Below are 56,129 nucleotides of genomic sequence, written 5' to 3'. Positions count from 1 at the left end.
CCCCGGCGGCCTGCACCGAGGCGTTCTCGCCCTGGTAGGCGGCACACCAGGCGTGCATGAGCCAGAGCAGCTCCTCGACGACGTCGGGGTGCCACAGCCAGCACTCCGGCAGCGCGGTCGCGCCGTCGGGGTAGCGCAGGAACACCGCGGCGAGCCACGCGCACAGCTCGTCGAGCAGCACGGCGACCTCATCCGCCCCGGTCGAGGCGAGCAGCCACGACGGGGCGGCCGGAACCCGCCGCCGCGCGGCGACGGTCGCCAGGGTGTTCGCGAGCTGCGCGACGACGCGGTCCAGCTCGTCGAGGCGGTCCCCGACCTGATCGAGGTCACCGAGACGACGCCGGAGCGTGTCAACCTCACGGACGAGGTCGGCGAGCACCTCCACCTCGGCGGGGCCAGGGGCGGGTGGGGTGTTCATCGCTCCCACCCCGCCCCGTCGACGTCGTCGACCGGGCCGTCGGCGGCCACAGTGTCCTGGTCGTCGAACTGCTGGGCGACGGCCTCGGCCTGGGTTGCGCGGACCAGGTCCGACACCTTCCGCATCTCCGGCTCGGTGAGCGGACGGACTCCGCCCTCGGCGGACTCGTCGGGGGTGAACCACAGCCCGCCGGCGAACGACCCGGGCCCCTCGTCGAGAACCCGCTCGCGGTCACCGCGCTCGTCCGCGACCGCGTCCCGGGCTGCGGTGGTCTCCATCTCCTCGCGCAGGGCCTGCATCGCCGGGTCGTCGTCGCTGACAAACCGGGCTCGCCGGCCGCCGTGGCCGAGCGAGAGCGGCCGGGCTGGGATGTGGTCGCGCTGGTCGTCGTGCGGGGCGGTCATCGGGTCCCCCTCCTCGTCCTCGTGCTGGTCGTCGTCCGGCTGCTCGTGCTCGCGGGCGGGGTGTCCACAGCGGGCCGCAGCTCCCGCCGCCTCGGTCGCGGCCTCGGCGGCCAGGACGCGGGCGTCGTGCGCGGCGGTGGCCTCGCGGTGCGACCGCTCCCGCCCTTCCCGAGCGACGGTCACCAGCCGGGGCTGCGGGTCACAGGCAGTGCGGTTGGTCAGCTCGTCGAGGCCGACCTGGTGGGCGCGGTAGCCCCACATCTCGGCATCCGAGTGCAGCCCTTCCAGCCGGGCCCGCTCGGTGACCGCCGAGGTCCCACGTGCCTCGCGCAGCGCGGCGATCGCAGCCGCGTCCGCGCGGGTGCGAGCGGCGGCGACCGTCTCGCCGTGGGCGAAGTCGACCCAGCCGAAGCGGGCGCGAGCGTCGTCGAGATCGAACTCGTCCAGCCGCCACCCCGAGGACGGACGACCATGCACACCGGTCGCGTCCCGCAGATAGGAGGCGACGACCTGCTCGGCATCGGCCCGCCCACCGGGCAGCTCGGCCGCGAGGCGCTCGACGGCCTCGGCCGGGGTCCACAGCTCGTAGGCGCTCATCGCTCCCACCGCCCGTCACCGGTCGGGCCGTCGGCGGGCCCGGCCGGGCCCGCCGTCCCGCCAGAGCCGTCGCCGGGCGACAGCTCGCGCAGCGCCGTCACCTCGGCGGCCTGGTCGACGTCGCCGCCGTGCCGGATGGCGCGCAGCTCGGCGAACATCCGGTTCGACGACCGCACCCGCTCCGCCGTCTCCCCGAACCGGGCAGGCCAGCGCGCGGCGAGCACGACCAGGGCGCGTTCGAGCTGGACGTCGGCCCACACCCGGACTACCTCGTTGCGGCGGTGACGGCGGGACTCCGCGGCGACCCGGCGCATCAGCCGCGCACGACGCCGAACGTCCGGGCGCTTCCACGCCATCCGCGCCCGGCCGACCACCGGGGCGATCCCCCGCCGGATCACCACCACCCGCCCCGCAGGCAGGTTCGCGATCTGCGCAGGCGCCAGCACCGGCACCTTCCGCACCGACCGGGACGCCACCCGGCCGTGCTCGTCGGTGGTAGAGACGCGCTCGTCGCGCTCTCCGGCGAGAGTGGACCAGAACTCCAGATCGGCCTTGTCCCTGGTTCCGCCGAAGATCATCACGGCGGCGGTGTTGTTCAGGATCGTCGCGGCCTTGTGCTCCCCCCAGCGGGCGAGGAGCTGGGCGCGGGACTGGAACGCGCACAGGATCGTCACGCCCCGACCGCCCATGTCCGCAGTCCAGGACTCCAGCGGGACCGGGGAGATCAGGGCGGCCTCGTCCAAGAAGAGCCCGAGGGGCGGGTCCAGGCGCCCCTTCGGCTGCCCGGCGGCGAGGCGTCGGGCTTCGCGGGCGATGTGTCCGGTCAGGGCGCAGACCAGGGGTGCGGTCTGGGCCTCCTCGGCGCCGAGGAGGAACACCGTCGCCCGCTCGGCCAGGAGCCGGGCGACGTCGAACCCCTCCCCCGGCTCCGCGGCCGCGGCGGCGGCCGGGTGGGTGAGCCACCCGAGGGCGGGCATCACCGAGGAGGTGATCGAGGAGCGGGTGCGTTCGTTGGTGGTGATGAACTGCATCGCGTCCTGCTCGAACGCCGTCACCCCCGACCGCCGCAACAGGGCCGGTACCTCGCGGCCGGCGGCGTCGGGGTCGGCGACCCACCCGAGGACGTCAGCCATCCGCCGGTCGCCGAGTGCGGCGGCGTGCAGCAGGGCGGCGAGGACGCGGCGAGCCTGACCGTCCCAGAACTCCCGATCCCCGCCCGACCCGCTGGCGACGGCGGCGAGCATGTCCGTCGCCCGCTCCGTCGCGGTCACCGGATCCGTGCAGCCGGTCAGCGGGTCGAACGTGATCGTCGAGGTCCGGTCGCCGAGCCCGGCCGGGTTGAACACGAACACCTCACCCCGGGACTGGCGGCGCAACGGTGCACACAGGTCCAGCAGGTCCGTGCGAGTCGAGGTCACCAGAGCGGCGCCGGGGGCGTCGAGGACGCGCCCGGCGAGCCAGCCGGTCTTGCCGGTGCGGGGGCCGCCGACGACGATCACCACGTCCTCGACCAACGCCCACACCCGCAACGCACCGGTGCGGCACAGCTCGACCGCCGCCTCGGTGGTCGAGAGCCGGGCCCGCTGCCAGCGCGGCAGCCCGGCCAGCGAGGGGCGGACGGTGCCGGTGCGGCGCCGGACCGCGAGGGTCCCGGCGTGCCGGACGATGTCCAGGCTGGACGCGACCCCAACCTTGCGTCGGGAGCGCGACGCCCACCGCGAGACGGTGGCCGAGGAGCGGGTCCAGCGGTGCCACACCATCACCACAGCCAGCCCGGCCACCGCAACGAGGGCGGGCCACGAGAGGGCGGTGACGATCGTCGCCGCGGGGAGCAGCGCGACCGCGCCGAGGCCGGCGGCCAGTCCGCGGGCCCCGCGAGACCACGCCAGCAGGGCGCCCCCGGCGAGCACGGCCAGGACCAGAGTGGTGGAGCTGAACAGGATGCCCATCAGTCGTCCCATCCCGTCCGCTGCTCCCACGCGGCGATATCCGCGCAGTGGCGGGCGCAGCCCTCGCCGTGCCCGTGCTCGACGTCGGTCGGGTGCGACCCGTACGGCCCGGTGTCGGTGACCCGCGCCCCGCAGGACGTGCAGCGCCACAACATCGGCTCCCACCGGGTCTCGGACCGGCCGGCGCGCTCGGCGGTGTGCTCGAACGCCAGGACCTCGGGCTCGTCGAGGCCCTCGAACCCGAGCACCGACCCGATCGTCGCCCACGACCAACCGGCGCCGCGGGCGGCCAGGGCGTACTCGCGCTCCTGCCCGGCGGCGACGCGGCGGACCAGCACCGCCGCACGCAGCCCCTCGACCGGGTCCGCGAGCACCAGCCGGGTCGTGGTCGTGTCGCCGATCGGCTCGCGGACCTCGCGGGTGCCGAACCACTCGACCGCCAGCGACCGGATCAGTTCCCGGACCCGCCACACCCGCCGCTCCTGCGCGGTCGGCTCCCCGAACACCCCCATCACCGGCCACCCCCGACCGGGAGGGCCCGGTCGGTGCGCGGCGACGGGCCGGGCACGACGGCCGGGAGAACGGTGCGACCGGCCTGTCGGGGCGTGGTTCGGCGGGCGCGGTGGCGCTCGTCCTCGGTCAGCCCACCAGCGATCCCGTGCGGCTGCTGGGCCACCGCCCAGATCCGGCACGCCTCCAGGACCGGGCACACCCGGCACACCGCGAGCGCCCGCCGCTCCGCCGCGACGAGGGTGGCGCCGGTGACGGCGGTCGGGAAGAACAAGTCGGGATCGACGTCGCGGCAGGCCGCGCGGGACCGCCAGTCCAGCTCCTCGCCCACCCCGGACATCGGGTCTACGGTGAACATCTCTCCTACCTCCTGTTGGTTGGCGAGAGCGGCCCGGCGGTGCGCTTCCGCCAAGAACCCGTCGCCGGGCCGTCCCATCTCGTGGTTCTGCTTGCTCACGGCTGCCCCCGCTCCGGAGCCCGGACCGGGGCCTCGAACAACCCGGGCAACCCGTCCTCGACCCGCCGTCGCTCTTCCCGATCCGCCGCGCTGTCGCGGCCGGTGCGGGCCCCGGGGATCACGTCGGCCAGGTGCGCCAGCCGGACCGGCAGCGGCCGGTTGTCCAGCAGGCACACCGCGACCTGACGCGACGGGCACTCCTGGCGACGCAGCACCGGCCACCCGCACCCCGGGCACCGCCCCGCACCCGGCACGTAGTGCTCGACCACCACCTGCAGGCGGTCCGTCCGACCGGTCGGACGCAGCAACCGCGGGTCCAGGTCCTCGAGCTGCGCGACCCGCTCCGGGACCGTCCACTCCGGCGACGGGCGGGCGCTCACGCCAACCACCCGCGGCCCTCGTCGACCAGCAGTTCGGCCCCGGCGTCGGTGAGGCCGTAGCGCAGCGACGCCGCCTCGACCGGCTCCGGCACCCGACCGAACCCATCCGGGCACAGCACCGACCCGTCGAGGTGCGAGAACTCCGGGCAGCGGCCGGCACGGGCGGGCCACCCCGACGGCGGGGCGTCCACGACGGGGCCGGCGCAGCCCGGGCACACCAGCTCGGTCACGTCGACCAGGTCGACGGGGTCGTCGCCCAGGTCCACGACAGGCGGGCCGGGCAGGAAGATCGCGGTCATGCTGGCCTCCAAGAAGAGTGGGGAGGGTCGGCCGGTCCGGCCTCCCGGTGGCGGCGTCCCGTCCGCCACCGCGCCGTCAGGCGCGCACGGCCTCCGAGGCTCGGACTCAAGGGCCGGCCGAAGGTCGGTCGCGCAGCGACGCGTAGCGCCAGCGGAGCGCCCTTGAATCTGAGTGAGGCCGGGCCAAACTCGGGCCGGACGGCCCTCCGCCCCGCCGCAGGCGGGTCCACCCGATGTCTCGGCCCGCCCGGCCGTGAGGGCGAGGTCTCCCCCACCGGGACCGGCGGCCGCGGTCACGACCCCGCCCCAGCGGTCCCGGCGCCGTTCAGCGCGGGCGTCGCCGCCCGGTCGAAGGCCGAGATGAACGTGCTGATCGCCTCCGGCAGCCCGGCACCGACGGGCGTGGCGATGAACAGCACCAGCGCGATCAGCGAGAACGCCACCGCGCCCATCGCGACCCGCGCCTTCGCGCAGATGAACGCCCCCAGCACCGCACCGAGGATGAGCACACCGACGCTGCCCATCAGGACGCGCTCCCCCGAGTCGCGGGGACCCACGCGGCGACATCGACGACGGCCTGCCGGCTGACGGCGGCGCTCACCATCTCGTCGAGAACCCGTGCCGGGATGATCAGTCGGCCGCGGACTCGGAGCGCGGGGAATTCACCATCGCGAATTGCGCGGTACAGCGTGACGGGCGAGGTTCCGATCAACTTCGCGGCGTCGGGAACGCTGTAGAAGGTCGGGCCGACTGCCGCGGCGGCGTCGATACCCTCCCTGGTAGACGGACTGTTCATTGGGCTTCTCCTCTCGAACTACTGCTCCCTGTCGGGCAGTGGAGATAGCCTGAGTCCTGTTCTGACGTAGAACCCGGAAGGAAATTCCGGGGTATGTCCGGATCAGTCGGGGAGGGTGGTTGCCATGCGCGGAATGACGACGGCGATGACCATCGGCGAGCGGATCGCCTTCTACCGGCGGCGGCGTGGGCTCTCGCAGCTCGTGCTCGCCGGTCTCATCGGTCGGACCGAGGACTGGCTCAGCAAGGTCGAGAACGGGCGGATCGACCTCGATCGGCTGTCGGTCATCCGGCGGATCGCCGAAGCTCTCGACGTCGCGATCGGCGACCTGGTCGGTGAGCCGACCCTCCTGGAGTGGACGGCGGACAGCGGGGTTCAGACCGTCCCCGCTCTCCGCTCCGCCCTGATGGATTACCGGCAGATCACTCCGCTACTCGCGGGCCCGGCAGGTCCGGGCGAGGCAGCCGACCTCGACTCGCTGGAGGCGGACGTCTCGGCGATCTTCGACGCGTACCAGGCGAGCCGCTACGGCTACGTCACCGGCCGGACTCCCCTGGTCCTCAGCGACGCGCTGACCGCTGTACGCAACGCGGAGCAGGCAGACCGCCGCAGGGCGCTCGCTCTGCTGGCGCTCACCTATCAGGTCGCGGTGTCGGTCCTGACGAAGCTGGGAGAGACCGACCTGGCGTGGATCGCGTCCGAACGCGGTCTGGCCGCAGCACAGGAGTCGGAGAGCCCCGTCGTACTCGGCTCGCTCTTCCGGTCCGTCGCGTACGCCCTCCACTCGACCGGGAGGTTCGCGGCGGGCGTCGACCTCGTACGGACCGCCGTGGGGGTCCTCGAAACGCATCTGAGCAGCCGCACCGACGAGTCCTTCCTCTCGGTCTACGGCACGCTGTTCCTGACCGGGGCCGTCGCTGCGGCGAGGGCCGACGATCGAGCCTCGGTGAACGCCTTCCTCCGCGAAGCTGAGGACAGCGCGCACCGGGTCGGGCACGACACGAACGCGATGTGGACGGCGTTCGGGCCCACGAACGTCGCGCTCCACCGCATGACGACAGCGCTGGAGCTCGGCGACGTCCAGGTGGCGGTCGACCTCGCACCCTCGATCGACGTCTCGGGTCTTCCTCCGGAGCGTCAAGTGCGACACGCCATCGAGACGGCTCGCGCCTACGCGGCCCGGAATCGCCGCGAGGACGCGCTGGCGGTGCTGCTCCAGGCCGAACGGATCGCGCCCGAGCAGATCCGCCACCACGCCCTCAGCCGCCAGCTCGTCCTTGGCTGGGTGAAGAGCAACCGGGCGCACCGGGACCCGGCACTTGACGACCTGGCCGGCCGTCTACGCCTCGTCTGACCGGCTCAGTCCGCAGGAGCCCGGCGGATGGTGAGCTATGCAGTCATGTCCTGGTAGCGCTGGAACAAGGCCGACAGCCGGTCCCCGTCGGTGGCGAACCGCCTTCCGGCGGCAACACCGTTCTCGACCGCACGGTCGAGGTCGCGGTGGGCACGCACAAGGCTGGGTGGCATGGCGATGGGGTCGTACAGCTCGGCCAGGGTCGCCCCCGGGTGGTCTGCTCGGGCGTCGAGCACACCGCGGGCAGCTTTGGTGATCTTGCTTCGGCTGGGTCCGTCGGGATCGGGAGTGGGGAAGGTGCACCAGGCGAGGTCCGGCGCCATCGAGTAGTCGCTCTTGATCTTTCCCGCGACGGTGCCGACCCAGAGGGTGTAGCAGCGGGAAGACAGCACTCCGAACAGCCACAGATCAGCGCCGGGCCAGCAGATCAGTTTGTTCCCGGCGATGGTGTCGGGACCGTAGAGCATCGCGGGGATGTAGCGGCGGTTGCCGCTACTGGCCTCGGGCATAGCCACGTAGTCACCGACCGGCTGACGGACTTGGGTGAACAGCGATGGGGTGTCGGCCCGGTCGCGCACGCTCGCTGTGGGGGACTTGAGCCGGGCGTCTCGGACCCCCTGCAGGCGGGTTTTCAGGACCGTCGATCCACGCAGGTCGGCCGGAGTCGCCTCGGTCAGCCAGAGACACCAGCGGTCCTTGCCGTGCAGCATCTCGCGGCTCTGCCGGTAGGGCCGGAGGTACTTCGCGGCGATGGGGTCAGCGAGGATCTCGGCATGGTCCTCGGGGCCGACGATCAGATTCCCGCCATCGGTGGGCTGGCTTCCCTTCGACGCCTCCGGGAGAGCTGCGATCAGCGGCCGGTCGCGCTTGGGGGGCACGATCTCCGGCGCGTCGGCGAGATAGATGTTGATCGTCTTCGCCTTGTGCTCGATCGGTTCACCCTTGATGTCGGGGTAGTCGAACAGTCGGCACTCGCCTCGTTGTCCGGCGGAGAAGCCGATGATGACGACGTGGACGTGCGCTGCGCCGCGCGCCTCGCTGGTCCAGTCGAACGTCCGGTGCGCGAAGTCGATGTGGATCCCGTGTGCGCGCATCAACGGGCCGAGGGTGCGCGCCTGCTCTCCTTGGGTGATCGAGTTCGTGGACACGAAGGCGACCTGCGGGCTGGGCGATGCATCGAGGTAGGTGACCGCCTTCGCATACCAGGCGGCGACGTAGTCGAGACGCCCCGTTCGCGTGCCGGGGTACCGCAGCGCGGCGAACGCTGATGTCCGGTCCTGCTGCTGGGACGCGCTCATCCAAGCCATCCCCACGAACGGCGGGTTCCCCAGCACGTAGCTGCAGTCAGCGGCCGGGATTACGTCCTCCCAGTCCGTCGAGACGGCGTTGCCGTGGTGGATGACGGCCGTGTCTCCGATGGGAAATCGGGCGTAGTAGATCCCGAGCGCCGAAGACAGGTCACGGTTGGCGAGGTGATCGGTGAGGTGCATCGCGGTCTCCGCGATCCGGCAGGGGAACTCTTCAACCTCGATGCCGTAGAACTGCCCGACGCCGACCTTGCTTTCCAGGGTGACGTCCACCGCGAGCTGTCCGGCGCCTGCCGCGCTGCGGCCTCTGCGGGCGCCACCGCCGCGGTTCGCCGCGATCCGTGCCTCGGTCTCGCGCAGCTTGATCAGACACTGGGTTTCCAGCCGCCGGATCTCCCGGTAGGCGATCACGAGGAAGTTTCCGCACCCGCACGCAGGGTCGAAGAACGTCAGCTCTGCAAGCCGGTCGCGGAACGCGCGCAGCTTGGGGACCGAGTCGGCTCGGTCGAGTTCCTGTTCGAGTCCGTCGAGGAACAACGGCCTGATGGTGCGCAGGATGTTGACCTCGGAGGTGTAATGCGCGCCGAGGACCCGGCGCTCAGCAGGCGCCATGACGTGCTGGAACATCGATCCGAAGATGGCCGGCGAGATGACCGACCAGTTGAAGCGTGAGCAGCGCAGCAACGCGTCGCGCATCGCGGCGTCGCAGTCGCTGATCCGCAGGGTCTCCTCGAACAGACCGCCGTTGATGTAGGTGAAGTCGCGCAGTTCGTCGGGAAGGTGCGGACTGCGCTGGGCCGGTGCCGTGTCGAGGACCTGGAAGAGCTGGGCCAGCTGGGGCCCGAGGTCGCTGCCGTCGGGACGGGTGCGCAGGCGCAGGAAGTCCTCGAACAGGCCCATCGGCCAGACCCCGGCGTCGTCGGCGAACAGACAGAACAGGACACGGGTCAGCAGCACCCGGCGGTGGTGGTCGGGGTACCCCATCTCTCGCAGGGCGTCGTGGAACCCCGCGAGCAGCTCGGTCGCCGCCAGGTTGACGTCTTCGTCGCTGTCGTAGCGGCGGCGATCCCGGCCGTCGAGCAGTCCGAAGACCTCCAGCTTGTTCGGCAACTCCGAGAGCGGGAACCGCTCGTCGGTGCCGGTATCGAGGTCGTGGACGACGAACTCAGAGAAGTCGCACGCCACCAGAACCGGGGGGACGTCCTCGGCCGCCATCCCGGGCAGGTAGTCCTTCGCCTGCTCCATCGCCTGGTCCAGGTCCTTGCCAGCGGCCTTGTGTTCGACGAGGAGACGGCCCGGCCAGAACACGTCGATGAAGCCGTGACGCCCCGTCGAGTAACGCTGAGCGACCGGCTCGAACCGCGCCACCTGCCGTCGCTCGACGCCGAACACGGCGAGGAACTCGTTCCAGAACGTGTCCTTCTCCGCGCGCTCACGCCGTTCCCCCGCCCAGGCCTCCGCGAAGCGGCGGGCATGGGCCCGATTCTCTTCGTAGCGAGGAGGGACCGCGGGGGTGCTCACCGGTCCATCCTGGCAGGTGTCTCGTTCACAGCGGTGTACCGACAGCACGAAGCGCGTCCGACGAGGCCGCGGGGCAGGCACCCTCAGAGGAGGATCCCGGACGGCCAGCACCCGCCCGATCCGACGGGGACTCCGACGACCACGCGTCGATTGGCGAGGAAGCCGCCGCGCACGGTCCCCGCGGCGCGGTCCGCACCTTCCGGAACAAGCCGCCGCTGCTGAGCCGGCGCCGAGCACGGCCAGCGACCGCGGTCGTAAGCTCGCAACGTGTCCGACCCGAGCGAAACGTTCGCCACTCCCCGCGTCGCGGCAGGAGCGCTGTTCCTCGACGAGACCGGCCGCATCCTTCTCGTCCACCCCACCTACAAGGACACCTGGGACATCCCCGGCGGGTACGTCGAGCGCGGCGAGTCCCCCGCCGCTGCATGCCGCCGCGAGATCGCCGAGGAACTCGGTCTGGATCGGGAGCCTGTGGCGCTGCTCTCGGTCGACTGGGCGCCGAGCGACAGGGAGGGCGACAAGCTCCTCTTCGTCTTCGACTGCGGCCAACTCGGCGACGACGCTGAGCGCATCAGGCTCGCCGACGACGAGCTGGACCGTTGGGAGTGGGTCGCGGTCGCAGATCTGGAGTCGTTCGTCATCCCTCGACTCGCCCGCCGGCTTCGCACCACAGCTCAAGACGGCCCGCGATACCTGGAGCACGGTGAGGCCGTGGTGCAGGTCGGCCGGTAGATCTTGCGTGGAGCCATCTATGGCGCGAACTGCAGAAGCTCAAGCACCGTGGAGCCTCCTTCGGAGCCGCAGACGATAGAGAAGCACCTGGTAGATCACGAGAGAACCGACCGCGGCAAGACTTCTAATCTCTAGGTCGCAGGTTCGAGTCCTGCCGGGGGCACATACGACCAGGTCAGCTGGTCAGGCGGGTGATCGGTCCATGATCGACCTACCGAGTACCTACCGTTTACCGGGCGAGCCGAAGCCGTCCAGAGCGGCGGACACAGCGGCTCCGGCCACCCGCCGGGACATGTAGACGTCCTGCGTCATGGACACATTCTCGTGGCCCAGGTAGTCCGCGATGTCCCGGGCCGAGAGCCCGACCGCGTCGAGCCGGGTCGCGACCAGCCGGCGGAACGCGTGCGGGTGCAGGCCCTCCCACTCGGTACCGGCGAGGACCTGGCGCAACTGCTTGCGCGTGTTGTCCGGGTCCCGAAGGGTGCCCGCCGTCGAGGGGAACACCCACGGCCCGTGCGACTCCTCGTGTCGTCGGCGCAGGGTCTCCATCAGCCAGGCCGGCGGCTGGATCGTCCGCATGCTCGCGCGGGACTTGGTGTGCGGCTGCACCACGAGCCCCTCCCCCGGCACACGGATCACCGTGCCCTCGATCGCGAGGGTGTTGGCGACGTCGTCGACACGCGGCCAGTCCAGCGCCAGCAGCTCCCCGATGCGGCAGCCGAGCCCGGACAGCACGGTCACCATGTCGACGAGGTCGTGCTTCCGCGCGTCGTCGGAGCTGCCCAGGAACGCGGCCAGCCGGGTCATGCCGTCCTCGGTGAGAGCGACCTTCTCCGCCGTCGACTTCCGGCGAGCCGGTGTCAGCTCGCGGACCGGGTTCGAGTCGATCGCGTCGTGGCGGACGGCCAGACTCGCGATGCCGGACAGCACCACCTTGGCGTGGTGGGCCGATCCGCTCCCCTGCCGGGCTCGCACCTCACGGATGACCCGGTCGACGCTCGACACCCGCAGGTCGCTCAACCGCAGCTCACCCACCGCCGGTTCGAGGGATCGCCGCCAGGCATCGCGGTAACTGATCTTCGTCCGCAACGCCCGATCCGAGTCGTCGAGGTCGCGAAGCCACATCTCCGCGACGACCCGGACGCGCGTGTCCCCGGTGATCTCGCCGTCCAGAGCGAAGCGGCTCCGGTCCCGCAGTGCCTCCTTGAGCTTCTTCACCGACGCGGGCCCGGTCGCGGCGTACCGCTGCACGCGGCGGGTGATGCCGTCGTAGTCGCGGTAGTTGGCCCAGGACCGGAACCGGCCGGGCCCGAGCCTGGTCGTCAGGATCTTCCCGTAGGTGCCGATCGGCAGTGGTGGACGAGCCATCACGCAGCCCCGTCCTCCAGTTCGGCGAACCACCGCCGCACCGCCTCCGCCTCGTACCGCAGGTACCGGCCGACCTTCTTGGCCTTCGGGCCGTAGCCCTTGCACCGCCAGTCGTAGAGGGTCGCCACCGGGACGCCCAGGTAGTCGGCGACGTCCTGCACCGACCACAGCCGCTGCTTGATCTCCATGCTCCTCACCTCCGTTGTCATCCGGTCGTCGACAGCTCCTCGCGCGCTGCACGCCTCCTGGCCCGCGCCTGAGCCGCAGCGGTGTTCGCCAGCAGAGCGTCGGCGGTGGTGTGCCAGCCGATCCCGGCGAAGTGCAGCGCCGAGATGACCACCTCGGTGGTGTCCTCCCCGTCGTCCAGACGCTCGACCTCATCGGCCGCCGGGCGGGGGTTGGCGTGGTCGCGCTGCCAGTCCCGACGTGCCTGCCGCAACGCGGTCAACGTCGTCGAGTACCGGCGGGAGCGGGTGGAGAAGTGCCCGGCGAATCCGAGCATGTGCGCCCACCGCCACAGCCGCCCCCAGGACGTCGACCAGTCCTCGGAGTCCCAGCCGCCCGGACGCTGCCCGAGCCGCCAGCAGGCGTCGATTTGACGCCCGGAGTGCGTGGCGTGGTCGGTGTAGGAGCGCACCATGTCCGGCCGCAGCCGCGTCGACAGGTGCCCGGCAGTCTCGGTCGCCTTCGTCGCGTACTTCGCCAGGTACGCCGCGACGGCGGTCGTCGTGATCTCGGCGGCGTCGTCGAGATCGCGGGCGGCGAGCCGGACCGGGCGCGGGTCGACCTGCTCACCCCACGCGATCAGCCAGCCCTCAGGTCGGTAGGGGTGCGGGGCGGTGGTGAACGCGGTCTCGGTGACCGCGGAACGGAGCAGCAGGGCGACCTGGGCGGCGGAGATCCCGGGCGGCGGCGACAGGGTCAGGTGCGACAGGGCCGCGTCGGGATCGCGGCCGTCGAGGCGGACCAAGGCGTGCAGGTGCACGGCGCCGCGGGCCTGGAACTCCGCGACCTTGGTGTACGAAAGCCGCAGCTTGGCGCCGGTGAGCTTCTCGAGCTGCCGCAGGTTGCGGGTCGCGGCGATCATCGTGCGGCGCCACAGCTCCCCGACGTGCAGGTTCCACACCGCCTGGTGCGGATGGTCGTAGCAGTCCAGACACAGCGGCCGGCCCACTCGCGGGTCGTCGGCGGCGTGGCGCTCCCAGCAGGCGTGCCCGGTCCCGTGCTCACAGCTCGTCTCGTCGCGACGGGGGCGGCACGGAAGAGGCCGGCCTTTCCGGTCGATGCGGTGGGCGTGGACCGAGCCGAACGAGGGCGCGGTGACGGTCAGGAACACGCACGGGTGCCCCGCGACGGAGGCGGGGGTGCCCTTGCCGCCGACGAGTCCGGCGGTGACGAGCTGGAAGGTGTCGGCCCGGTAGGTCTCGGCACACGACGGGCACACGGACGCGCGGCGGTTGCCGCAAGCGGTGTAGATCAGCCCGTCGGGCATCTCGGCGGTGTGCCGCTCGCCAGTGATGCGGCCGGTGGCTTCCTCGACCCGGAACACGGTCCCAGACAGTCGGATCGGGTGGGCGCATCCGGCGGCGGGGGTGACGTGGCGCAGCCAGCCCGTGAAGTCCTCGCGTCGTCCGGCAGCAGCAACGAGGTCGGCGGCGGGGGTCTGTCCGGCCAGGCGCGTGAGCCGTCGGGCCGCAAGGCTGTCGACGGTCGCCGAGTGCTGGCCGGTGCTCATCACGCCACCCGAGCCGCAGCGGTGCGGGCGTACTCGCGGGCGGTGCAGGCCCAGTCGGCGGCAGCGCGCTGGGCAGCAGCCTCAGCGTCGGACACAGCCGCGACGTAGACGAGCGGGATCGTGTGGTCGGCGATGGCGCTGCGGGCGAGCACAGACCACCAGCGGGCGTCGCGGGCGTGCAGCGCGGCGAGGGCGTCGGCCCACTCGGTCGAGGTGAGGGCTCCGCGGTCGTAGCGGGCGCTGACCCGACGGCGGGCAGCCGCGCACCGGCGCAGCCCGCCGTGGACCAGCTCGGCGGTCGTCGGGCGGGCGGTCATGCCGCACCACCGGTGGTGTCGTCGAGGTCCTGGTCGTGGGCGATCCCGGCGGCGAGCCGTCGCATGGAGGCGCGGTCGGCCAGGGCGTACACCTGCTCGTCGGACAGGTGCGCAGCCTTGATCCGGCGCGGGACACCGCCCTCGGCAAGCAGGAACCCGATGCCCTTCGTCTCCGGGGCGACGCTCGCGGCGGAGTGGCCGCGGGAGGCCCAGCCGTGGCCGAGCACGATGTCCGACGAGGCGTCGGTGGTGCAGCGGAACGCCCACCGGTACCCGAACAGATCCCGCAGCGAGGTGGGGATGATGTCCGACGACGGGCGCTGCGTCGCGGCGACGACGATGATCCCGGCCGCCCGGCCCCGGGCCACGAGATCGCGGACCAGGACCGAGAACGCCTCCTGCTCGCGCTTGGTCCCGACGGTCGCGGAGAAGTAGGCCAGCTCGTCGAGGACGACCACGATCGGCGGGACACCGTCGGCGGGGGCGATCTTGCGGCGACGCTCGTCGTCGAGGACGGCATAGCGCTGATCCATCTCCGACTGCAGGTCCAGCAGCGCCGCGATGGCGTCATCGAGGCTGTTGGCGACGAACCGGTCCGCGCAGGACCGCCAGAGGCCGAGTTCGACGATCTTGCCGTCGAACAACCACAACCGGCAGTCGGTCGCGAGGGCGGCGTGGGCGACGATGTTGTTGAGCCCCACCGACTTGCCCGCGCCGGGCTCACCGGCCAGGAGCATGTTGCGGTAGATCAGCGGGACCCGCACAGGACGCCCGTCCTCGGCGACACCGAGGTGGATCGGCTCCCAGATCGACGGCCCGGCGTCGGTACGGCGCTCGCGGCGGTGGGCGCGGTACTCGTCGGCCCACCGGCGCAGGACCAGCAGCGGGCGCACGAGCCGATCCGGTGCGTCCTGGTCAGCGGCGATCAAGGGCAGTGGCTGTGTGGGCGGGTGCTCAGACATAGTCCGACCAGTCCCCACCCCGACTGTTGTCGGACGGCCCGTCGAACGCGGGCTGTGGGGCGGCGGGCAGCGCCGGGCGGGACGGCTCGCGGCGCGGGGCCGGAACGTCGGAGTCGGGGCCGTCGTTGGTGGGCCAGCCCGGGTCGTGGATGTCGCCGGAGGCGTAGCGGAACAGGTCCGAGCGAATCAGGTTCGGCGCCAGCGGGTCCCGGCGGATGATCTCGACCCGCACCACGGTCGTGAATCGCGGCCACACCACCACCCGCGCCTCACGGGCGAAGCACGCAGACGCCAGCTCCTCAGCCTGGTCCGCGACGGCGTGCGGGGCGATCCCAGCCCGCAGCACCACCCACACGACCTCACCGACCCGCGTCGGACGAGCCCACGCCGTCAACGGGCACGCCCGCGAGCGGGAGTTCAGGACCCGGCACTCGACCAGGACCTGACGGACCCGATGGCGGGTGAGCACGGCCTGCGCGCGGTGGAACAGGAACCGCCGCGTCCACGGCAGCCCCGCCAGCACCAGCCCGACCGCGACGAACAGCGCGACCCGCGTCGCGGTGTCGAAGCCGGTGCCCGGGACGGCGACGAATCGGCCGGCCTCGTCGCGGACGTGGTCCGGGCCCAGCGCCACCCACGCCCACACCCCGACGGCGAGGACGAACAGCTCCGCGCGCAGCCGCAGCAGCAGGGCGGCGACGCGGACGGCGGGGTTGGCGGGCGGAGCGGAGATGATCTCGAAGGAATCCACACGGGACTTCCCGACACCGAAGGTGCGGGCAGGAGCGGCGTTGCGAGCCATGACAGGGCCTTCCGGACGCGGGGCGGGCGACGAGGCGGGGAGCGGCGAGGTGCCGGGGTGCGGGGCGGGACTCCGGGGAAGTCAGCCCCGACCCGCACCACCGACCAGACAGGCGGTCAGGACGCCTTGGACGCCTGCGCGGGCTCGATCCGATCGGCCTTGAACGCCACCCCGGCCCGCTGACCCTGCTGCCACGGAATCGCGATCAACCCCACCGGACGCACCTCCGCGCCCTGCTCCACCTGAGGAGCACCCGGGGTCGTGATGGTCAGGATCTCCGCGCCCTCGGCGTCGACCTTCACCAGCTGCGTGGTGAACAGCGGCGTCCCGGTCTGCCGGTCGGTCCGCTGACGGCCGTCCATGTCGTTCTTCGGACGCGGAGTCGCGCCCACGGTGTAACGGGTACCGGTGGTGTCGACCTTGATCGTTGCCATGACCGTCCTCCAGGGACTGAATCGGGATGGCCCTCGTAGCGGGGCAGGTCCAAGACTCCGGAAATCACCGGGACGGCCCGACCACACAGAGGGACATCTCAGGACGTCTCAGCTAGACTCAAGACGTCCCAGCTCGTGTTCGTGGAGAGGTGCGGCGATGGCGAACGAGCGACTGCGCGACGCGCTGATGGGCGCCGGCCTCACGCCCGCGACGGCGGCCGAGCAGATCGGCGTCGACGCCAAGACCGTCGAACGGTGGGCCACCCAGGGCCGCACCCCGTACGCCCGACACCGGGCCGCGCTGTCCGCGCTGGTCGGGCAGAGCGAGTCCTACCTGTGGCCCGCAGCGGTACCGCCCGAGCGTCAGGCGAAGATCGCGGCCTCGGAGATCGTCGCCGCCTACCCGCACCGCGGCGCGGTCCCTGCCGAGCTGTGGGACGAGCTGCTCGCCTCGGCGACCGACCGGATCGACATCCTGGTCCACGCCGGCCAGTTCCTCATCGAGCGCCCGGACTTCATCCGCACCGTGGCCGAGAAGGCCGGCGCCGGAGTGACCGTGCGGATCAACTTCGGCGACCCCGACAGCGACGCCGTCGAGCTGCGCAGCCAGGAAGAACGCCTCGGGACCGGGACGCTCGCCGCGCGGATCCGCTACGGGCTCGCCGCGTACCGGCCGCTACTGGACACCCCGGGCATCGAGTTCAGGTTCCACACAACCACGCTCTACAACTCGATCTTCCGGTTCGACGACCAGGCCATCATCAACACCCACGTCTACGGCGTGCCCGGTGCCCACGCCCCCGCGCTGCATCTGCGCAAGCTCGGCGCCGGGGACCTGTTCGACACCTATGCGCGTAGTTTCGTCGACGTGTGGAGCACCTCGACCCCAGCGCGTTGGTGACCGGCGCGTGGCCCGGACCGACCACTTCCACGACCCCGACGCCCCGAAGGCGACCAGCATCGTCATCGCCGTGAGCGCGTTCGTCACCGACGAGCGCGACCGGCTGCTGATGATCCGCCGCACCGACAACAACCTCTACGCGCTCCCCGGCGGCCGCCACGAGCTCGGCGAGACCATGACCGAGACCGCGGTCCGCGAGACCGACGAAGAGACCGGCATCCACATCGAGGTCACCAGCCTGGTCGGCATCTACAGCAACCCCGACCACGTCATGGCCTACACCGATGGCGAAGTCCGACAGGAGTTCTCCATCTGCTTCAGGGCTCGGCCGGTGGGCGGCGAACCGAGGACGAGTGACGAGTCCTCAGAAGTGCTGTGGGTCGAGCGGGTTGAGCTGGACGGCATCGATGTGCACCCGTCGATCCGGTTGCGGATCGAGCACGGGTTCAGCCAGCGGGACCCGTACTACACCTGATCGGCCAGGCCTGCGGACGAGAGCCATGCCTCTGCGCGATTTACGGCGCCCCGCCGAGCAGCCATGCTGCCGTCGAGGGCGCGAATCACGTAGTGCTCAGCGGGGTAACGCTCCCGCACCTCGGCTATGCGGTCGTCGAACGAGACACGCTCGCCGTCCGGACTCGTGGTCATGTCGAGGTACCAAAGTAGATCACGCACCAGACCCTGCGGATCCTCGAACGCACGCAGCTCGTCGAGCAGGCCCAGAACGTCGGCCTCGTGAGCCGCAGCGGAGTGGAACGCAACCAGCCCACATATGAGGTCGTCAGCGCCCCATTCGCGCAGCGCACGAGCACCATCGAGGGGGTGGAACCGTGTCGCAGCGAGATCGGGCGCGTAGCCGACGTCGTGAAGCCAGCAAGCGGCGACGAGGACTGGGCCGCCGACAAGATGCGGGCCGACAACCTCTGCCCGGGAGGCGACCCCTTGCACATGGCTCCAGCGGCGTGGCAACGCGATCGCGAGAAGGCGCTCCGCCAAAGCGGGAGCTTCTCTGTGATAAGAGATGATCCACCTCAATCGCTCAGATCTACCCTTCCGCGAACATCTTACCCGGCGGCGCCCCCCTGGTTAAGTTTTGTTTCGCCAGCTCCACCGTTGCTCTCGCGATCGCGAACGTTGCAAACCGTGCGGTATAGGCGCCACCCCAGTTTCATTTGTTAGCGCACCTGGAGGAAACAGAATCTTGTCGGGATCAGACAGTGCGCCACCATAACTAAAAACTCTCCAACCACGCTCTCGAACGAACGTCAACGTTATGAAGCGCGCATCCTCAATTACGACGGATCCGAAGGCAACCTGGAGATTCTCATGGTCCGGAGTGACGAACTTGACATAGGCCACGTGAGGTGCGCGGTAATGGACGAACAATGCTAGTCCATAACGATTGAGTTCTTCGGCGATAGCGTCGAGCTCCTCTTCCGGAGTCGACTTCCAGGCGGCCGCCTCGGGGGCTAGGAAGCTATCGACGACAGCCCGCTCGCGCGGGTTGCTTGTCATGGCTTGAACGAATGCCAGCGTGATTGCCATTGGGTTCATAGGGTTTACACGCCCGATCTGTGCGTGCGCAGCCGCTTCATCACTTGAGTCAAAGAGCTTAGACTTCTCGTTCGTAATTTCCGAGAGAGTCCCATCGAACTTCCGATGCCATCGCAGCCCGTTCGGGTCGGTGAATTGGACCTCAAGCATCGGTGATTGCGTATCGTCATGGGCTAGTAACGGTATCGTAAGGTCCCACTGCAATTCTCGCTGCGGAGGGAGGGACAGTGGAGCCGGGATTGATAACGGACCCAAGCTGCGCGTTGGCCACCCGACGCCCACTGACGCGCTTACATTCGATACCGGCTCCGCGCCGCTATTGAATAGGTGTGCGGTCGCGTACCGTATGTACACGGCCCCCTCTTTGTCGGGTAAATACTTCTCTTCTATCCAGCCGGATATGCACACGGCGGCCTCTCGGCGCTTCTCAGCAGCTTGGCTCGCCTTAACTTCTTCGGTTTCCTTTCTTGCCCTGCGTGCGCGTACTGTTTCAACAATCGCAACAGTCACGGCCACGGCCACGGCCAGCAGCGTTCCAATGGACGAGGCTGTCTGTTGCCACGGAACTGATGCTGGTGGCAGATGGATTTCAACTGGCGGGACCCCTATTAGCCATGCGACTGACACTCCACCCTCCAGATTGGATTCAGAAGATTCAAAACGGTTGAGCGGGATCGCGTACTGCCTTTAGCTCTGCAGGATCAGCAGGCACCTAGTCGGAATCGCCGTTTGCGTCCAGCGGCCGTGCCGATGTCGGACCGGTGAGAACTTTCTTTACGTCTTCAAGCCGACCCTGACGGGCCGGACGGGCGGCGTCGCTGCCGTCCGCCTCCTGCCTCCGGCCCGGCAGCCGGCGCGCGCACGCCCGTTGGCCGCCCGAAGGCAACGACTGCTCGACTCAGCAACGAGCAACAGTACTTCTCACGCAGGCCCCAGCGGCGAACGCCAGGACGTCAAACAGCAAACGTTGCAAATTATGTCACTCATTGCCCGACTCGCCTGGAGCCGGATCACGCGCATTCAGACGCGCAGCAATAAGCTCGTTGATCGCCGCGACAGCTCCCTCACCTAAACTAGTTGACTCAATAAGCCGCAAATACTGCCCACTCGGATTCTCAACTCGAAACTCGATAACGGTCCGCACCAAGGCAGCGAAATCTTCATTTGAATCCGTATGGCCGATCGAATCGAGTGGGCATATCACCCCTTCCGGCAATTCTATCCCTGCAGCACAAGGAATATCTTCATTGATCAGGGTTAAACGCATAGGGTTCCCGTCCACCTCCCCGACAAAGTGACCCCAAAAATTCTCCTTCGTATCAATAGTCTCGTAGTCGGTACTGCACCGAGCGCAGTCGTCCGCACATCGAGACGCAAGATCCTGCAGGAGCGCTGACCGACAAGGATCAAATAGATGCTGCCTCACTACTGACATAGACTCAGAGGAGATGACAGGCTCCGAGTTCTGCAGAAACCGGTAGGGGTCATCAAGAACCGAGCCCACCGTCTCTGAATCGAGTTTCGCGCAGGCTACGCCAATCGTGTATGCACACGTCTTTACGGCGAGATCATTTGAGATCGAATCCCCGCGCAAGACCTTCCCTAACAGTGAAGTCAGACATACGATTAGCGATCGTAGAACATTGCCACTAGACGCCACCGCCATCCAGGGACGCTCGATCAGCTTGTTCGCGGCCGCGTCAGCGTACGTTGCCGCGACAAGAAACTGATAGTTATCAATCTCAACTCGGCGAGACCAGGCCTCTCGGAGTTCAGGCTCCGTCATCACTCGAGAGTTCTCGAAAAAGTACTCGGCAAGAAAGCTGCATCGTTCCGAGAAACTTAGAGCCGACACCAGCGTCCGCGCGGCCGCCGAGGGGTACGTCTCAACCAGAGACTTGAGCCGCCGCCGATCCCAGAGCTTGACCGTTGGGCCAAGATTCCTAGAATTGTGTCGCTTAACCCAGTCTGATGTCGTATTGGTGAAACTGGAGTTGCTGGCAACGATAAACGTCGACACTCCGACGTAGCTCGTGGAATTGATAGCGCCCTCTTTAACCACGCCAGGCTTGACTGGGCGATCACGTCGCTTACTCTCGATCCACCAGGTCTCTAACTCTAAGTCACCATCGGGAGTAGGGCGACTGAAAGTGGCCTCGATGTCGCGGCCGCCATCGGCCTCGTTAATTGAGGCATGAGACGATCTCCACTCAACACGATAGGCTCCCATCTCTTCCAGGAGAGCGAACAACAGCTCCTCCAGGGCACGCGGAGAGATTGCGTCCCAGGGCAGGTCCTCAGTTAGTCCGGACATTCGTTCTCCAGATGATGGCCAGCAGGTCACACGTGACTCAGAGATTAGCTCACCGATGACACTTCTGGGTTGAGGCCGATGCACATAGTCTTGGTGGACTGATCCGCAGCGCCCGATCGATGTGCGGCCGAATACACAGAGTTGCAGACTCTCTTTCGCCTTGAACAGTGACCCTCACCAGGTAACGGACCTCCCAGATGGGTCTTTGACTCCCTGTCCATCAGAGTCTCCACGCCGAGGCGCCGGCGTCCAGGGCGCTCCGCGTCGCTACGCGAGCGGCTACGCCGCCCCTGGACACCACCACCACGACGAGGTGCGGGGTCAGGACGAGGGAGCCGGGGAGGTGTGGGCCCAACCCCCCACCCGGTCACCTCATGATCGAACCCCACATTTACCTACCTGGAACGACCACCAACAGCACCCACCGGCCACGACCGTCCCGAGACGTTCCCCCAGCTCAGAGGCACCGTCTCGCACTCCCCCTGACCGTCCAGAAGAACGATCTCGGAATCTCTAGGTCGCAGGTTCGAGTCCTGCCGGGGGCGCACTTTCCGCAGGTCGGCGCATCGTCGCCTCGACCGCCTCACGATCAGCCCCACGTTTACCCCACGTATTGGTTCGGGCGGAACGCGCCCAGGGCAGCAGCGGCGTCGATCCCGCGGGTCTTGCGCGACATGTAGACGTCCAGCGTCATCGACACCTTCTCGTGCCCCACGTGGTCGGCGATCTCCCGAGCCGAGAGGCCGGCGACGTCGAGCCGTGTCGCGACCGGGCGCCGAAGGACGTGCGGGTGCAGACCGGGCCCACTCCGACCCCGCGACGGCTTCACGAACATCTGCGACGGCCAGAGTGCCGATGCGCTCGACGCAGTGGCCGGGATTTGCGATCCGCTCCACGGGACCGGGCCGAAGTCGGGTGGGAAGCCACACGGACGGCGGTGATTCCTCGCTCGCTGCGTTCCGCAGCAGGGACCTCCTACGCCGTTCGCCGAGAGGCCGATGCACCCGCCGGCGTCACCACGAGCGGCAGTCTCTCCACTCCACGAAGAGCGATGTGACGCCTCCAGGGCAGCTGATCAGCCGGTACGGCGAGTTCGAGGTGATCGAAGCGACGAAGCAATGCGGGAACAGCGATGCGAGCCTCCAGCCGGGCCAACGGGGCACCGAGGCAGAAGTGGGTGCCGAGGCCGAAGGAGACGTGCCGGTTGGGGCTCCGGGTGATGTCCAGGGTGTCCGCGTCGGGGAAGACGGTCTCGTCCAGGTTCGCGGAGGCGATGAGCAAGGTGACCATGCTGCCCCGCCGGATCGGGGTACCGGCGATCTCGACATCCTCCTTGGCGAACCGCGGTGCCACGAACCCCACGGGGTTGGTGAACCGCAGCATCTCCTCGATGGCGGTATCGATGAGGCCCGGGTCATCGCGCAGCTTGCGAAGCTGGTCAGGTCGGCGGACGAGTTCCAGGACGCCGTTGCCGATCAGGTTGACCGTCGTCTCGTGACCGGCGAAGAGCAGCAGGAACACCATCGAGACGAGCTCGTCGTCGTCGAGCCGGTCGCCGCCTTCCTCGACGTGGACGAGGTCGCTCAGGAGGTCGTCCCCCGGCTGCTCGCGACGCAGTCGCACCAGCTCCTGCAGGAACGTGGTGAGCTCACGCATACGGCGGTAGTTGCGCGCGAGCGAGACGGCTGTCGTCTGCGAGTTGCTCTGGATGGAGGCGAAGAGGGTGCGGAAGCGTATCCGGTCGGCCGGCGGGACACCGAGCATCTCCGCGATGACGGTGAGCGGCAACGGCAGTGCCAGATCCCCCACGAGCTCGATCACCGGCTTCGCGGCGGCGGCATCGAGCAGTTCGTCGGTGATCTCTTCCACGCGACCGGCCAGCTTCGCCACCCGGGACGGGGTGAATGCCTTCTGGACGAGGTTGCGCAGACGGCGATGCTCGGGCGGGTCCTTGAGAACCATGCTGGAGAGGAGCAGCCTCAGCATCCCGGGCGTCCACCACTGGTCCAAGGAGCGCCGTCCGACGTTCCGACGGTCACTGGCGAACCGCGGATCCTTGATGACCTGGGAGACCTCCTCATAACGAGGCAGGAGGAACCCGCCTCCGAGAATGTCCTTCGACCGCAGCACCGGTCCGAGGTCGCGCAGTCCGGCGTAGACAGGACTCGGATCGGCTCGCGAGCCGGCGTCCTCGAACTGCCGGCGGAGATCGACGCGCACCATCGTCATGTTGCTCCTGCCGGCGTGTGGGGTTCCGACGAAGTGACGTCATGATACGTGTGTCGCTGGATCAACGGGTGTGACCACGGGCGCTGACAGGCCGGTTGCCGAGCCTCCCCGACACCTACGGCGTCGACCGCGGAGGATCACGGACGGGGCACGGCCGGTGGCGGGTCGCGGGTCAGCGCAGGCGCACGCTCGCGTCCGGCTCGACGGCGCGGAAGGTGAAGCTCTCCTCCAGGTAGAGGTGCACCTCGCGCGCATCGTGGTCGGAGTAGCCGATCGCCAGGTCCTGGCCGACGTCGAGCAGGAAGTCCCCGCCGCGCTGGCTGACGACCACGGCCCCGTCGAGGCCGTGGGCGCGCAGGATCTGCCCGCCGAGGATGCGGCTCAGGTGTTCGAACAGCGGGTAGCCGCCGTGCTCGGCGGTCTCCACGATGCGGGTGTAGCCCTCGGGCGCGATCGCCATCGCGTAGGGGCCCTCGATGCCGTTGCGGCGCAGCTGGTCCACCGCACGGGCGACGGCGCCGGGGTAGGTGTCGGGGTTGTCGCCCAGGGCCACGGTGTCGTAGGGCGAGACGTCCGCGATGCCGGCGAAGCCGGCCTCCGGCCAGCCGTGGAAGATCGCGCGGTTCTCGATCGCGGCGGCCGCGCGCGCGGCGCGGGCGAGGTCGTCGAACTCCGGGTCCTGCGCGCCGCGCTGCAGGTCGTCGATCTCGTCGCGGGACACCGTGAACGGGACCCGGAACTCGGCGAGCGGCTGCACCCGGCGCAGGCGGGCCGTGATGCCGTCGACGGCGACGCCCGGCGGCGGCCCGTCGAGCCGCTGTGAGCGACCGAGGTCGACCGACGACGTCTGCCAGCCCGCGGTCCCGGTCCAGTCGGCGAGGCGGCGCCCGGCCAGGAGCGGGGTCAGGCGCTCGCGCGCCTCGTCGTCGACGGCCTTCCAGGCGGTCGTGGGGATGGGTGCCTTCTCCCGCAGGAGGTGGTCGTGCACGGCCACGTCTACTTCCCCTTCAGGCTGCCGATGCCGAGCCCGTCACGGGTCGGGTCGGACGGGTCGATCTCGGCCCGGACCTCGTCGACGTAGGCCTCGGGGTCCTTGTCGGAGTTGTCGAGGCCGGCGGTGGTGGGGTGGGCGTCGAGGAACTCGGCGAACTGCCGGCCGAGCGACTCGCGCAGGCCGGTGGTGGCGTTCAGACGGAAGTTGGCGAGGCCCTCGTTCTCCTCCTCGCCCATGTGCTCGTCGTTGGCGCGGCGGGCGGCCCAGACGCCCTCCCACCACTGGCCGCTGCCGACCGGGCTGCGCTCGGCCTGCGCGACGCCGTCGCGGATCTCGTTGTGGTCCCCGATGGCGTCGAGCGTCTCGTCCTCCGGGTCCTCCCCGTGCGCGAGGAGCTGCGGGTAGAAGATCTTCTCCTCGGCGAGGGCGTGCACGTCGAGGCGCGCGGCGAGCGGCTCCCAGAGGCGGGCGAGCTCACGGGGGTCGGAGTCGCGGGCCTGGAGCTCGTCCAGCGCGGCGAACTGTCGGCGGAACCAGGCGTGGTCGTCGAGGATCAAGGTGGTGATGTCCGGCACCCGCGCAGGCTACGACGGTCCGGACCCACCGTCTCCCCGGAGTTCCGGCGGTCGTCGGGGGTACCGGAGGCCGACGGCGAGGTCGGCGGCGGCCGGCCGGTCCCCCGGGTGCCGGCGGGTCGAGTCGGACAACGCCCGGTGCAGCCGGGCCGGCAGCTCGTCCGGGATACGCGGTGGCCGGTGCAGCCGGGCGACGGCGGACTCCACCGTGGTCCCCGGGTACTCCCGCTCCCCGGTGAGCGCCTCGAGCAGGACCAGGCCGAGGGCGTGCACGTCCGCGGAGGGCCCGACGGTCTCACCGGCGACCTGCTCGGGCGCGAGGTAGGCCGCGGTACCCAGGACGGCGTCGGTCCGGGTCAGCACGGAGTGGCCCAGCACGCGGGCGATGCCGAAGTCGGTGAGCCGCGCCCGGCCGGTGTCGGAACAGAGCAGGATGTTGGCGGGCTTCACGTCGCGGTGCACCACCCCACGGCTGTGCAGGTGCGCGAGCCCCGACGCGATGTCGGCGCCGATCGCGGCTGCCCGCTCGACCGGCAGCGGGCCACGGGCCAGCCGGGCCGCGAGCGTCTCCCCCTCGACGAGCTCGGCCACCAGGAAGGGGCGGCCGCGGTCGACTCCCCCGCCCAGCAGCCGCACCAGGCCCGGATGGTCCAGGTGGGCCATGGTCCGCAGCTCACGGCACTGCCGGTCCACGCCGTCGGCGTCGTGGCGGTCGAGGAACAGCTTGACCGCGACCACCCGGTCCTCGTGCGGGTCCCACGCCCGGTACACCGTCGCCGTCGACCCGATACCGACATGGGTCGCCAGGATGTAGCGGCCGGCGATCACGTCGGTCTCCGGGACGGGAGCGCGCATCACTGCCATGACAGACGGTGCCGACATCACCTGTGCACCTGTCCAGACCGGAGCCCGTCGATCACTCTCACGAGCATCCGTAAACAACCCGATGAGGCCATTCCCGGGACCCGGAAGGCCTTGCGGGACAGCGGCAGGACGACGCTCCCCAGCGCTCCGCCGGGGCGGCCCGCCGTCCGCGACCGGACGACCGGGAGCGGCCGGCGGTGCCGGTGCGCCGGCGCCGCCGGCCGCCGTCGCGCCACCGGCCGACGACGCCGTGCGGGTCGTCGCACACCCCGGCCGCGGCCGGGCGGGTCGCCGCCGGGCCTGCGAGGCTCGGACCGACCCCGTCCACCGTCCGAGGGAGCCCCCAGCGCCATGGCAGTCGAGACGCCGGCCGGGGTCTCCGCGGCGTCGGCCCTGCTGGACGCGGGCACGGCGCCCGGGTCGGCGCTGCTGCTGCGCGCGCTGCTGGAGGCCGCGCGGCTGCGCTACGTCGGACGCCCGACCACGCTGCGTTCCCGCGGGTCGGAGGTACGGCTGGTGCCGACGGCCGTCGCGTCGTCGGGGCTCGGAGCCCGGGCGCTGACGACCGGGCGGTTCGCCACGGTCACCCTGGCCGCGCGCGACGTCGCCCGGCCCGGCCTCGCGCTGCGCGGGCTCACCGTGACCGCCGCCGACGTGCGGCTGCGCCCCGGGCTCGCCCCGGAACTGGTGGCCGGTCCGGTGGAGATCGAGGCCGAGCTCGACCCGGACTGGGTCGCCGGGCGGCTGCGCGAGCACGTGCCGCAGGTCGAGGTGGGGGTCGACGCCGACGGCGTCGCCCGGGCCCGGCTGCGTCGCCGTCCCGGGCTCGGGGCCGCCGACCTCGCCGTGTCGGTGGACGGGCACACCCTGTCCTGGAAGGTCACCGGCCTGACCGTCGCCGGGCGGTGGATGGGGCCACCCCGGTCGGCGGACACCCGTCGCTCGGTACGGGCGGTGGTCGACCGCAGCCCGCTGGCGGCGATCCGCTCGGGCCGGGTCGAGCTGCCCGGGCTGCCCGGTGCGCTGCGGCTGCACGGGATCGACCTGGCTCCCGGGCGGATCCTGGTGCGCGCCGGGCTCGACGGGTGGCGCCGCACCGTCCCGCTCGCACGGATCGACGACGTGCTGCGCGGCGCGCTGTCCCTGCTGGACCTGAGCCGCTGACCAGGGGCGGTCAGCTCCGGCGGAGCCGCCGGGTGATGGCGCCCAGGCGCGAGGCCGGGCGGCGCGACGGGAGCCGGCCGGCGACGGCGTCGTCGAGCAGGGACCCGACGGTCTCGGCCGCGCAGGTGCGGTTGGTGCCGATCCCCCCGGACGGGCCCCGCTTGATCCAGCCGACGACGTAATGGCCGGGACGGCCCTCGACGCGGCCCGCGTCGTGCGGGACGACGCCGCGGTCGTCGTCGAAGGGCAGGCCGGCGACCGGGCGGCCGCGGTGCCCGACGGCGCGCACGACCAGGCCGGCCGGGATGTCGGTCCCGTCGGCGGTGTGCACCCCGCGGGCCCGGGTGGTGCCGTCGACCCGTTCGGGCGCCGAGTGGAACCGGAACACCACCCGCGGGCGCTCCGCGGGCACCGACCAGTCGATCTTCTCCCGGCGGGCGCCGCGCAGCAGCGCGTGCGACGGGGACGCGGCGGGGCCGTCGAGGGACTCGGCGATGCGGGGATCGTGCTCGTCGACCACGACCTCGACCGTGCTGCGGCCCAGCAGCTCGCGCAGCTCCGGCGCGGTCGCGGCGACCGCCTCCGGGCCACGGCGGGCGAGCAGCACGACCTCGGTGATCGCACCGGCGCGCAGGGCGGCCAGCGCGGCGGGGTCGATCGGGGTGCCCTCCAGGTCCGCGGCGGGCGCGGTGAGGACCCGGGCGACGTCGATCGCGACGTTGCCGGTGCCGACCACGACGACCCGTCCCGCCGCGGTGTCGACGGCGTCACGCGGCACGTCGGGGTGGCCGTTGTACCAGCCCACGACGGTGTCGGCGGCGATGCTGCCGGGCAACCCCTCCCCCGGCAGGCCCAGGTCGCGCGGCGCGGGCGCACCGACGGCCCAGACCACGGCGTCGTGCCGGGCGGCCAGCTCCTCGGCCGAGACATCCCGGCCGACCTCGGTGCCCAGCCGCATCCGCACCCGTGGGTGGGCGCGGAACCGGGCGAAGGACTCCCCGATCCCCTTCGTCGACGGGTGGTCGGGCGCGACCCCGAACCGCACCAGCCCGCCCGCGACGTCGAGCCGGTCGTAGAGCGTGACCGTCGACGAGGTGTGCAGGAGCAGGTCCTGGGCGGCGTACATCCCGGCGGGCCCGGTCCCGACGACGGCGACGTCGAGCGGGGCCATGTCCGCGGGCAGCGACCGCGTGAACCTGAGCGGGTACCACTGGTGGAACAGCGGGGAGTCGTCCTCCAGCTTCCCGGCGACCGGCTTGCCCTCGTAGTAGTCCGCGTTGACCTCTGCGTACCCGGCGAGCGACGCGCTCAGCCTCTCCACCGGGAAGATCGCGTCGACCGGGCAGGCGTCGGCACACGCCCCGCAGTCGATGCACGCCCGCGGGTCGATGTAGAGCATGTCGGTCGTGGCGAAGTCCGCCTCGTCGGGCGTCGGGTGGATGCAGTTGACCGGGCAGGCCGCCACGCAGGACGCGTCGGTGCAGCAGGTCTGGGTGATCGCGAAGGGCACGGCCGGCTCCGGGTCAGATCAGGTTCGCGCGACGGTAGAAGTACAGCGCGGGCCTGGTCAGCAGGCCGCAGGATCCCAGGAACTCCATGAGCCCGGCGCAGGAGGAGCGCAGCAGCGCCTTGTGGTGCTCGTTGGCGGCCGCCTCGCGCAGGGCCCGCCGGGTGTCGAGGCCGACGTTGGCGTAGACCTTCTCGTTCCACATGCTGGTCACGATGAAGTACGCGGCCATCGCGACCGCCAGCGCCTGCCAGTGACGACGGACGGGGCCGGCGCCGCGCAGGTTCTCCTTGGTCTCCTCGCGGGCGAACTTCATGTGCCGCGACTCCTCCACCACGTGGATGTTGGAGATGGTCCGCACGAACGGGGCGACCCGCTCGTCGCGCATCCAGTCGCGCTGCATGACGTCGAGGACCTCCTCGGCGACCAGGATGGAGGCGTAGGCGGCCTCGCCCCGCCAGGTGGCGGCGCAGAAGCGGCCGAGCGCGACCGTGGAGCGCTTCGGGACGTACGCGGGGGCCCCGAGCTTCGCCGAACCGCGGGCGAACATGATCGAGTGCCGGCACTCGTCGGCGATCTCGGTCAGGGCCCACTGGAACGACGGGTCGGTCGGGTCCTTGGCGTAGAAGTCCCGCAGGACCAGCTGCTGCAGGATCATCTCGAACCAGATGCCGGTGGAGGCGACCGAGGCGGCCTCGTGGCGGGTCAGCTCCTTGCGCTTCGCCTCGGACAGCTCCGCCCAGTAGTCGGTGCCGTAGAGGCTGCTCCACTCCGGGCTCATGCCGTGGTCGTCGGGGTTCAGCGGGGTCTCCCAGTCGACCTGGGTGGACGGGTCGAACGACAGCTCCGCGGACGAGCGCAGGAGACGCTCGGCGGTGTCGTGCCGGTCGGCGGCGTGCCGGACGTCCCCGGTCTCGAGCCCGTGCTCCGGAACGGTGGCGGTCATGTCGACTCCTCGCAGACAACGACGTCAGTGCTGTAACCGCCGGTAACGTTACCACCGGTTACACGTGACGCAAGTCCTGGGATGCGGCACGACACGATCACCGGCCGGCGACACCGGTGCGGGTGACGCACCGTCCACCCGGGAGGGTTATCGTTGCGATGCGCAACTAACCTGGGAGGTCGCGACGTGACACCGGAACGGGACGGACCTGCGGTCGTCGGCACCGTGCGGGGGCGGTCCGGCACCCCCGTGCCGGGCGCGACCGTCACCGTCACCGACCTGGACGGGCGCCAGCACGGGCGGGCCGTCAGCGGCGGCGACGGCACCTACGCCGTGGCCCTGACCACCGGCGGGACCTATCTGGTGGTGACCCGCACCGACGGTGCCGGGCCCGACGCCGGGCTCGTCGCCGTCGTCGCCTCCCCCGCGCGGCACGACGTGACCGTCGCCGGCGGCGGCACGGTGCGGGGCACGCTGACCGACGCCGCGGGCCGCCCGATCGGGGGCGCCGCCGTCACGCTGATCGACACCGCGGGCGAGGTCGTCGCGCACACGCCGACCGACCCGGCGGGCCGGTTCCTGGCCGAGACCCCTGGTACCGGCCCGCACACCCTCACCGCGACCGCACCCGGGCACGGGCCGCTGGCCCGCACGGTCGACGCCGACCCGGCCGGGCCGCCGGTGGAGCTGCGGTTCCCGGCCCTGGCCGGGATCGCCGGCGTCGCGCGCAGCGGCGACGGCCGCCCGGTCCCCGGGGCGCGGATCGTGATCGGCGACAGCGACGGGCGCACCGTCGCCGAGACCACCACCGGCCGGGACGGCAGCTACGAGCTGCACGGGCTCCCGCCCGGACGGCACGAGCTGACGGCGAGCGGCTGGGCGCCGGTCGTCGTCGCGGTGCAGGTGGCGCGCGGCGCGACCACACCGGTCGAGGTGCGCTTCGGCGCCCCCGACCCGACCGACGACCGGATCGGCGACCCGACGAGGACGGAGCAGGGACGTGGCTGAGCTCTACGGACGGCTGAGCACCCCCGACGGCTGGCCGGTGACCGGCGCGACGGTCACCGTCATGGACGCCACCGGCGTGCAGCGGGGCCGGGCGGCCAGCCGGGCCGACGGCGGGTTCGCGGTGGCGGAGCTGGCGGCGGGGCCGCACACGGTCGTCGTCGCCGCGGCGGGGTACGAGCCGTCGGCGCGGGCGGTCTCCCTCGCCGGGGACGGCACCGACCTGGGCCGCGTCGAGCTCGCCCGGGCGGGCGGCGCGGTGCTGCCCACCCCGGGCCTGTGGCGGATCGACCCGCAGCACTCCAGCATCCGGGCCACCGCGCTGCACCTGGGGATGAGCCGCATCCACGGCAGGCTGCGCCGGTTCTCCGGCGACCTGCGGGTGGCCGACCCGTTCGAGGCCAGCTCGGTGAGCGTGTCGATCGACGCGGGCTCGGTGGACTCCGACGACCCCGACCGCGACACCCACCTGCGGACCGCGGACTTCCTCGACGTCGAGACCCACCCGGCCATCGGCTACGAGGGCGACGGCCTGACCCGCGTCGACGCCACCCGCTGGACGGTGCACGGGATGCTGGCGCTCAAGGGCGTCAAGGCCCCCGTCGACCTGCACATGACCTACGGCGGCACCGGCCCCGACCTGTGGGGCGGCACCCGGGCGGCGTTCACCGCCACCACCGAGATCTCCCGCGACGAGTTCGCGATCGACTGGAACCAGTCGGTGCTGGCCGGGGTGCTGGCCGTCGGCCGGACGCTGCGGATCGACCTCGACGTGCAGGCCGTCCTGCAGGAGGACTGACCCACCCCCGGCGCACGGCCGCCCCGCCCGGACGCGCGGTCCGGGCGGGGCGGTCGGCTCGGCCCGGGCGGCCCTGTGCACAGCCGCCCGGGACGGGTCTCAGCTCAGGCCGTCCAGCACGCCGAACGCGGGCGCGGTCAGGTCGACCGGCTTCAGCAGGTCCTCGGGCGCCGCCGCCGCCGCCGGGACGTCCTTCAGCAGGTACACCGGGGTGTTGCCGTCCGCGCGGTCGCCTGCGGACTCGTTCAGGTCGGCCGAGTCGCTCGGCGTCGCCTCGCCGTCGTAGTGCCAGACGGAGCCGTCGTAGTGCGCGTCGCCGTGGCCGTGGCGGCTGCCGTGGTGGCTGCCGTGGTGGCCCTCATCGGCGTGCGCGAGGCCGCCGGCCAGGGTGGCCAGCGCCCCGGCGCCGGCGACGGCGGCCAGCGCGCGGACGGTGGTACGTGCGGTCATCGTGTGAACCTCTCTGGTGGGGGAGCGTCCGGCCGGCTCAGCAGAGCGAGTCGGCAGGCTTGGGGTTGGTCAGGCCGAACAGCGGCCGCAGCCGCAGCCCGACCCAGGTGCCGCCGAGCGCGACGACGGCCCAGATCCAGCCGTGCAGGCTGAACGAGGCGATGCCGGAGAAGTAGGCACCGATGTTGCAGCCGCCCGCGAGACGCGCGCCGTAGCCCATGGCGATGCCGCCGAGGACCGCGCCGAGGGCGAGCTTCCACGGAATCCGCTTGTGCAGCACGAACGCGCCGCCCACCGCGGAGGCCACCAGCGCGCCGATCATGATGCCGAGGTCGAGGTTGGAGATGCGGTCGGCCAGCACCGGGGCGGCCAGCGACCGCGCGTTCGCCGGGACCTGCCAGTACGCCAGCCCCGCCATGTCGAACCCGACGGCCTGCAGGAGCTTCGAGCCCCACAGCGCGAACGCCGAGGTCACGCCCCACGGGGCGGCGGACACGAACAGGACCGCCGCGTTGAGCACGGCGAGCACGACCGCGCCGACCCACATCGGCCACGATCCGCGCAGGACCCGCGCGACGCCGCGCGCCGACGGCGGGCGCTCGACCGGCGGCGGGGTCCGCCGGCGGGCGACCACCCAGGTGACCGCGGTGATCGCGGCCGTCACCAGCAGGGTGACGGCGACGGCGCCGGGGTAGCCGAGCAGCTGGGCCAGGTTGACGCTCGGGCCCTGCGGCACGGTCTGCGTCCAGAAGGTGTGGGTGAATACCGCGAACATCGAGCCGACGACGAACCCGAGCAGGGTCAGCACGATCGCGGACTGCCCGCTGCCGACGGCGAACAGCGTGCCCGAGGCGCACGACCCGCCGACCTGCATACCGACGCCGAACAGGAACGCGCCGACGACGAGCCCGATGCCGATCGGGTTGGTGAACCCCTTCGGCTCGCCGGCGAGGGCGAACCCGGACGAGAGGATCACCGCGAACAGCACCGACGCCGTCGCCAGCATGACCATGTGCGCGCGGATCGCGGCGCCCTGCCCGACGGCGACGAGCTGGCGCCAGCCGGAGGTGAAGCCGAACCGGGAGTGGAACAGGGTGAAGCCCAGGGCCAGGCCGAGCGCGGCGGTGCCGACCATCGTCGCCGGGGCCACCGTGCCCACCCCGACCAGGAACAGCACGGCCAGGACCAGGCCGACGGCGACGACCCGCCACTGCGGCGGGTCGGCGGCGCGGTCCTGCGGCCCGAACGCGGTGCGCCCGCTGCCGGGCAGCTCGCGCAACGCGCGGGCCAGCGTTCCCGGCGACCGGCCGGGCGGGTCCTTCGTGATCGACACGGGAGCCTCCTCGTGGGTGGTGGTGGTCAGGGGGTGGGTCCGGCGGGGGCGCCGGTCCCGGGGTCGGTGTCCGCCCATCCGGGCCCGGTCAGCGCGGAGCCGATCCGGACGATCGCGCCGCCCGGGAACCAGGCGGCCTCGTTGGGGCCACCGTGGTGCCCGCCGTCGTCGGCGTCGGCGGTCATCGGCACGCTCACCGGGGCGGCACCGTACAGAGCCGGTGCCGGGTCGGTGTAGGCCTCTCCGGTCGTCGCCGCCCAGGCGCGCAGCCCCGACAGCGACGGGGCGGATCCCGGTGCGACGGCGGCGAGCGTCCGCACGTAGCGCTGCGGGACCTGTTCCTGCGGGCCGAAGTCCAGCGGGAGCAGGGTGCCCGGGCTCTGCCCGAGCACTCCCCCGGTCAGCAGCCACGGCGCGAGGTAGGTCCCGCCGAGCGCGGTCGGCGTGGTCTGCGCCGCGCGGGCGGTGTCGCGGACCGTCGTCGCGGCGTGCTGCCAGCCGGACACGACGACCAGGGCGTCGTCCGGGCCGGGGGCCGGGCGCACCGGCAGCCCGGCGGCACCGGCCGCGGTGCGGACGACGTCGGCGGCCGCACGGGACCGGGGCGACACGTCACCGGCGATCGCCAGACCCGGCGCCCCCTGGGAGGCGAGCGCGCGGACGGTGCCGCGCAGCGCCAGGGCGTCGGCCGGGTCGAGCCCCTCCGACGGGCACGGGCCGGGTGCGGGGTCGCCCCCGGCCAGGATCCGCCCGACGGCGGCGGACAGGCACTCCGGCCCGTCGGCGCCGCTCGCGCCGGCGGGGGCGGTCCGGTCGGTGCCGACGTCGACCGGCACCGCGCGGGCCGGTCCCCCGGCGGTGAGGGTGATCGAGGTGGTGCCCTCGGGCAGGTCGACCAGTGCCCAGCCGCCCGGTGCGCCGGAGCGGGCCGTGAACGGCACGTCGCGGTCCCCGGTGCGGACGGCGTAGCCGGCGGGGGCGCCGGTGTCCCCGTGCCCGGCGGGCATCGTGGCGTCGGGCCCGGTCACGGTGACCCCGGCGCCGGTGAGCTGGACGAGGTTGGGGCCGGGGCGCATCGGGGAGACCGCCAGGGTGAGCGGTCCGGTGCCGAGGTCGACCGAGCGCAGCAGGGCCTGTCCCGGGACGGCCGCGGGCGCCGGCGCCGGGAGGGCGGCGAGCAGCGACGCCGCACCGACGGCGACGACCGCGGCCAGCGCGGCGGGGGTGCGCACGCGGTCGCGCACCTCGTCGGCGCGGACCCGGTTGGCCGCACGGCGGATCAGCAGCGTCTCGGCGAGCAGCAGGGCCGCGACCGCGGCCGGGGCCACGACCGTCACCAGCGCGGCGCGGCCGAACCCGGTGCCGTGCACGTCGGTGAGCGAGAACGGCCCGGCGACGGCGAGCCGCACCGCGGCGAGCACGGCCCCCACCGTGCCCGCCGCGATGCCGAGCACGCGCACCCGGGCGGGCCGCGTGTCGTCGTCGGTGCGGGTGGTGACCAGGTGCACCGCCGCACCGGCGGCCAGGGCCCCGGCGACGGCGTACCCGGCGTCCGGCGCGAACCACGGCGCGCCGGGGGCGCCGGCGAGCTGGAGGACCAGCAGCGCGGTCACGGCGGCTGCGGGCAGCACGGCGAGTACCGGGCGGGGACCGACGAGCAGCGCCGGTACCGCGACCGTGACCAGGAGGAGGAACAGGGTCCAGCCGGTGAGCCCGGCGCCGGACCGGGTCACCGCGGCAACCGCGGCGGAGACGGCGACGAGCGCCGCGACTCCCGCGACGACCCGCTCGGCGCGTCCGGGCGCACCGGCCAGGACCCGGACCAGACCGGTTCCGGCCACCACGGCGAGCGCGGTGAGCAGGACCAGCCGCAGGGCCGTGTCCGCGAACGGCACGCCGTCGAAGGGTCCTCGGGCGAGGACCGCCGGGGCGGCCCCCGCCACTGCACGGAGCAGGGCGGGGGCGTCCCCGGCCGGGCCGGCGGGCACGAGCCCGCCGGCCGGCACCGGCGTCACGATCGACGAGGGGGACATCATCAGTCCTTGATGTCCTCGTCGGCCGCGACGAACAGCATCGAGTGCGGCTTGGCGTTGCCGAAGTCGCCGTGCGGCCAGTGCTGGCGGTTGAAGCTCACGCACGTGTCGCCGGTGTCCTCGTCCGTGAACGACTCGTCCAGGCTCAGCGAGCCGTCCGGGGCGATGTCGGTCATGCACAGGCGGTGGTCGCCGTCGAGCCCGGTGCGGGCCACGAAGTAGTTCGCGGTCGCGAGGCGCGTGGGCCGGTCGGTGTGGCGGTAGTAGCCGTCGTCACCGCGCTCCAGGTTGTCCAGCGCGCCCCAGTGCGGGCCCGCGCCGGTCTGGTCCGGGTTGATGCCGACCGTGCCCTTGATCGTCGGGCAGTCGCTCTCGGCGCCACCGGCGGTGGTCTCCTCGATCGTGTCGATCGAGCACTGCGGCGCGTTGCCGGAGGCCAGGAGCTTCTCGATGTCGAGCGCGACGACCCCGCCCGCGGTGCCCTTGTCGTCCGGGCCCAGCGTCCCGGCCTTGCGACCGATCGTGGCGTGGTAGAGCGTCGTGTCGTCGGCGCTGGTCTGGATCCAGCCACCGTTGGCGCTCGGGCCGCCGTTCTCGCCACCGACGCCCAGCTCGGGTGCGGAGGTCCCCAGGTCGAAGACCTCCTTCCACTCCGGGTTCTCGGCGGTGATGTCCGGCGTGTAGAAGATCGCGCCGCCCTGCATGGTCTGGGCGAACGCGCCCTTGTTCTCCGGCCGGTTGGTGACCGTGGTCTCCATGACGGCGCGGTTCTCGTTGCGCAGCGGGTCGACCCCGTTGGAGCGCGGGCCGGTCGGCAGGTACTGGACCGACTTGACCTTCGGCTTGTTCAGGTCGGAGATGTCCCAGGTCCGCACGGTGGGCCGGCGCAGGTACGGCGACGGGTTCTTCACCGGGTCGAGGATGATCGACCGCGGCTCCGCGTAGTCACTGGTCACCATGGTGTTCAGGTCCTCGCGGACCTGGATGCCGTGCGGGTTGGCGCAGGTGGGGTTGCCCAGGGCCGGCATGTTGAGGCACTGGGTGGGGTCCTCGGGCGTCTCGGTCGCGGCCGGGGCCTCGACGAGGTTCCTGCCCTCCTGGTCGAACCGGATCACCGAACCGGGAGAGCCCGCGAAGCCGTTGCCGGTGCGGACCTCGCCGTTGGTGTACCGGCACGGGCCCGGGGCGACGGGGCCACCCATGTAGGTGCCGTAGGCGGTGCCGTCCTTCAGGACCCAGTACGCGTCCGGGACCGAGCCGCAGAGCGTCTGCGACGGCAGCGAGATGCCCGACAGCGTGATCTCCGGCAGCGCCGCGACGTCGAAGACGTAGGTGGCCGCGGAGAACAGGCCGCCCGCGTAGATCTTGTCGCCCTTGCGCCACGAGTACTGCATGTGGTGCGGCTCGTTCTCCACGAGCGGGCCGACGGTCGCGGTGTTGACGACCTTGCCGTAGTCCGGGGTGCCCTTGGTGACGTCGACGACGGCCAGGAAGTCCGGACCGGGGAGCGCGTCGCGGACCTTGTCGACCGGGTCGAGCAGCGACCCGGGCAGGTTGCGCACGTCGGCGACCGCGGTGTCGGCGACGTTCTCGTCACCGGCCCAGACCAGCGCGTACTCCTTCTTGGGCCCGTCGGCGGACTGCTGACGGGCCTCCGGCGTGAGGTTGTTCTCGACCCAGTAGTTCTTGCCGTCGGCGCCGGTGACCTCGGACTTGACCTTGTCGATCGTTCCCTGGGCCGACGCGGGGATCGCGACGACCCCGGCGACGACGGCGGCGCTCGCGAGGGCGATGAGCCCCCGCCGCGCCCAGCGGGACTGCGGGAGCAGGCTCATTCGCCGGCCCCACCGGACAGGAAGGTCGGGGTGATCTGCTTGGGCGCCTTCGACACGACGTCGACCAGCCCGGCGGCGGGGACGCCCGCGGGGGCGAAGTCGCGCAGCTGCTGGATCGGCTGGTCGGAGTCGAACGCCTCGTAGGACGACTCGACGGGCGGCGCGGTGGGCGCCGGGTCGGGCTGGTCGTCGTTCGGAGCGCTGAGGATCGGGCCGAGGTCGGGGACCAGGTCCGGGGTGGCCGCCTGGGCCGCGCCGGACAGGCCGATCAGGGCGGTGCCGGCGAGAGCGGCGCCGCCGGCGATCAGCCGGGCCCGGGACGCGGACCGTGCGCGGTGCTGAGGCACGACGTGTCTCCTTCTTTCGTGACGGGGAGCGAGGTGGGGTCCGATGTGGACATCCGCCGAGCGGCGAGCCGCGGCGTCGTCCGTCGTGGACGGCGCCGCGGGGCGCGGGCAGGTGCGGGCGTGCCCTCCGAGGGGCGTCGGACCCCGCCCTCCCGGGCCGCCGGGAGGGCGGGGCGGGAGGTCCGCGCGGGGGCGCGGTGGTGTGTCGGGGAGTGCGGGGGCGGTCCCGTGGCTACCGCGGCTGCGGACCCCGTGCCGGGGACGGCGTGCGGCGGAGCGCGGGCGCGCCCCGGGAGCCGGGCGCGGTCAGGCGCCGGAACAGAGCGCGCTCGCCTGGCGGCGCAGGTCGACGTGGCGCCGAACCGCGAACCGGGAGACGAGGTGCATGGGAATCAGTAAACAGACCCGTTCGGAGCAACGCGACACCGGACAGGTCCACATCATGGGAACGGGGTCGCAGAGCCCCGAGATCGGGCGTGGGGAGTGACCTGGGCTACTCCGTACGGACCGGGACGACCCGCCCCGCGGTGCCGGAACACGGCGAAACGAATCACCTGATCGTGTCAACGACGTCGGGAACCGGTTCGCTTCGAGGCGCTGACCTGCGACGACGCACGACGCGACGGGCCGTACGGGAACCCGTCCGGACAACCCGGGCGGCCGTCGATCCCGTGACCGGCACGAGCGGGGGTCCGGTGCCGCATCCGGCAGCGGACCCCTCGCCGTCGACGATCACCCCAGTCCGAGCATCCGCACCGCGTTGTCCTTGAGGATCATCGGCCGGACGTCGGGCTTCATCTCGAGGGTCTCGAAGTCCGCGAGCCACCGGTCGGGGGTGATGACCGGGTAGTCCGAGCCGAACAGCACCTTGCGGCGCAGCACCGTGTTCGCGGCCCGCACCAGCTGCGGCGGGAAGTACTTCGGCGACCAGCCGGACAGGTCGATGTACACGTTGGACTTGTGGGTGGCGATCGAGATCGCCTCGTCCTGCCAGGGCACCGACGGGTGGGCGAGCACCACGGTGAGGTCGGGATGGTCGGCGGCGACGTCGTCGAGCAGCATCGGGTTCGAGTAGCGCAGCTTGATCCCACGTCCGCCCGGCAGTCCGGCGCCGATCCCGGTCTGTCCGGTGTGGAACAGCGCGGGCACGCCCAGCTCGGCGATGGCCTCGTAGAGCGGGTAGAAGCGCACGTCGTCGGGTTCGAACGCCTGCAGGCTGGGGTGGAACTTGAAACCGCGGACCCCGTGCTCGGTGACCAGCCGGCGGGCGCGGGCGACGGCCGCCTTGCCGGTGTGCGGGTCGACCGAGCCGAACGGGATCAGGACGTCGTCGTGCGCGGCGGCCGCGTCGGCGATCTCCTCGCTGGACAGCGGCGGGTGCCCGGTGCCCGACGGCGCGTCGACGGTGAACACCACCGCGGCGATCCGGCGTGCCCGGTAGTGCTCGGCGATCGCGTCGATGGTCGGGGTGCGGTCCTGGTCGGCCTTGAAGTACTTCGCCGAGGCGTCGAGCAGCTCCTGGTCGAGGGCCAGACAGCCGTGGCCGTCCTGTTCGACGTGGACGTGCACGTCGATCGCGTCGACGGCAGCGAGGTCGATGGGCATGGGGAACCTCCGTCAGGGGAGCTCGGTACGGGACTTGGCCTCGAGCAGCGCGGCCAGGACGCTGTCGCGGCGGGCGGCGAGCGCGGGGCCGTCGAGGTCGCCCAGCTCGTCGCGGACGCCGTCGACCAGCGTCGCGGCCAGCTCGGGGGTGAGCGTGACCTGGCCGAGGTCGCGCCACCACCGCTCGGTGGGCGGACCGAGATGCTCGAGGATGTGCGCGAGGCCGCCGGGGCCGCCGGACAGGTGCTGGTTGGCGAACGGGCCGAGCACCGCCCAGCGCAGGCCGGGGCCGTGGGAGATGGCGGCGTCGACGTCGGCGACCGTCGCGACACCCCGCTCGACCAGCGAGTACGCCTCCTGCCACAGCGCGGCCTGCAGCCGGTTGGCCAGGTGGCCCGGCACCTCGGCCCGCAGCCGGACCGGCCGCTTGCCCAGCGCGGTGTAGAAGGCGAGCGCGGCCTCGACGGCGGACTCCGCCGTCCGCTCCCCCGGCACGACCTCGACCAGCGGGATGACCTGCGGCGGGTGGAACGGGTGCCCGACGAGCACCCGCTCGGGGTGGCGGGCCGCGCCGCGGGCGATCGTCGTCGGCAGCAGGCCCGAGGAGCTGGAGGCGAGGACGACGCCGGGGGCGGCGGCCTCGTCCAGCTCGGCGAACAGGGTGTGCTTGAGGTCCTCGCGCTCGGGGCCGTTCTCCTGCACGAACCCGGCGGGCCCGGCGGCGTCACCGGCGCTGCCCGCGAACACCAGGTTCGCCACCGGCAGCGGGCCGTCGTGGCCGGGGAACGGGCCGAGCTCGGCGAGGTCGGCGCGCAGCCGGTCCTCGGCGCCCGGTGCGGGGTCGAAGGCGCGCACGTGCAGGCCGCGGGCCAGGAACAGCGCCGTCCAGCCGACGCCGATCACCCCCGTCCCGACGACGGCGACGGTGCCGACCCCGGCCGCGGCACCGGCGCCGCCGGGGGTCCCGGGCGCGCTCACGCCGGCGTCCCGGAGGCGAAGTGGACGAACGCGTCGAGCGCGGTCGGGTCGGCGAGCACGTCGCGGGAGGCGACGTCGTCGACGGCCGCGCCGAGCAGGATGCGCTTCACGGGGACCTCCAGCTTCTTGCCGGTGCGGTTGCGCGGCACGACCGGCACCGCCTCGATCCGGTCCGGGACGTGGCGCGGGGTGAGCTCGCCACGCAGCGCGGTGCGGATCCGGGTGACCAGGGCGTCGTCGAGGGGGGTGCCGTCGGCGGGCTGCACGAACAGCAGCAGCTCGCCGTTGCCGCCCGCGGGGTCCTCCAGGTGCACCACGAGCGAGTCCTCGACCTCGGGCAGCTCCTCGACCACGCGGTAGAACTCGGCGGTCCCCAGCCGGACGCCGCCCCGGTTGAGGGTGGCGTCGGAGCGGCCGGCGACGACCGCGGAGCCGTCGGCCGAGAAGCGGACCCAGTCGCCGTGCCGCCACACGCCGGGCCAGGTGGCGAAGTAGGTGTCGCGGTAGCGGCTGCCGTCGTCGTCGCCCCAGAAGCCGACGGGCATCGACGGCATGGGGGCCCGGATGACCAGCTCGCCGAGCTCGCCGACGACCGGGCGGCCCGCGTCGTCGAAGGCGGCGGCGTCGACCCCGAGGCAGGGCCCGGAGATCTCGCCGGACCACACCGGCTGGAAGGGGCTCCCCTGCACGATGCCGGAGCAGACGTCGGTGCCGCCGCTGCCCACGTTGAGCAGGACCTCGGGGCCGAACTGCTCGGCCACCCAGCGGTAGCCCTCCGGCGGGAGAGGGCTTCCGGCGGCGCCGATCTGGCGGACCGCGGACAGGTCGTGCTCGGCGGCCGGGCGCAGGCCCGCGGCGCGCGAGGCCATGAGGAACCCGGGGCTGGCACCCAGCAGCGTCGCGCCGGTCTCGGCGGCGAGACGCCACTGCCACCCGAGGTCGGGGTGGGCCGGGTTGCCGTCGATCAGCACGATCGAGGCCTGCCGCAGCAGCCCGGACACCAGCGCGTTCCACATCATCCAGGCGGTCGTGGAGTACCAGAGGATCCGGTCGCCGGGGCCGAGGTCCCAGCTCAGGGCGTGGTTCTTGAGGTGCTCGACCAGGATGCCGCCGTGGCCGTGCACGATCGCCTTGGGCAGCCCGGTGGTGCCGGAGGAGAACAGCACGCACAGCGGGTGGTCGAACGGGACCGGGTCGGCACCCGGCTCCGGGTCGGCGGCCAGCAGCTCGTCCCAGGTCATCGCGTCGGGCACGGTGTGCGGCCCGTACGGCACGGCGACGACGTGGCGCACCCCGGGCAGCCCGGCGCGCAGGGCGGCGACCTCGTCACGGCGGTCGACGTCGCGTCCGGCCCAGCCGTAGCCGCCGACGGTGAGCAGCACCACCGGGTCGACCTGGCCGAACCGGTCGAGCACGCTGCGGGCGCCGAACTCGGGGGCGCAGCTCGTCCAGACCGCGCCGAGCGAGGCCGTCGCGAGGAACGCGACGACGGTCTCGGGCAGGTTCGGCAGGTACGCCGCGACGCGGTCGCCGCGGCCGACGCCGAGCCTGCGCAGCCCGGCCCGGGCGCGGGCGACCTGCTCGCGGAGCCCGCCCCAGGTGAGCTCCACCCGGTCGCGGGTCTGGGAGCAACCCACGACGGCGACGTCGCCCTCGGGGCCGTCCAGGGCGTGCGCGGCGTAGTTCAGCGTCGCGCCGGGGAACCATTCGGCGCCCGGCATCCCCCGGCGCCCGAGCACCGCCCGGGGCGGGGTGTCGAACCGGACGCCGAGGTGGGTCGCGACCGCGGACCAGAACGCCTCGGGCTCGGTCACCGACCAGCGGTGCAGCGCGGCGTAGTCGGGCAGGGTCAGGCCGTGCCCGCGCTCGACGGCGGTGACGAACCGGCCGATCTCCGTGGTCTCCCGGACGTCGTCGGCGACCGGGCGCAGCAGCTCGCTCACCGGCGCACCTTCCCGCCGCGGCCGTCGAGGAAGGCCCGCATCCTCTCCTGGGCCTCGGCACTGGACGAGGCGACGGCGGCGACCAGCGACTCCATCATGAAGCCGTGGTCCGGGGAGGCCTCGGCGATCCGCGGCAGCGCCTGGAGCACCGCGACGTTGGTGATCGCCGAGTTCCCGGCGACGGTGCGGGCCAGCTCGCAGGCGCGGGCCAGGCCCTCCCCCGGGCCGGTGCGGTAGTGCGACAGGCCCAGCGTGTGGCCCTCGTCGGCGTCGAGGACGCGGCCGGTCAGCATCATGTCGGTCATCCGGTGCACGCCGATCAGCCGCGGCACCCGCACCGACCCGCCGCCTCCGACGAACAGGCCGTGCTGGCCCTCGGGCAGCGCGTAGAAGGTGGAGTCCTCGGCGACGCGCAGGTGGGTGGCCGAGGCCAGCTCCAGCCCGCCGCCGACGACGGCGCCCTTGAGCACCGAGACGACCGGCAGCCGTCCCTCGGCGAGCCGGGCGAACGCGCGGTGCCACATCCGCGAGTGCTCCATCGCCCCGACGACGTCGCGGTCCCCGAGCTCGGACAGGTCCAGCCCGGCGCAGAAGTGGTCACCCTCGGCGTCGAGGACGACGGCGCGCACCCCCTCGGGCGGGCGGGCGAAGAAGTCCTCGATGCCGAGCACGGTCGCGTCGTCGAGGGCGTTGCGCTTGCGGGGCCGGGACAGGCGCAGCACGGCCACCTCGTCGTGGCGTTCCACGGTCAGCGACTCCGGCAGAGAACTCACGACAGCTCCTCGGCGACGGCCGCGGCCGCACGCAGGTCGACGCGCCGGACCTTGCCGGACGCGTTGCGGGGCAGCTCGTCGACGAACCGCACGTACTTCGGGACCTTGTAGCGCGCCAGCCGCCCGGCGAGCAGCGCGCGCACCGCGTCGGCGTCGAGGTCGGTGCCGGGGCGCAGCTGCACGTAGGCCGCGCCGACCTCGCCCCAGCGTTCGTCGGGGACCCCGACGACGGCGCAGTCGGCGATGTCGGGATGGGTGACCGCGACCGCCTCGACCTCGGCCGGGTACACGTTCTCGCCGCCCGAGATGATCATGTCCTTGACCCGGTCGACGGCGAACGCCCAGCCGTCCTCGCCGGCCCGGAGCACGTCGCCGGTGCGGAACCACTCCCCGCGCCGCGACGCCGCGGTCTCGTCCGGGCGGTTCCAGTAGCCGGGGCTGACGTGCGGCCCGCGGACCAGCAGCTCGCCGGGCTCGTCGTCGAGGGGGGCGAGCTCGCCGTCGCGCTCGACGGCGACGTCGGTGAAGAAGTGCGGCACCCCGACCGAGGTCGGCGGGTGCGCGGCCGTGCCGTCGCGGGTCGCCATGTGCACCCCGGGCGAGGCCTCGGTCATCCCGTAGCCCTGCTGCAGCGCGACGCCGCGCTCCAGCCAGGCCCTGGCGACCCGCTCCTGCACCGGGGACCCGCCGTAGACCACGGTGCGCAGCGACGACAGGTCCGTGCCCGCGAACGACGGGGACTCGCACAGCATCTGCAGCATCGTCGGGACGGCGGCGAAGCTGGTGATCCCGGCCTCGGCGATCCGGCCCAGGACCGCCGCCGGGTCGAACCGGGCGACGAGCTCGACGCTGCCGCCCTTGAACAGCGTGGGCAGCGTGACCTGGGAGAGCCCGACGCAGTGGAACAGCGGCGAGATGCACAGCGTGCGCTCGTCCGAGCAGACGTCGACGTGGGCGAGCTGGTTGACCGTGTTCCAGGTCAGGTTGCCGTGGGTCAGCACCGCCGCCTTCGGACGACCGGTGGTGCCGGAGGTGTAGAGCAGCACGGCCGGGTCGTCGAGACCGGCACCGGCGTCGTCGCGGGCCGGCCCGCGGGCGAGGTCCTCGACGCCGCGCACGACCGGGATCCGCGGCGCGGTCGCGGCGACGAGGTCGTCGGCGTCGGCGCCGTGCACGAGCAGCGTCGCGCCGCAGTCGTCGAGCATGTAGCCGACCTCGGCGGGGGCCAGGCGGTAGTTCAGCGGGACCGCGACCGCGCCGAGCCGCCACGCCGCGAAGCAGGTCTCCAGGGTGGCGACGGCGTTCACCCCCAGCCAGGCGACCCGGTCCCCCGGCCCGACGCCCCGCTCCGCCAGACCGCCGGCGATCCGGGCGGCGCGCCCGGCCAGCTCGGCGTGGTCGACCGCCCGCTCCCCGTCGGACAGGGCCGGCGCGTGCGGACTGATCCGCGCGCGGCGGGCGGGCCAGGTGCCCAGCCCGAGGCCGGGACCGGTGATCGGGCTCATGGGGCTCCCTCGCTCCTTGATATCAACTAGCTTGATAGCAAGGTGCTTGCCATGGGGTCAAGCATCGCCGTCCGGCGGGATCCCGTCGCGACCGGCCAGCGCGGCGAGGCACCGTTCGAGGGCGTCGGCGAACACCTCGGCCTGGTCGGGCTCCAGCGCGTCGAGCATCCGGCGCTCGACGACCCCGGCCGCGGCGTGGCAGCGGGCCAGCGTCGCGTCGCCGTGCGGGGTGAGCCAGACCTGCAGGATCCGGCGGTTGTCCGGGTCCGGACGGCGCTCGACGATCCCGTCGCGCTCCATCGCGGCGACGAGCTGCTGCATCGCCTGCGGGGTCACGAAGTGCCGTCGCGCGAGCTGCGCCGAGGAGAGCCCGCCGCGGCGCTCCAGCACGCTGAGCGCGGTGTACTGGGCCAGCGTCACGCCCAACGGGCGCAGCGCCTCCTCCATCCGGGCCCGCTCGGCCATCTGCAGGCGCTTGACCAGGTAGGTCAACCGCTGCCCCCGCGTCCCCGTCGGTACCGACGCCGCATCCGTCACGTGTGCGATCCTAACGATCGTGGCGCTGATCACAAGTAACTTGCTATAAAGCTGCTTTCCATCTCACGGAAGGCAGGGAGCTGCGATGACGCACCCCCGGTTCTCCTCGACCCAGCGCCGGCGCGCGGTCCTGTCGAGCTATCTCGGCAGCCTGATCGAGTACTACGACTTCCTGCTGTACGCGACGGCCTCGGCCGTCGTGTTTAACGCGGTCTTCTTCTCCGACCTCGACCCGCTGGTCGGCACCGTCGCCGCCTTCGGCACGCTGGCCACCGGCTACCTGGCCCGCCCGCTCGGCGGGATCGTGTTCGGCCACTTCGGGGACCGGGTCGGGCGCAAGAGGATGCTGGTCATCAGCATGGTGCTGATGGGGGTGGCGAGCACCCTGATCGGCCTGCTCCCGACCTACGCGCAGGTCGGCGCGCTGGCCCCGGTACTGCTGATCGTGCTGCGGGTCGTGCAGGGCGTCGCGGTCGGCGGGGAGTGGGGCGGCGCGGTCCTGATGTCGGCCGAGCACGCGTCGTCGCGGCGGGGCCTGTGGGCGAGCTTCACGAACGCCGGCGCGCCGAGCGGCATGGTGCTGTCGACGCTGGTGCTGGCGCTGTCGGCGTCGCTGACCGGGGACGCGTTCCTCACCTGGGGCTGGCGGATCCCGTTCCTGCTGAGCGTGGTGCTGCTGGGCATCGGCCTGTTCGTCCGGCTGTCGGTCACCGAGACCCCGGTGTTCGCCGCGGCGGCCGCCGCACAACCGACGACGCCGGCCCGCGCCCCGCTGCTGGAGGTGCTGTCCCGGCCGCGAAACCTGCTGCTCGCCGTCGGCGTGGGGTTCGGGGCCTTCGTCGCGCAGGGGACGCTCACCACGTTCCTGATCTCCTACGCCGTCGGTGCCGGGTTCGAGCGCCAGACCGTGCTGAACGCGCTGACGCTGTCCTCGCTGGTCGCCATCGTGGGGATCATCGGCTTCTCCGCGCTGTCGGACCGGGTCGGACGGCGGCCGGTCGTCCTGGGCGGGGCGGTCGCCACCGGGCTGTGGTGCGTCGCGATCTTCCCGATGATCGACACCGGCTCGGCGGTGCTGCTCACCCTCGCCGTGGTGGTCGGGCAGGGCGTGACGCACGCGGCCTGGTTCGGGCCGTCCGCGGCGCTGTACTCGGAGATGTTCTCCACCGGCTCGCGCTACACCGGGGCCTCGCTGGGCTACCAGATCTCCGGGATGGGCGCGGGCCTCTCGCCGGTGCTGTTCGCATCGCTGCAGGCCGCCGGGTTCGGCACCGGGACGCTGTCGGCGGTGATCGGGGTGCTGGCGCTGGTCTCGGTCGGGTCGGTGCTCGCCCTGCGCGAGACCTCCCGCGACGGGCTGGACGACCCGGACGTCCCCGCCCCCGCCGGCACCACCGGGAGGACCGCGACCCGTTGACCCGGCGGACGGGCCTCAGGTCCGGGCGTCCTGCGGGGCCGTGGTGGGTGCCGGCAGGCGGGACGCGGCCACCGCGACCACCACCGTCACCAGGGAGACGCCCGCCGCGACCAGGAAGGCCGCGTGCACCCCGGCCGCGTCGACGCCGGCGCCGGCCGAGGCCAGCGTCATCACGGTGATGAACAGTGCCGTCCCCGCCGCGCCCGCGACCTGCTGCAGCGTGGTGAGGATGGCGCTGCCGTGCGAGTACAGCTCGCCGGGCAGCGAGCCGAGCGCGTCGGTCATCAGCGGCGTGAACATCAGTGCCAGCGCCGCGGACAGGCCCACGTGCAGCACCACGACCAGCCAGATCGGCGTCGCCGCGGCCAGGGTGGTGAACCCCCACATCACGATCGCGAGCAGCACCGACCCGGGCAGCACCAGCGGACGGGCGCCGACCCGGTCGTAGGCCCGGCCGACGAACGGGCCCAGCAGCCCCATCACGAGCCCGCCCGGCAGCACCACCAGGCCGGCGACGAACGCGCTGTCGCCCAGCACCTCCTGGATGTAGAGCGGCAGCAGGATGATCGCGCCGAACAGCGACATGAACCCGGTCGCGACGAGCACCAGCGACAGCGAGTACCGGCGGACCGCGAACGGGCGCAGGTCCAGCAGCGGAGCCGTGCCGGTGCCGCGCTGCAGCCGGACCTGGCGGTGCACGAACACCGCCAGCGCCGCCGCACCGAGCACCAGCGGCACCCACGGCGGCACCGCGGTGTGCGCGCCCCCGGCGGCGGACTCGCCGATCGCGGACAGCCCGTAGACGATCCCGGAGAACGCGACCGCCGAGATCAGGACCGAGGCGACGTCGAGCGGGGCCCGCGTGGTCTCCGCGGCCACCCGCAGCCGCAGTGCCCCCGCGACCAGGGCGACCAGCGCGATCGGCAGCACGATCCAGAACATCCAGCGCCAGCCCAGCGCGGAGAGGATCACCCCGGACAGCGTCGGACCGACCGCGGGCGCCACCGCGATGACGATCGAGATCGTCCCCATCGTCTGCCCGCGGCGGCTCGCCGGGACCAGGCGCAGGATCGTCGTCATGAGCAGCGGGATCATCACCGCGGTGCCGGTGGCCTGCACGACCCGTCCGGCCAGCAGGAACCCGAAGGCCGGCGCGACCGCGCACAGCAGGGTGCCGGTGCTGAACAGGCCCATCGAGGCGAGGTAGACCGACCGCGGCGGGAACCGCCCCAGCAGGTAGCCGGTGATCGGGATGACCACGGCCATCGTCAGCAGGAACCCACTGGTCAGCCACTGCGCGGTGGCCGGGGTGACCCGCAGGTCGGCGATCAGCGCGGGCAGCGCCACGCTCATGATCGTCTCGTTGAGGATCATCACGAACGCCGAGCCGACGAGCAGCGAGATGATCAGCAGGGCTCCGGCGGGCAGCCGCTCGGCGTCGCGGCCGGCGGCCGGCTCGGTGGTCACAGCGTGCTCCTCGGTACGTGACGGACGCGCCCACCCGCGGCGCCGGCACACGGCGCGACCGGACGAGGGGGTGGCGGTGTGCGAGTGCACCACGGCCGGGCGGGCGGTGGCGAGCCGTTTCCGCCCGGGCGCGGAGGGGGACAATGGCGCCATGTCCACCTACGACGTCGTCGTGGTCGGGGCCGGTCCCGCCGGCTGCGCCGCGGCACTCAACGTGCTGCGGCTGCGACCGTCGGCGTCGGTGCTCCTGCTCGACGCCGCGGCCTTCCCCCGCGACAAGACCTGCGGCGACGGCGTCGCGGCCGAGGTGTTCGACCTGCTCGACGAGCTGGGTGCCACCGGGGTCCGGACCCTCGGCGTCGCGGCACCGCGGCTGCGCCTGCGCACCCCCCAGGGCCGGGTCGTGCACCGCACCGCACCCCGGCCGAACCGGGTGGTCACGCGGCTGGAGCTGGACGCGGCGCTGGTCGACGCGGCCGTCGCCGCCGGAGCGCAGCTGCGCCGCCACCGGGTCCGCACCGTCGTCCCGCACGGCGACCGGGTGCTGCTCGACGACGACGTCGTCGCGAGGATCGTGATCGGCGCCGACGGGGCCCACTCGGTGGTCCGCCGCGCGCTCGGCGCGCCGGGCGTGCCGCCGTCGTCGACGGCGGTGGCGATCCGCGGGTACACCCCGGTCGCCGCCGAACCGGGGACGCTGTCGATCGAGTACGCCGGCGGCGCCGTCCCGGCCTACGCCTGGTCGTTCCCGATCGCGGGCGGCGGCGCGAACGTCGGCTACGGCGTGTTCGACGAGCGCGGCGCCGGGAACCGGGCCTCGCTGCTGGAGCGGCTCGCCGCGCTGCTGCCCGGCCAGGAACCGGACCCGTCGACGCTGCGCGCGCACCACCTGCCGCTGTCCACCGCGCCCCGGTTCCAGCCCGACGGCCGGGTGCTGCTGGCCGGCGACGCCGCGGCGAAGGTGAACCCGCTGACCGGCGAGGGGATCTTCGACGCCGTCGCCTCCGGGATCCTCGCCGGGCGCAGCGCGCTGCGCGGCCACGACGCGGGCGCCGCCCACCGCGCCGCCATGGAGCGGACCTTCGCCCGCCACCACCGCCACGTCGGGACGCTCGCCCGGCTGGCCGCGCGTCCCGCGTTCCTCGACGCCGCGATCGGCGCCGCCGCCCGGAGCAGGCGGGTGTTCGACTGCGCGGTCGAGCTGGGGCTGGCGCGGGGCACGGTCTCCCCCGCCGCACTCGCGGTCGTCGCCGCGCACCTGCCGGGTGCCGCGCTCGGCGGCGCGGTCCGGCGCCGCGCAGCCGCCCGCTCCGGGGTGTGAGCCGGTACCGGCCGACGGGCCGCGGCCGCCGGGCTCCGGTAGACAGGACGGCATGGAACAGGTCGTGCTGCTGGACGACGACGGCAACCCGGTCGGCGTCGCGGACAAGGCCACCGTGCACGGTGCGAGCACCCCGCGGCACCTGGCGTTCTCCTGCTACGGCGTCGACGACGCCGGCCGGCTGCTGGTGACCCGGCGCGCCCGCACCAAGACCGCCTTCCCGCTGGTCTGGACCAACACCTGCTGCGGGCACCCCGCCCCCGGCGAGGACATGGCCGACGCGGTGCACCGCAGGCTGGCCGACGAGCTGGGCATCCGCGCGACCGAGCTGCGGATGGTGTTACCGGACTTCAGCTACCGCGCGTCGCAGGACGGGATCGAGGAGAACGAGCTCTGCCCGGTGTTCGTCGCCCGGATCAGCGGCGAGCCCGAGCCGCGCCCCGACGAGGTCGAGGACGTGGCCTGGTGGAGCTGGTCGCGCTTCCGCGCCGCCGCCGACGACCCGGCCTCCGGGCTGTCGCCGTGGGCGCGGATGCAGGCCCCGCTGCTCGACGTGCTGGCCGACCCGCTGCTGGTCGGCGCCCGGGGCTGAGCCCGGGACTGGTGGAATGGGCGGGTGGTCCCCGACCTGTCCCCCGACCTGTCCGGCGCACTCGGCGCCGCCCTCGACGACGCGCTCGACCGGGTCCCCGCCGCGCGGCTCGCGCCGGTGGTCGACCGGCTGATCCGCGACTACCGCAGCGGCACCGTGCCCACCGCGCCGATCCTGCGCACCGACGACGACGCGGCGGCCTACGCCGCCTACCGGATGCCCGCAACGCACGCGGCGGTCGTCGACGTGCTGGAGCGGGCCGCCGCGCGGGTGCCGGAGCCGGTGTCGCTGCTCGACCTCGGCGGGGGGACCGGTGCCGCGGTGTGGGCCGCGGCGCAGGTGTGGCCGTCGCTGGAGCGGGCCACGGTGCTGGAGGCCGCGGCGCCGGCCCGGGCGCTGGGGCGCAGGCTCGCGGGCGGGGCTCCGTCGGCGCTGCTGCGCGGCGCCCGCTGGGAGGCCGCGGTGCTCGGCACCGCCCCGGCGCTGCCGGACACCGACCTGCTGACCGCCTGCTACCTGCTCGGGGAGCTGCCGGTGCCGGTGCGCGACGCCGTCGTCGACGCCGCCGCCCGGGCCGCGCGGGTGGTCGTGCTCGTCGAGCCGGGGACGCCGGCCGGGCACGCGCGCATCCTCGACGCCCGTGCCCGGCTGCTCGCCGCGGGCCTGACCGTCGCCGCGCCCTGCCCGCACGACGGCGCCTGCCCGGTGACCGACGACGACTGGTGCCACTTCGCCGTGCGCGTCGGGCGCAGCTCGCGGCACCGGGTGCTGAAGGCCGGTTCGCTGGGCCACGAGGACGAGAAGTTCTCCTACGTCGTCGCCGTGCGTGACGACGACGGCACCGTCGGACGGGCCCCGGGCCGGGTGGTCCGGCACCCGCACACACGCAAGGGACTGGTGACGCTGCGTGTCTGCGAGGCGGACGGGACGCTGCGGGACACCCCCGTCCCGCGCAGTCGTAAGGAGCTGTTCCGGCACGCCCGTGACACCGCGTGGGGCGACGCCTGGCCACCCGGGTGAGCCGTCCGGGTTGCTTGCAAGCGGGGGAGGCGAACGTCACAGACCGGACGCGCCGGGGAACGTTGTGAATCTGTAACACCGACCGGCATCGTGGGCGACTGACCGGGCGAGACGGCCATCAGGTGGGCCGCGAGCAGCAGCATTCTCACAGATCGAGCACGACCATGAACGACTTCGTCGCCGGCGCCCCCGCCGACCGCCTGCCCACCCTCGTCCGCACCCGTACCGGATACCGCGTGTACGACCCGGCCCTGATCGCCGGCACCGACTACGTCGTCGACGACGCGGGTGACCTCGTCTACACGAAGCTCCCGGCCGGTGCGATGACCGGCACCGCCGTCGTCGCCGCCGCGGTGGTGGCGCTCACCGTGGGTGAGAACAGCTGGTCCTGGTCGGCGCTGGCGTTCCTCGTCTGCCTGCCCGTCGCGCTGGGGCTGGCGATCGGGGTGCTCTCGGTCATCCACGCGGTCACCGACCCGGTCCGGGCCTACCGCGCCCGCACCGGGCACACCCGTTTCGCCCGCGACATCGCCGCGACCGACACCGCCTCCTGGCAGCTCTGCGCGCGCGCCGAGCGGCTCGCGGCGACGCCGTCGTGGCAGGCGGGACGGATCGACCCGACCCGCACCCTCGGTGTCCTGCTGTGGACCGCCGTGGCCGGTGGGGAGGCGTGGGCCGCCGACGCGCTGACCCAGCTGGCCGAGCCGGCGACGGGCCCGGACCTCACCTCGGTCTGATCCCGGGTCCAACCGCCCCCACCCGCCGCTCGAGCCCCGCGTCATGTCCCCAGGGTCACCCTCGTAGCGCTCTACGCCCCGAAGGTGACACTGGGAGCAACAGCAGCAGGGGAAGACGGGTCAGACGGCGTAGCGGGCGACGGGGAGGAGGGCGTCGACGTCGCGACGGTCGGAGTCGGTCGCGACGCAGGCGCGCAGCGCGCGTTCCAACGCGGCCTCGTCCAGCCCGGTCCCGATCAGGACCAGGGTGGTGCGGCGGGGCTCGTCGGGGTCCCACCGGCTCCGGCGGAACCGCACGTACCGGCCGACGGTGTGCAGGTCCCAGCGTTCCCGGTCCGGGGCGGCGGCGAAGCGCACCGAGCCCTTGATCCGGTACAGCCCGGACGGCCGGGCGTCGAGGAGGTCCTGCAGGCGGGCGGCGTCGAGCGGCTCGTCGCACAGGAACGTCAGGCTCTGGTAGCCGGCGTGCAGGTGGTGGGAGTGCGGCTCGTCGACGCGCTCGCCCAGCATCAGCTGGCGGCCCGGCACGATCTCGATGTCGAACAGCAGCGCCGGGTCCACCGCGCCGTCGCGGACCGGGACGATCGGGGCCCGCGGGTTCGCCTCGCGGCACAGCCGCCGGACCCGCCACAGCGGCCCCGGCCCCACCCGGTCGATCTTGTTCAGGACCACGAGGTCGGCGATGCCGACGTGCTTGTCGAGCTGGGGGTGGCGGCGCCGCGAGTCCTCGAACTCCGCGGCGTCGACGACCTCGACGAGCCCGCCGAAGCTCAGGTGCTGGCCCAGCGCGTCGAGCACGAGCTGGACCAGCGTGCCGGGCTCGGCGATGCCGCTGGCCTCGATGACGACGACGTCGATCTCGTCGCGGCGGCGGGTCAGTTTCTCCAGCACCGAGGAGACGCCGCCCTCACCGACCTCGCAGCACAGGCAGCCGTTGCCGAGCCCGACGACGTCGCCGGCCTGACCGGCCACGCGCATCGCGTCGATGCCGACCGACCCGAAGTCGTTGACGACCACGCCGATCCGCGCGTCCCCGCCCGCGGCGAGGAGGTGGTTCAGCAGTGTCGTCTTGCCGGCTCCGAGGAATCCGGCCAGCACCACGACCGGGATCTTCCGGGGCATCCGTCATGCCTACCACGTGCGTGTCGACGCACCGTGACGTGGTCGTGACCCGTCACGGACCTGTCCGGGGACCCCGATCGGACCACTACAGTGCGGCCATGCCCGACACAGCTGCCGGACGCCCGCCACGCGGAGTGATCGCCGTCGCCGGAGAAGCCCTCGTCGACATCGTCCCCGCCCCCGCGCAGGGGTACTGGGAGCTCGCGCCCGGCGGCAGCCCCGCGAACGTCGCGGTCGGGCTGTCCCGCCTCGACGTGCCGGCCCGGATGCTGGCCCGGCTCGCCGACGACCTGCTCGGGCGCAAGCTGCGCGACCATCTCGCGGACAACGGCGTCGACCTGTCGCACTCGGTCGAGGCGGACGAGCCGTCGTCGCTGGCGATCGTGGAGCTGGCCGCCGACGGGCAGGCGTCCTACGACTTCCGGATCGCGGGCACCGCGGACTGGCAGTGGACCGACGACGAGCTCGCCGGTGCCCTCGACGACGGCCCGGCCGGCCCGGTCGTCGCCGTCCACTCCGGATCGCTGGCGCTGACCACCGCCCCCGGTCACGACGCGCTGCGCGAGCTGCTCGCCTCCGCTGTGGACACCGCGACGGTGAGCTACGACCCGAACTTCCGGCCGCTGCTGATGGGTACGCCGGAGGAGATCCTGCCCGGCGTGCACGAGCTGCTCGGCGTGGCCGACGTGGTGAAGGTCAGTGAGGAGGACCTGGGCTGGCTGCACCCGGGCCGCGAGCCCGGCGACGTCGTCGGCGAGTGGCTCGAGCTCGGTCCGGCGGTCGTCGTGGTCACCCTCGGGGCGAACGGGGTGCTGGCCGGGACGTCGTCGGGGCTGCACCTGGTGCTGGCCGGTCGCACCGTCGAGGTCGTCGACACCGTCGGTGCCGGGGACAGCTTCTCCGCGGCGCTGCTCGCCGGTCTGCACCGGCGCGGGCTGCTCGGCGCGACCGCCCGCGACGACCTCTACCGCATCGACCGGCCGACGCTGGAGGCCGTGCTGACCGAGGCCGTCGCGGCGTCGGCGATCACCTGCTCGCGGCACGGCGCGAACCCGCCCACCCGCGCGGAGCTCGACGCCGCGGTCTGAGCCTCAGCGGTGCTCGCGGGCGAGCATCGCGGTCTGAGCCTCAGCGGTGCTCGCGGGCGAGCATCGCGGTCTGCGCCTGCTGCTCGGGCTCCGACAGCTCGCGCGGCTTCCGGTCGGGGAAGTCGCGGGGCTGCCCGGTCGCGGCCGAGCCGGGCGGCAGGCTCAGCGTGGCCGCGGTGCTCTGCGGCAGCGCCCACTGCCGGGCCCAGTCCATGTGCATCGCGGTGGGGCCGCCGGCGTTGCCGAAGTAGTCCAGCTGCATGGTCATGTTCATCGGGCGCGGCGGGAACTGGTCGGTGTCGGTGTTGGAGTACCACTCCTTCCCGTTCACGTACGCGGTGATCTTCTCCGGGGTCCATTCCAGCGCGTAGGCCGACCACTGCGTCGAGTCGTGCTTCACCGACCCGTAGTCCTGGTCGTTGCCCGGTCCGTAGTGGAGGAAGAAGCTGGTCTTCTGGCGGGAGTCGTCCATGATCTCCATCCAGTCGACCTCGCCGCCGACCGGGAAGTCCTCGGCCACCGGCCAGAGCAGCAGCAGCGCGTTGATCCCGCCCCGGCCCTCGTCCGACTTCACGCAGGCCTCCCAGCGGCCGTACTTCTGGCCTGGGTGCCAGCTGACGGCGCCGGTGTTGCCGTCGGCGTCGGCGGAGATGGTCATCGCCCCGTCGGCGACGGTGACCGCCTCCGGGGTGCGGGTGCCCTTCTTGTTGTGGCCGGGCTCGGGGCCGTAGGGGTGCCAGTCCGGCGGGACCGTGGTGCCGTCGAAGTCGGACTCGCGGGCGGGCGCGCCCCAGCCGAGCTCCTGCGCCGCGGTCTCGGTGCAGTGCGACGACGCCGGGGGTGCGGCGGGGTCGGCCGGGGTCGCCTTCACTGTCCCGCCGGCCGGGTCGCCTCCCGGGGTCGCGGTGCCCGCGGCCGGGCCGGTCGGGTCTCCGCCGGCCGGGCCGGCCGGGTCTCCGCCGGCCGGGGCGGGCGCGGCCGCGCCGCTGTCGTCCCGCGGGGGCACCGGGTCGTCGGCGACGGTCCGGGTCACGGCGGCCGCCGGAGGCGCGGGTGCCGCCGACGCCGTCGACGCACCGGCCGTCGTGACCGCCGACAGCGCGAGCGTCGCGGCGAGCACCGCCACCGTCGTCCTGGTCCTGGTCCGCACCGTGGATCACTCCCGTCACTCGGTCACCTGCGGTCCCATCTCACGTGCGGTGGGTGAGGAGCACCAGTCGAACCACCCGTCCGGGGAGCGCGCGGACGGGTGGGATGCGGTCGCCCGTGGACGGACGGTGATCCTCCTGCGGGTACCGGTGACGTCGGGTGACCGGCCGGTGCGCGACGGCGGGTGTGGCACCCGTCGCCGCGCGGGGCGCCCCGCGGACGCAGGTGTCGCACCCCGGCGGGGGCTCCCGCACCCGCCGCGACGGGTGCGGCGACCGCACCAGGGGTGCGACGCGCCCCGGGGTGGGGACCGGGGACGGACCGCGCGTCCGCCTGCCACAGTGGCGGCGTGGCTCGCCCCGACCTCGCCGTCGCGCTGGACCTCGCCCCGCACCCGGAGGGTGGCTGGTACCGGCGGACCTGGACCTCACCGGTCGTCGTCGCGACCCCGTACGGTCCACGCCCCTCGGCGACGGCGATCCTCTACCTCTTCGACGCCCCCGGCCGGTGGCACCGCGTCCGGTCCACCGAGCTGTGGTGCCGGCACTCGGGTCCCGAGGCGGACCTGGTCCTCGGTGGTGACGGGCCGGACCCCGTCCCCGGCGCCCGGTTGCGCCTCGGGCCGGCCGGCCCGCAGCAGGAGGTCCCGGCCGGGGTGTGGCAGCGGGCGGAGCCGGCGGGGCCGGGGGCGGTCCTGGTCAGCTGCGTCGTCTCACCCGGGTTCGATTTCGCCGACTTCGAGCTGCGCTGAGCCGGGCGCCCGCCGGCACAGGAGGTCAGCGGCGCAGCAGGCCCGCGAGGTCGCGGGTGTTGCGGATCCGCTCCGGGTCCACCCCGCAGGCGACGGCGCGGGCGCAGCCGTGGTCGAGCCAGTCGAGCTGCCCGGGGGCGTGCGCGTCGGTGTCGATCGTGAACTCGCACCCGGCCTCGACTGCCAGACGCAGCAGCCGCTTGGGCGGGTCGAGGCGCTCGGGCCGGGCGTTGATCTCCACGGCGACGCCGTGTTCCGCGCAGGCGGCGAAGACGGCGTCGGCGTCGAACTCGGACTCGGGGCGCGTGCGGCGGCCGGTGACCATCCGGCCCGTGCAGTGCCCGAGCACGTCGACGTGCGGGTTCGCGACGGCGGTGAGCATCCGCTCGGTCATCTCGTCGCGGGGCATCCGCAGCTTCGAGTGCACGCTGGCCACCACCACGTCGAGCGAGGCGAGCAGGTCCTCGGACTGGTCGAGGGCGCCGTCGTCGAGGATGTCCACCTCGATGCCGGTGAGCACCCGGAAGTCCGACCCGGACGCGGTGATCCGCTCGTTGAGCTGCGCGATCTGCTCGACCTGGCGGCGCAGCCGGTCCGCGGACAGCCCGTTCGCGACGGTCAGGCGCGGTGAGTGGTCGGTGACGACGAGGTAGTCGTGGCCCAGCCCGATCGCGGTCTCGGCCATCTCGGCGAGCGGGGAGCCGCCGTCGGAGGCGTCGGTGTGGCTGTGGCAGTCCCCGCGCAGGCCCTCGCGCAGCCGCAGCGCCGCCTCGGCCAGGGGCACCCCGGTGGCGTCGGCGCGGGCGACGGCGTCCTCCAGCCGTCGCAGGTAGACCGGTTCCTCCCCGGCGACAGACTCCCCCACGCAGCGCGCGGTCACCTCGCCGACGCCCTTCAGGTCCGTGAGGCCGCCCGAGGCGTGCAGCCGGGCC

General features: G+C 72.8%; 55 protein-coding genes and 1 pseudogene (2 of these 56 cut by a window edge). 14 read left to right on the top strand and 42 right to left on the bottom strand.

The features are described from left to right. The 9 genes and pseudogenes from ND486_RS25610 to ND486_RS25570 form a co-directional block, all read right to left on the bottom strand. Window positions 1-418: the 5' portion of a hypothetical protein gene (locus ND486_RS25610; protein ID WP_251786925.1), read on the bottom strand. It extends 239 nt beyond the left edge of the window; 418 of the gene's 657 nt are visible here — the first part of the coding sequence; the start codon lies at window positions 416-418; its stop codon lies off the left edge, out of view. Further along, a complete protein-coding gene (locus tag ND486_RS25605; protein ID WP_251786924.1) occupies window positions 415-1,419 on the bottom strand; it encodes a hypothetical protein in 1,005 nt (334 codons plus the stop codon). The genes ND486_RS25610 and ND486_RS25605 overlap by 4 nt, the downstream gene beginning before the upstream one ends. After that, window positions 1,416-3,380 (bottom strand): type IV secretory system conjugative DNA transfer family protein, encoded by a 1,965-nt coding sequence (locus tag ND486_RS25600; RefSeq protein WP_251786923.1) that lies wholly within the window; start codon window positions 3,378-3,380, stop codon window positions 1,416-1,418. The genes ND486_RS25605 and ND486_RS25600 overlap by 4 nt, the downstream gene beginning before the upstream one ends. Next, the gene (locus ND486_RS25595) at window positions 3,368-3,880 is read right to left on the bottom strand and encodes a hypothetical protein (RefSeq protein WP_251786922.1); all 513 of its coding nucleotides are present in this window, start codon (window positions 3,878-3,880) and stop codon (window positions 3,368-3,370) included. The genes ND486_RS25600 and ND486_RS25595 overlap by 13 nt, the downstream gene beginning before the upstream one ends. A 74-nt stretch (window positions 3,881-3,954) precedes the next feature. Further along, window positions 3,955-4,197: pseudogene (locus ND486_RS29405) on the bottom strand (WhiB family transcriptional regulator); the annotation flags it as partial. Window positions 4,198-4,331: 134 nt separating this feature from the next. Next, entirely contained in the window at window positions 4,332-4,715 is a 384-nt protein-coding gene (locus ND486_RS25585; protein WP_251786921.1) for a hypothetical protein, read from the bottom strand. Next, a complete protein-coding gene (locus tag ND486_RS25580; RefSeq protein ID WP_251786920.1) occupies window positions 4,712-5,014 on the bottom strand; it encodes a hypothetical protein in 303 nt (100 codons plus the stop codon). Before ND486_RS25580 ends, ND486_RS25585 begins: the two co-directional genes overlap by 4 nt. Window positions 5,015-5,307: 293 nt before the next feature. After that, on the bottom strand, window positions 5,308-5,538 hold the full coding sequence (locus ND486_RS25575; RefSeq protein WP_251786919.1) for a hypothetical protein: 231 nt from the start codon (window positions 5,536-5,538) through the stop codon (window positions 5,308-5,310). Next, complete coding sequence (locus ND486_RS25570) at window positions 5,538-5,810, bottom strand: helix-turn-helix domain-containing protein (RefSeq protein ID WP_251786918.1); 273 nt, start codon at window positions 5,808-5,810, stop codon at window positions 5,538-5,540. Before ND486_RS25570 ends, ND486_RS25575 begins: the two co-directional genes overlap by 1 nt. 133 nt (window positions 5,811-5,943) lie before the next feature. Here ND486_RS25570 and ND486_RS25565 point away from each other — a divergent pair, with 133 nt between their 5' ends. Continuing rightward, on the top strand, window positions 5,944-7,164 hold the full coding sequence (locus ND486_RS25565) for a helix-turn-helix domain-containing protein (protein WP_251786917.1): 1,221 nt from the start codon (window positions 5,944-5,946) through the stop codon (window positions 7,162-7,164). Window positions 7,165-7,199: 35 nt separating this feature from the next. Here ND486_RS25565 and ND486_RS25560 read toward each other — a convergent pair whose 3' ends face one another. Continuing rightward, entirely contained in the window at window positions 7,200-9,992 is a 2,793-nt protein-coding gene (locus ND486_RS25560; protein ID WP_251786916.1) for a DNA methyltransferase, read from the bottom strand. Between the two features lie 267 nt (window positions 9,993-10,259). Between ND486_RS25560 and ND486_RS25555 the strand changes: the two genes are divergently transcribed. Then, a complete protein-coding gene (locus ND486_RS25555) occupies window positions 10,260-10,724 on the top strand; it encodes an NUDIX hydrolase (RefSeq protein ID WP_251786915.1) in 465 nt (154 codons plus the stop codon). A 222-nt stretch (window positions 10,725-10,946) separates the two neighbouring features. Here ND486_RS25555 and xerC read toward each other — a convergent pair whose 3' ends face one another. The 7 genes from xerC to ND486_RS25520 form a co-directional block, all read right to left on the bottom strand. Next, on the bottom strand, window positions 10,947-12,092 hold the full coding sequence (xerC, locus tag ND486_RS25550; protein WP_251786914.1) for a tyrosine recombinase XerC: 1,146 nt from the start codon (window positions 12,090-12,092) through the stop codon (window positions 10,947-10,949). Next, a complete protein-coding gene (locus ND486_RS25545; RefSeq protein ID WP_251786913.1) occupies window positions 12,092-12,280 on the bottom strand; it encodes an AlpA family transcriptional regulator in 189 nt (62 codons plus the stop codon). Before ND486_RS25545 ends, xerC begins: the two co-directional genes overlap by 1 nt. A gap of 17 nt (window positions 12,281-12,297) precedes the next feature. Continuing rightward, complete coding sequence (locus tag ND486_RS25540; RefSeq protein WP_251786912.1) at window positions 12,298-13,827, bottom strand: replication initiator; 1,530 nt, start codon at window positions 13,825-13,827, stop codon at window positions 12,298-12,300. Further along, window positions 13,827-14,144 (bottom strand): hypothetical protein, encoded by a 318-nt coding sequence (locus ND486_RS25535; protein WP_251786911.1) that lies wholly within the window; start codon window positions 14,142-14,144, stop codon window positions 13,827-13,829. Before ND486_RS25535 ends, ND486_RS25540 begins: the two co-directional genes overlap by 1 nt. Next, window positions 14,141-15,073, bottom strand: coding sequence for an FtsK/SpoIIIE domain-containing protein (locus ND486_RS25530; protein ID WP_308215883.1), 933 nt, complete (start codon window positions 15,071-15,073; stop codon window positions 14,141-14,143). Before ND486_RS25530 ends, ND486_RS25535 begins: the two co-directional genes overlap by 4 nt. A 25-nt stretch (window positions 15,074-15,098) precedes the next feature. Then, entirely contained in the window at window positions 15,099-15,857 is a 759-nt protein-coding gene (locus ND486_RS25525; RefSeq protein ID WP_251786910.1) for a hypothetical protein, read from the bottom strand. 167 nt (window positions 15,858-16,024) lie between these two features. Continuing rightward, entirely contained in the window at window positions 16,025-16,342 is a 318-nt protein-coding gene (locus tag ND486_RS25520) for a hypothetical protein (protein WP_251786909.1), read from the bottom strand. Window positions 16,343-16,499: 157 nt separating this feature from the next. On the opposite strand from ND486_RS25520, the gene ND486_RS25515 reads away from it, so the two are divergent. Together ND486_RS25515 and ND486_RS25510 are read left to right on the top strand one after the other, a co-directional pair. Then, on the top strand, window positions 16,500-17,243 hold the full coding sequence (locus ND486_RS25515; RefSeq protein WP_251786908.1) for an XRE family transcriptional regulator: 744 nt from the start codon (window positions 16,500-16,502) through the stop codon (window positions 17,241-17,243). A gap of 7 nt (window positions 17,244-17,250) precedes the next feature. Further along, window positions 17,251-17,718, top strand: coding sequence for an NUDIX domain-containing protein (locus ND486_RS25510; RefSeq protein WP_251786907.1), 468 nt, complete (start codon window positions 17,251-17,253; stop codon window positions 17,716-17,718). Here the strand turns inward: ND486_RS25510 and ND486_RS25505 are convergent. The 8 genes from ND486_RS25505 to ND486_RS25470 form a co-directional block, all read right to left on the bottom strand. Beyond that, window positions 17,709-18,239 (bottom strand): phosphohydrolase, encoded by a 531-nt coding sequence (locus ND486_RS25505; protein WP_251786906.1) that lies wholly within the window; start codon window positions 18,237-18,239, stop codon window positions 17,709-17,711. The two genes, ND486_RS25510 and ND486_RS25505, sit on opposite strands and share 10 nt — an antisense overlap. A 90-nt stretch (window positions 18,240-18,329) precedes the next feature. Next, window positions 18,330-19,319, bottom strand: coding sequence for a hypothetical protein (locus ND486_RS25500; RefSeq protein ID WP_251786905.1), 990 nt, complete (start codon window positions 19,317-19,319; stop codon window positions 18,330-18,332). A 457-nt stretch (window positions 19,320-19,776) separates the two neighbouring features. Then, complete coding sequence (locus ND486_RS25495) at window positions 19,777-21,111, bottom strand: restriction endonuclease (RefSeq protein ID WP_285899258.1); 1,335 nt, start codon at window positions 21,109-21,111, stop codon at window positions 19,777-19,779. A 601-nt stretch (window positions 21,112-21,712) separates the two neighbouring features. Beyond that, window positions 21,713-21,946, bottom strand: coding sequence for a tyrosine-type recombinase/integrase (locus ND486_RS25490; RefSeq protein ID WP_251786903.1), 234 nt, complete (start codon window positions 21,944-21,946; stop codon window positions 21,713-21,715). A 140-nt stretch (window positions 21,947-22,086) separates the two neighbouring features. Then, window positions 22,087-23,340: a cytochrome P450 gene (locus tag ND486_RS25485; protein ID WP_251786902.1), complete on the bottom strand. Its 1,254-nt coding sequence runs from the start codon at window positions 23,338-23,340 to the stop codon at window positions 22,087-22,089. Window positions 23,341-23,512: 172 nt separating this feature from the next. Beyond that, window positions 23,513-24,328: a family 1 encapsulin nanocompartment shell protein gene (locus tag ND486_RS25480; RefSeq protein ID WP_073577214.1), complete on the bottom strand. Its 816-nt coding sequence runs from the start codon at window positions 24,326-24,328 to the stop codon at window positions 23,513-23,515. A gap of 8 nt (window positions 24,329-24,336) precedes the next feature. Next, window positions 24,337-24,909 (bottom strand): hemerythrin domain-containing protein, encoded by a 573-nt coding sequence (locus tag ND486_RS25475; RefSeq protein WP_208822666.1) that lies wholly within the window; start codon window positions 24,907-24,909, stop codon window positions 24,337-24,339. A gap of 9 nt (window positions 24,910-24,918) precedes the next feature. After that, window positions 24,919-25,764, bottom strand: a complete 846-nt coding sequence (locus tag ND486_RS25470) for a serine/threonine-protein kinase (RefSeq protein ID WP_251786901.1) — start codon at window positions 25,762-25,764, stop codon at window positions 24,919-24,921. Between the two features lie 360 nt (window positions 25,765-26,124). Here ND486_RS25470 and ND486_RS25465 point away from each other — a divergent pair, with 360 nt between their 5' ends. Then, window positions 26,125-26,937, top strand: coding sequence for an LmeA family phospholipid-binding protein (locus tag ND486_RS25465; RefSeq protein ID WP_251786900.1), 813 nt, complete (start codon window positions 26,125-26,127; stop codon window positions 26,935-26,937). A gap of 10 nt (window positions 26,938-26,947) precedes the next feature. On the opposite strand, the gene ND486_RS25460 is transcribed toward ND486_RS25465, so the two are convergent. Next, window positions 26,948-28,447, bottom strand: coding sequence for an FAD-dependent oxidoreductase (locus ND486_RS25460; protein WP_251786899.1), 1,500 nt, complete (start codon window positions 28,445-28,447; stop codon window positions 26,948-26,950). A gap of 13 nt (window positions 28,448-28,460) precedes the next feature. After that, window positions 28,461-29,390 carry a diiron oxygenase gene (locus tag ND486_RS25455; RefSeq protein WP_251786898.1) on the bottom strand — a complete coding sequence of 310 codons (930 nt, stop codon included), beginning with the start codon at window positions 29,388-29,390 and terminating at the stop codon, window positions 28,461-28,463. A gap of 186 nt (window positions 29,391-29,576) precedes the next feature. Between ND486_RS25455 and ND486_RS25450 the strand changes: the two genes are divergently transcribed. After that, window positions 29,577-30,398, top strand: a complete 822-nt coding sequence (locus tag ND486_RS25450) for a collagen binding domain-containing protein (RefSeq protein WP_178374055.1) — start codon at window positions 29,577-29,579, stop codon at window positions 30,396-30,398. After that, window positions 30,391-31,194, top strand: a complete 804-nt coding sequence (locus ND486_RS25445; protein ID WP_251786897.1) for a YceI family protein — start codon at window positions 30,391-30,393, stop codon at window positions 31,192-31,194. The genes ND486_RS25450 and ND486_RS25445 overlap by 8 nt, the downstream gene beginning before the upstream one ends. Window positions 31,195-31,293: 99 nt before the next feature. Here the strand turns inward: ND486_RS25445 and ND486_RS25440 are convergent, their stop codons facing one another. The 11 genes from ND486_RS25440 to ND486_RS25390 all read right to left on the bottom strand — a co-directional run bounded on the left by ND486_RS25440 (window position 31,294) and on the right by ND486_RS25390 (window position 44,533). Next, on the bottom strand, window positions 31,294-31,644 hold the full coding sequence (locus ND486_RS25440) for a hypothetical protein (RefSeq protein WP_251786896.1): 351 nt from the start codon (window positions 31,642-31,644) through the stop codon (window positions 31,294-31,296). 37 nt (window positions 31,645-31,681) lie between these two features. Continuing rightward, complete coding sequence (locus ND486_RS25435) at window positions 31,682-32,977, bottom strand: YeeE/YedE family protein (RefSeq protein ID WP_251786895.1); 1,296 nt, start codon at window positions 32,975-32,977, stop codon at window positions 31,682-31,684. Window positions 32,978-33,003: 26 nt separating this feature from the next. Next, window positions 33,004-35,010 carry a hypothetical protein gene (locus tag ND486_RS25430; RefSeq protein ID WP_251786894.1) on the bottom strand — a complete coding sequence of 669 codons (2,007 nt, stop codon included), beginning with the start codon at window positions 35,008-35,010 and terminating at the stop codon, window positions 33,004-33,006. 2 nt (window positions 35,011-35,012) lie between these two features. After that, window positions 35,013-36,845, bottom strand: coding sequence for a selenium-binding family protein (locus tag ND486_RS25425; protein WP_251786893.1), 1,833 nt, complete (start codon window positions 36,843-36,845; stop codon window positions 35,013-35,015). Then, a complete protein-coding gene (locus tag ND486_RS25420; protein WP_062400879.1) occupies window positions 36,842-37,192 on the bottom strand; it encodes a hypothetical protein in 351 nt (116 codons plus the stop codon). The genes ND486_RS25425 and ND486_RS25420 overlap by 4 nt, the downstream gene beginning before the upstream one ends. A 732-nt stretch (window positions 37,193-37,924) precedes the next feature. Continuing rightward, window positions 37,925-38,797 carry a 4-hydroxyphenyl-beta-ketoacyl-CoA hydrolase gene (gene couO, locus ND486_RS25415; RefSeq protein ID WP_251786892.1) on the bottom strand — a complete coding sequence of 291 codons (873 nt, stop codon included), beginning with the start codon at window positions 38,795-38,797 and terminating at the stop codon, window positions 37,925-37,927. A 12-nt stretch (window positions 38,798-38,809) separates the two neighbouring features. Next, window positions 38,810-39,775, bottom strand: a complete 966-nt coding sequence (locus ND486_RS29935) for a 3-hydroxyacyl-CoA dehydrogenase NAD-binding domain-containing protein (protein ID WP_251786891.1) — start codon at window positions 39,773-39,775, stop codon at window positions 38,810-38,812. Then, window positions 39,772-41,718: an acetoacetate--CoA ligase gene (locus ND486_RS25405; protein WP_251786890.1), complete on the bottom strand. Its 1,947-nt coding sequence runs from the start codon at window positions 41,716-41,718 to the stop codon at window positions 39,772-39,774. The genes ND486_RS29935 and ND486_RS25405 overlap by 4 nt, the downstream gene beginning before the upstream one ends. Then, window positions 41,715-42,491: a crotonase/enoyl-CoA hydratase family protein gene (locus ND486_RS25400; RefSeq protein WP_251786889.1), complete on the bottom strand. Its 777-nt coding sequence runs from the start codon at window positions 42,489-42,491 to the stop codon at window positions 41,715-41,717. The genes ND486_RS25405 and ND486_RS25400 overlap by 4 nt, the downstream gene beginning before the upstream one ends. Then, window positions 42,488-43,996, bottom strand: coding sequence for a long-chain fatty acid--CoA ligase (locus ND486_RS25395; protein ID WP_208822641.1), 1,509 nt, complete (start codon window positions 43,994-43,996; stop codon window positions 42,488-42,490). The genes ND486_RS25400 and ND486_RS25395 overlap by 4 nt, the downstream gene beginning before the upstream one ends. A 57-nt stretch (window positions 43,997-44,053) precedes the next feature. Continuing rightward, window positions 44,054-44,533, bottom strand: coding sequence for a MarR family transcriptional regulator (locus ND486_RS25390; protein ID WP_226355660.1), 480 nt, complete (start codon window positions 44,531-44,533; stop codon window positions 44,054-44,056). An 85-nt stretch (window positions 44,534-44,618) separates the two neighbouring features. Here ND486_RS25390 and ND486_RS25385 point away from each other — a divergent pair, with 85 nt between their 5' ends. After that, window positions 44,619-45,950, top strand: coding sequence for an MFS transporter (locus ND486_RS25385; RefSeq protein ID WP_179760795.1), 1,332 nt, complete (start codon window positions 44,619-44,621; stop codon window positions 45,948-45,950). A gap of 15 nt (window positions 45,951-45,965) precedes the next feature. Here ND486_RS25385 and ND486_RS25380 read toward each other — a convergent pair whose 3' ends face one another. Continuing rightward, window positions 45,966-47,417: a DHA2 family efflux MFS transporter permease subunit gene (locus ND486_RS25380; protein WP_251786888.1), complete on the bottom strand. Its 1,452-nt coding sequence runs from the start codon at window positions 47,415-47,417 to the stop codon at window positions 45,966-45,968. Window positions 47,418-47,568: 151 nt separating this feature from the next. Here ND486_RS25380 and ND486_RS25375 point away from each other — a divergent pair, with 151 nt between their 5' ends. From ND486_RS25375 to ND486_RS25360, 4 genes are all read left to right on the top strand, one after another. Then, the gene (locus ND486_RS25375) at window positions 47,569-48,738 is read left to right on the top strand and encodes a geranylgeranyl reductase family protein (protein WP_251786887.1); all 1,170 of its coding nucleotides are present in this window, start codon (window positions 47,569-47,571) and stop codon (window positions 48,736-48,738) included. Between the two features lie 52 nt (window positions 48,739-48,790). Further along, the gene (gene idi / locus ND486_RS25370) at window positions 48,791-49,330 is read left to right on the top strand and encodes an isopentenyl-diphosphate Delta-isomerase (RefSeq protein ID WP_062400875.1); all 540 of its coding nucleotides are present in this window, start codon (window positions 48,791-48,793) and stop codon (window positions 49,328-49,330) included. 24 nt (window positions 49,331-49,354) lie between these two features. Continuing rightward, on the top strand, window positions 49,355-50,350 hold the full coding sequence (locus tag ND486_RS25365; protein ID WP_251786886.1) for a small ribosomal subunit Rsm22 family protein: 996 nt from the start codon (window positions 49,355-49,357) through the stop codon (window positions 50,348-50,350). A 164-nt stretch (window positions 50,351-50,514) separates the two neighbouring features. Then, complete coding sequence (locus ND486_RS25360; RefSeq protein WP_251786885.1) at window positions 50,515-51,087, top strand: hypothetical protein; 573 nt, start codon at window positions 50,515-50,517, stop codon at window positions 51,085-51,087. Window positions 51,088-51,207: 120 nt separating this feature from the next. On the opposite strand, the gene ND486_RS25355 is transcribed toward ND486_RS25360, so the two are convergent. Then, window positions 51,208-52,209, bottom strand: coding sequence for a GTP-binding protein (locus ND486_RS25355; protein WP_251786884.1), 1,002 nt, complete (start codon window positions 52,207-52,209; stop codon window positions 51,208-51,210). A 98-nt stretch (window positions 52,210-52,307) separates the two neighbouring features. Between ND486_RS25355 and ND486_RS25350 the strand changes: the two genes are divergently transcribed. After that, window positions 52,308-53,297 (top strand): carbohydrate kinase, encoded by a 990-nt coding sequence (locus tag ND486_RS25350; RefSeq protein WP_251786883.1) that lies wholly within the window; start codon window positions 52,308-52,310, stop codon window positions 53,295-53,297. Window positions 53,298-53,337: 40 nt separating this feature from the next. Here the strand turns inward: ND486_RS25350 and ND486_RS25345 are convergent, their stop codons facing one another. Next, a complete protein-coding gene (locus tag ND486_RS25345) occupies window positions 53,338-54,447 on the bottom strand; it encodes a glycoside hydrolase family 16 protein (RefSeq protein ID WP_251786882.1) in 1,110 nt (369 codons plus the stop codon). Window positions 54,448-54,795: 348 nt separating this feature from the next. Between ND486_RS25345 and ND486_RS25340 the strand changes: the two genes are divergently transcribed. Beyond that, window positions 54,796-55,197 (top strand): cupin domain-containing protein, encoded by a 402-nt coding sequence (locus tag ND486_RS25340; RefSeq protein ID WP_251786881.1) that lies wholly within the window; start codon window positions 54,796-54,798, stop codon window positions 55,195-55,197. Window positions 55,198-55,222: 25 nt separating this feature from the next. Here ND486_RS25340 and ND486_RS25335 read toward each other — a convergent pair whose 3' ends face one another. Beyond that, window positions 55,223-56,129 carry the 3' portion of a PHP domain-containing protein gene (locus ND486_RS25335; RefSeq protein WP_251786880.1) on the bottom strand. 128 nt of this gene lie beyond the right edge of the window, so the window shows 907 of its 1,035 coding nt (coding positions 129-1,035); the start codon falls outside the window, past its right edge; its stop codon occupies window positions 55,223-55,225.

The sequence above is a fragment of the Pseudonocardia sp. DR1-2 genome (assembly GCF_023717215.1).
Classification (GTDB): domain Bacteria; phylum Actinomycetota; class Actinomycetes; order Mycobacteriales; family Pseudonocardiaceae; genus Pseudonocardia; species Pseudonocardia alni.
This window is presented reverse-complemented; position numbering and strand designations above follow the sequence as displayed.

What these genes read in the sequence shown, in the direction of transcription:
- ND486_RS25455 (WP_251786898.1), bottom strand. Translation starts at nt 29,390, where the DNA reads ATGACCGCCACCGTTCCGGAGCACGGGCTCGAGACCGGGGACGTCCGG.
- ND486_RS25465 (WP_251786900.1), top strand. Translation starts at nt 26,125, where the DNA reads ATGGCAGTCGAGACGCCGGCCGGGGTCTCCGCGGCGTCGGCCCTGCTG.
- ND486_RS25440 (WP_251786896.1), bottom strand. Translation starts at nt 31,644, where the DNA reads ATGACCGCACGTACCACCGTCCGCGCGCTGGCCGCCGTCGCCGGCGCC.
- ND486_RS25520 (WP_251786909.1), bottom strand. Translation starts at nt 16,342, where the DNA reads ATGGCAACGATCAAGGTCGACACCACCGGTACCCGTTACACCGTGGGC.
- ND486_RS25350 (WP_251786883.1), top strand. Translation starts at nt 52,308, where the DNA reads ATGCCCGACACAGCTGCCGGACGCCCGCCACGCGGAGTGATCGCCGTC.
- ND486_RS25360 (WP_251786885.1), top strand. Translation starts at nt 50,515, where the DNA reads ATGAACGACTTCGTCGCCGGCGCCCCCGCCGACCGCCTGCCCACCCTC.
- ND486_RS25580 (WP_251786920.1), bottom strand. Translation starts at nt 5,014, where the DNA reads ATGACCGCGATCTTCCTGCCCGGCCCGCCTGTCGTGGACCTGGGCGAC.
- ND486_RS25575 (WP_251786919.1), bottom strand. Translation starts at nt 5,538, where the DNA reads ATGGGCAGCGTCGGTGTGCTCATCCTCGGTGCGGTGCTGGGGGCGTTC.
- ND486_RS25565 (WP_251786917.1), top strand. Translation starts at nt 5,944, where the DNA reads ATGACGACGGCGATGACCATCGGCGAGCGGATCGCCTTCTACCGGCGG.
- ND486_RS25485 (WP_251786902.1), bottom strand. Translation starts at nt 23,340, where the DNA reads ATGACGATGGTGCGCGTCGATCTCCGCCGGCAGTTCGAGGACGCCGGC.
- ND486_RS25495 (WP_285899258.1), bottom strand. Translation starts at nt 21,111, where the DNA reads ATGTCCGGACTAACTGAGGACCTGCCCTGGGACGCAATCTCTCCGCGT.
- ND486_RS25395 (WP_208822641.1), bottom strand. Translation starts at nt 43,996, where the DNA reads ATGAGCCCGATCACCGGTCCCGGCCTCGGGCTGGGCACCTGGCCCGCC.
- ND486_RS25375 (WP_251786887.1), top strand. Translation starts at nt 47,569, where the DNA reads ATGTCCACCTACGACGTCGTCGTGGTCGGGGCCGGTCCCGCCGGCTGC.
- ND486_RS25605 (WP_251786924.1), bottom strand. Translation starts at nt 1,419, where the DNA reads ATGAGCGCCTACGAGCTGTGGACCCCGGCCGAGGCCGTCGAGCGCCTC.
- ND486_RS25545 (WP_251786913.1), bottom strand. Translation starts at nt 12,280, where the DNA reads ATGGAGATCAAGCAGCGGCTGTGGTCGGTGCAGGACGTCGCCGACTAC.
- ND486_RS25595 (WP_251786922.1), bottom strand. Translation starts at nt 3,880, where the DNA reads ATGGGGGTGTTCGGGGAGCCGACCGCGCAGGAGCGGCGGGTGTGGCGG.
- ND486_RS25490 (WP_251786903.1), bottom strand. Translation starts at nt 21,946, where the DNA reads ATGTTCGTGAAGCCGTCGCGGGGTCGGAGTGGGCCCGGTCTGCACCCG.
- ND486_RS25430 (WP_251786894.1), bottom strand. Translation starts at nt 35,010, where the DNA reads ATGTCCCCCTCGTCGATCGTGACGCCGGTGCCGGCCGGCGGGCTCGTG.
- ND486_RS25600 (WP_251786923.1), bottom strand. Translation starts at nt 3,380, where the DNA reads ATGGGACGACTGATGGGCATCCTGTTCAGCTCCACCACTCTGGTCCTG.
- ND486_RS25570 (WP_251786918.1), bottom strand. Translation starts at nt 5,810, where the DNA reads ATGAACAGTCCGTCTACCAGGGAGGGTATCGACGCCGCCGCGGCAGTC.
- ND486_RS25540 (WP_251786912.1), bottom strand. Translation starts at nt 13,827, where the DNA reads ATGAGCACCGGCCAGCACTCGGCGACCGTCGACAGCCTTGCGGCCCGA.
- couO (WP_251786892.1), bottom strand. Translation starts at nt 38,797, where the DNA reads ATGCCCATCGACCTCGCTGCCGTCGACGCGATCGACGTGCACGTCCAC.
- ND486_RS25355 (WP_251786884.1), bottom strand. Translation starts at nt 52,209, where the DNA reads ATGCCCCGGAAGATCCCGGTCGTGGTGCTGGCCGGATTCCTCGGAGCC.
- ND486_RS25470 (WP_251786901.1), bottom strand. Translation starts at nt 25,764, where the DNA reads ATGCGCGCTCCCGTCCCGGAGACCGACGTGATCGCCGGCCGCTACATC.
- ND486_RS25535 (WP_251786911.1), bottom strand. Translation starts at nt 14,144, where the DNA reads ATGACCGCCCGCCCGACGACCGCCGAGCTGGTCCACGGCGGGCTGCGC.
- ND486_RS25385 (WP_179760795.1), top strand. Translation starts at nt 44,619, where the DNA reads ATGACGCACCCCCGGTTCTCCTCGACCCAGCGCCGGCGCGCGGTCCTG.
- idi (WP_062400875.1), top strand. Translation starts at nt 48,791, where the DNA reads ATGGAACAGGTCGTGCTGCTGGACGACGACGGCAACCCGGTCGGCGTC.
- xerC (WP_251786914.1), bottom strand. Translation starts at nt 12,092, where the DNA reads ATGGCTCGTCCACCACTGCCGATCGGCACCTACGGGAAGATCCTGACG.
- ND486_RS25425 (WP_251786893.1), bottom strand. Translation starts at nt 36,845, where the DNA reads ATGAGCCTGCTCCCGCAGTCCCGCTGGGCGCGGCGGGGGCTCATCGCC.
- ND486_RS25515 (WP_251786908.1), top strand. Translation starts at nt 16,500, where the DNA reads ATGGCGAACGAGCGACTGCGCGACGCGCTGATGGGCGCCGGCCTCACG.